General features: G+C 38.4%; 47 protein-coding genes (2 of these 47 running past the window's edge). 31 read left to right on the top strand and 16 right to left on the bottom strand.

The annotated features are described in order from the left end of the window. The 3 genes from HJP15_RS00520 to HJP15_RS00530 all read left to right on the top strand — a co-directional run. Positions 1-76, top strand: partial view of a MipA/OmpV family protein gene (locus tag HJP15_RS00520; RefSeq protein WP_212760594.1) — the 3' portion only. 728 nt of this gene lie to the left of the window's left edge; only the last 76 of its 804 coding nucleotides appear in the window; the start codon falls outside the window, past its left edge; its stop codon occupies positions 74-76. Between the two features lie 2 nt (positions 77-78). After that, positions 79-510 carry a hypothetical protein gene (locus HJP15_RS00525; RefSeq protein WP_054454694.1) on the top strand — a complete coding sequence of 144 codons (432 nt, stop codon included), beginning with the start codon at positions 79-81 and terminating at the stop codon, positions 508-510. Between the two features lie 67 nt (positions 511-577). Further along, positions 578-1879 carry a DEAD/DEAH box helicase gene (locus HJP15_RS00530; protein WP_054454692.1) on the top strand — a complete coding sequence of 434 codons (1302 nt, stop codon included), beginning with the start codon at positions 578-580 and terminating at the stop codon, positions 1877-1879. A gap of 331 nt (positions 1880-2210) precedes the next feature. On the opposite strand, the gene HJP15_RS00535 is transcribed toward HJP15_RS00530, so the two are convergent. Then, entirely contained in the window at positions 2211-3821 is a 1611-nt protein-coding gene (locus HJP15_RS00535) for an NAD(P)/FAD-dependent oxidoreductase (RefSeq protein ID WP_054203818.1), read from the bottom strand. 166 nt (positions 3822-3987) lie between these two features. Between HJP15_RS00535 and fdxA the strand changes: the two genes are divergently transcribed. Continuing rightward, a complete protein-coding gene (fdxA, locus tag HJP15_RS00540; protein WP_054203897.1) occupies positions 3988-4311 on the top strand; it encodes a ferredoxin FdxA in 324 nt (107 codons plus the stop codon). A gap of 133 nt (positions 4312-4444) precedes the next feature. Continuing rightward, positions 4445-6682, top strand: a complete 2238-nt coding sequence (locus tag HJP15_RS00545; RefSeq protein WP_099458977.1) for a carbohydrate binding family 9 domain-containing protein — start codon at positions 4445-4447, stop codon at positions 6680-6682. A gap of 77 nt (positions 6683-6759) precedes the next feature. On the opposite strand, the gene HJP15_RS00550 is transcribed toward HJP15_RS00545, so the two are convergent. The 5 genes from HJP15_RS00550 to HJP15_RS00570 all read right to left on the bottom strand — a co-directional run bounded on the left by HJP15_RS00550 (position 6760) and on the right by HJP15_RS00570 (position 10506). After that, positions 6760-7548 carry a hypothetical protein gene (locus HJP15_RS00550; protein WP_054203816.1) on the bottom strand — a complete coding sequence of 263 codons (789 nt, stop codon included), beginning with the start codon at positions 7546-7548 and terminating at the stop codon, positions 6760-6762. A gap of 82 nt (positions 7549-7630) precedes the next feature. After that, positions 7631-8170 carry a protein tyrosine phosphatase family protein gene (locus HJP15_RS00555; protein ID WP_054454688.1) on the bottom strand — a complete coding sequence of 180 codons (540 nt, stop codon included), beginning with the start codon at positions 8168-8170 and terminating at the stop codon, positions 7631-7633. Between the two features lie 68 nt (positions 8171-8238). Further along, positions 8239-9837, bottom strand: coding sequence for an AbgT family transporter (locus tag HJP15_RS00560; protein WP_054203814.1), 1599 nt, complete (start codon positions 9835-9837; stop codon positions 8239-8241). Between the two features lie 106 nt (positions 9838-9943). Continuing rightward, complete coding sequence (locus HJP15_RS00565) at positions 9944-10246, bottom strand: hypothetical protein (RefSeq protein ID WP_170172815.1); 303 nt, start codon at positions 10244-10246, stop codon at positions 9944-9946. Positions 10247-10248: 2 nt separating this feature from the next. Then, positions 10249-10506 carry a DUF3081 domain-containing protein gene (locus HJP15_RS00570; protein WP_054203812.1) on the bottom strand — a complete coding sequence of 86 codons (258 nt, stop codon included), beginning with the start codon at positions 10504-10506 and terminating at the stop codon, positions 10249-10251. Between the two features lie 155 nt (positions 10507-10661). Between HJP15_RS00570 and HJP15_RS00575 the strand changes: the two genes are divergently transcribed. Then, positions 10662-11552, top strand: a complete 891-nt coding sequence (locus tag HJP15_RS00575; protein ID WP_170172816.1) for a TlpA family protein disulfide reductase — start codon at positions 10662-10664, stop codon at positions 11550-11552. A 69-nt stretch (positions 11553-11621) separates the two neighbouring features. After that, on the top strand, positions 11622-12902 hold the full coding sequence (locus tag HJP15_RS00580) for a flavohemoglobin expression-modulating QEGLA motif protein (RefSeq protein WP_054203810.1): 1281 nt from the start codon (positions 11622-11624) through the stop codon (positions 12900-12902). Positions 12903-13036: 134 nt separating this feature from the next. On the opposite strand, the gene HJP15_RS00585 is transcribed toward HJP15_RS00580, so the two are convergent. Genes HJP15_RS00585 through HJP15_RS00600 form a run of 4 tightly spaced genes read right to left on the bottom strand, consistent with a single transcriptional unit; the run spans position 13037 to position 17670 of the window. Further along, positions 13037-13840: a DUF1338 domain-containing protein gene (locus tag HJP15_RS00585; RefSeq protein ID WP_054203809.1), complete on the bottom strand. Its 804-nt coding sequence runs from the start codon at positions 13838-13840 to the stop codon at positions 13037-13039. A gap of 47 nt (positions 13841-13887) precedes the next feature. Next, the gene (astD, locus tag HJP15_RS00590; RefSeq protein ID WP_054203808.1) at positions 13888-15369 is read right to left on the bottom strand and encodes a succinylglutamate-semialdehyde dehydrogenase; all 1482 of its coding nucleotides are present in this window, start codon (positions 15367-15369) and stop codon (positions 13888-13890) included. A gap of 18 nt (positions 15370-15387) precedes the next feature. Continuing rightward, the gene (gene astA / locus HJP15_RS00595) at positions 15388-16422 is read right to left on the bottom strand and encodes an arginine N-succinyltransferase (RefSeq protein ID WP_054203807.1); all 1035 of its coding nucleotides are present in this window, start codon (positions 16420-16422) and stop codon (positions 15388-15390) included. Between the two features lie 42 nt (positions 16423-16464). Beyond that, entirely contained in the window at positions 16465-17670 is a 1206-nt protein-coding gene (locus HJP15_RS00600) for an aspartate aminotransferase family protein (RefSeq protein WP_054203806.1), read from the bottom strand. Between the two features lie 201 nt (positions 17671-17871). Here HJP15_RS00600 and HJP15_RS00605 point away from each other — a divergent pair, with 201 nt between their 5' ends. Both HJP15_RS00605 and HJP15_RS00610 read left to right on the top strand, forming a co-directional pair. Beyond that, positions 17872-18300 carry an Lrp/AsnC family transcriptional regulator gene (locus HJP15_RS00605; RefSeq protein ID WP_054203805.1) on the top strand — a complete coding sequence of 143 codons (429 nt, stop codon included), beginning with the start codon at positions 17872-17874 and terminating at the stop codon, positions 18298-18300. A 433-nt stretch (positions 18301-18733) separates the two neighbouring features. Then, positions 18734-19759 carry a GGDEF domain-containing protein gene (locus tag HJP15_RS00610; protein WP_170172817.1) on the top strand — a complete coding sequence of 342 codons (1026 nt, stop codon included), beginning with the start codon at positions 18734-18736 and terminating at the stop codon, positions 19757-19759. On the opposite strand, the gene HJP15_RS00615 is transcribed toward HJP15_RS00610, so the two are convergent. Together HJP15_RS00615 and HJP15_RS00620 are read right to left on the bottom strand one after the other, a co-directional pair. Next, complete coding sequence (locus tag HJP15_RS00615) at positions 19751-20680, bottom strand: hypothetical protein (RefSeq protein ID WP_054203803.1); 930 nt, start codon at positions 20678-20680, stop codon at positions 19751-19753. The genes HJP15_RS00610 and HJP15_RS00615 overlap by 9 nt on opposite strands. 87 nt (positions 20681-20767) lie before the next feature. Next, positions 20768-22681, bottom strand: a complete 1914-nt coding sequence (locus HJP15_RS00620) for a putative bifunctional diguanylate cyclase/phosphodiesterase (RefSeq protein WP_170172818.1) — start codon at positions 22679-22681, stop codon at positions 20768-20770. A gap of 492 nt (positions 22682-23173) precedes the next feature. Here HJP15_RS00620 and HJP15_RS00625 point away from each other — a divergent pair, with 492 nt between their 5' ends. The 11 genes from HJP15_RS00625 (at position 23174) to rluF (ending at position 39925) form a co-directional block, all read left to right on the top strand. Further along, the gene (locus HJP15_RS00625) at positions 23174-23473 is read left to right on the top strand and encodes an isoamylase early set domain-containing protein (protein ID WP_170172819.1); all 300 of its coding nucleotides are present in this window, start codon (positions 23174-23176) and stop codon (positions 23471-23473) included. 9 nt (positions 23474-23482) lie between these two features. Further along, positions 23483-25477 (top strand): 4-alpha-glucanotransferase, encoded by a 1995-nt coding sequence (malQ, locus tag HJP15_RS00630; protein WP_170172820.1) that lies wholly within the window; start codon positions 23483-23485, stop codon positions 25475-25477. Beyond that, on the top strand, positions 25478-27709 hold the full coding sequence (gene glgB / locus HJP15_RS00635) for a 1,4-alpha-glucan branching protein GlgB (RefSeq protein WP_170172821.1): 2232 nt from the start codon (positions 25478-25480) through the stop codon (positions 27707-27709). Further along, on the top strand, positions 27693-29750 hold the full coding sequence (gene glgX / locus HJP15_RS00640; protein WP_170172822.1) for a glycogen debranching protein GlgX: 2058 nt from the start codon (positions 27693-27695) through the stop codon (positions 29748-29750). The genes glgB and glgX overlap by 17 nt, the downstream gene beginning before the upstream one ends. Then, on the top strand, positions 29743-32268 hold the full coding sequence (locus HJP15_RS00645; RefSeq protein WP_170172823.1) for a glycogen/starch/alpha-glucan phosphorylase: 2526 nt from the start codon (positions 29743-29745) through the stop codon (positions 32266-32268). Before glgX ends, HJP15_RS00645 begins: the two co-directional genes overlap by 8 nt. 14 nt (positions 32269-32282) lie before the next feature. Then, complete coding sequence (glgC, locus tag HJP15_RS00650) at positions 32283-33584, top strand: glucose-1-phosphate adenylyltransferase (protein WP_054203797.1); 1302 nt, start codon at positions 32283-32285, stop codon at positions 33582-33584. Between the two features lie 320 nt (positions 33585-33904). Further along, positions 33905-35446, top strand: coding sequence for a glycogen synthase (locus tag HJP15_RS00655; RefSeq protein WP_170172824.1), 1542 nt, complete (start codon positions 33905-33907; stop codon positions 35444-35446). A gap of 113 nt (positions 35447-35559) precedes the next feature. After that, positions 35560-36771 carry an EAL and HDOD domain-containing protein gene (locus HJP15_RS00660; protein ID WP_054203795.1) on the top strand — a complete coding sequence of 404 codons (1212 nt, stop codon included), beginning with the start codon at positions 35560-35562 and terminating at the stop codon, positions 36769-36771. A gap of 12 nt (positions 36772-36783) precedes the next feature. Then, the gene (locus HJP15_RS00665) at positions 36784-37863 is read left to right on the top strand and encodes a DUF418 domain-containing protein (RefSeq protein WP_212760595.1); all 1080 of its coding nucleotides are present in this window, start codon (positions 36784-36786) and stop codon (positions 37861-37863) included. A 46-nt stretch (positions 37864-37909) separates the two neighbouring features. Further along, complete coding sequence (locus tag HJP15_RS00670) at positions 37910-38980, top strand: ABC transporter substrate-binding protein (protein ID WP_170172825.1); 1071 nt, start codon at positions 37910-37912, stop codon at positions 38978-38980. 63 nt (positions 38981-39043) lie between these two features. After that, a complete protein-coding gene (rluF, locus tag HJP15_RS00675; RefSeq protein ID WP_170172826.1) occupies positions 39044-39925 on the top strand; it encodes a 23S rRNA pseudouridine(2604) synthase RluF in 882 nt (293 codons plus the stop codon). A gap of 57 nt (positions 39926-39982) precedes the next feature. Here rluF and HJP15_RS00680 read toward each other — a convergent pair whose 3' ends face one another. Further along, positions 39983-41104, bottom strand: a complete 1122-nt coding sequence (locus HJP15_RS00680; protein WP_054454664.1) for a response regulator — start codon at positions 41102-41104, stop codon at positions 39983-39985. A 178-nt stretch (positions 41105-41282) separates the two neighbouring features. On the opposite strand from HJP15_RS00680, the gene HJP15_RS00685 reads away from it, so the two are divergent. Then, complete coding sequence (locus HJP15_RS00685) at positions 41283-45209, top strand: response regulator (protein ID WP_170172827.1); 3927 nt, start codon at positions 41283-41285, stop codon at positions 45207-45209. A gap of 238 nt (positions 45210-45447) precedes the next feature. Here the strand turns inward: HJP15_RS00685 and HJP15_RS00690 are convergent, their stop codons facing one another. Together HJP15_RS00690 and HJP15_RS00695 are read right to left on the bottom strand one after the other, a co-directional pair. Beyond that, complete coding sequence (locus HJP15_RS00690) at positions 45448-48510, bottom strand: efflux RND transporter permease subunit (RefSeq protein ID WP_054454661.1); 3063 nt, start codon at positions 48508-48510, stop codon at positions 45448-45450. A gap of 1 nt (position 48511) precedes the next feature. Further along, a complete protein-coding gene (locus tag HJP15_RS00695) occupies positions 48512-49597 on the bottom strand; it encodes an efflux RND transporter periplasmic adaptor subunit (protein WP_054203789.1) in 1086 nt (361 codons plus the stop codon). 123 nt (positions 49598-49720) lie between these two features. On the opposite strand from HJP15_RS00695, the gene HJP15_RS00700 reads away from it, so the two are divergent. After that, the gene (locus HJP15_RS00700) at positions 49721-50614 is read left to right on the top strand and encodes a LysR family transcriptional regulator (protein WP_054203788.1); all 894 of its coding nucleotides are present in this window, start codon (positions 49721-49723) and stop codon (positions 50612-50614) included. A gap of 1 nt (position 50615) precedes the next feature. Further along, the gene (locus tag HJP15_RS00705) at positions 50616-50921 is read left to right on the top strand and encodes an MGMT family protein (RefSeq protein WP_054203787.1); all 306 of its coding nucleotides are present in this window, start codon (positions 50616-50618) and stop codon (positions 50919-50921) included. Position 50922: 1 nt separating this feature from the next. On the opposite strand, the gene trhA is transcribed toward HJP15_RS00705, so the two are convergent. Further along, positions 50923-51558: a PAQR family membrane homeostasis protein TrhA gene (gene trhA, locus HJP15_RS00710; protein ID WP_054203786.1), complete on the bottom strand. Its 636-nt coding sequence runs from the start codon at positions 51556-51558 to the stop codon at positions 50923-50925. 257 nt (positions 51559-51815) lie between these two features. On the opposite strand from trhA, the gene HJP15_RS00715 reads away from it, so the two are divergent. The 8 genes from HJP15_RS00715 to HJP15_RS00750 all read left to right on the top strand — a co-directional run. Then, positions 51816-52109, top strand: a complete 294-nt coding sequence (locus tag HJP15_RS00715; protein ID WP_170172828.1) for a hypothetical protein — start codon at positions 51816-51818, stop codon at positions 52107-52109. A 206-nt stretch (positions 52110-52315) separates the two neighbouring features. Beyond that, positions 52316-52894 (top strand): LON peptidase substrate-binding domain-containing protein, encoded by a 579-nt coding sequence (locus HJP15_RS00720; protein WP_170172829.1) that lies wholly within the window; start codon positions 52316-52318, stop codon positions 52892-52894. 66 nt (positions 52895-52960) lie between these two features. After that, positions 52961-53584, top strand: coding sequence for a sigma-70 family RNA polymerase sigma factor (locus tag HJP15_RS00725; protein ID WP_054203783.1), 624 nt, complete (start codon positions 52961-52963; stop codon positions 53582-53584). Further along, positions 53577-54236, top strand: a complete 660-nt coding sequence (locus HJP15_RS00730; protein ID WP_170172830.1) for a ChrR family anti-sigma-E factor — start codon at positions 53577-53579, stop codon at positions 54234-54236. Before HJP15_RS00725 ends, HJP15_RS00730 begins: the two co-directional genes overlap by 8 nt. Positions 54237-54244: 8 nt before the next feature. After that, a complete protein-coding gene (locus tag HJP15_RS00735) occupies positions 54245-55198 on the top strand; it encodes a YbgA family protein (protein ID WP_054203781.1) in 954 nt (317 codons plus the stop codon). Next, on the top strand, positions 55198-56589 hold the full coding sequence (phrB, locus tag HJP15_RS00740; RefSeq protein ID WP_054203780.1) for a deoxyribodipyrimidine photo-lyase: 1392 nt from the start codon (positions 55198-55200) through the stop codon (positions 56587-56589). Before HJP15_RS00735 ends, phrB begins: the two co-directional genes overlap by 1 nt. Before the next feature lie 17 nt (positions 56590-56606). Next, the gene (locus HJP15_RS00745; RefSeq protein ID WP_169327182.1) at positions 56607-57038 is read left to right on the top strand and encodes a nuclear transport factor 2 family protein; all 432 of its coding nucleotides are present in this window, start codon (positions 56607-56609) and stop codon (positions 57036-57038) included. Continuing rightward, positions 57035-57671: the 5' portion of an SDR family NAD(P)-dependent oxidoreductase gene (locus HJP15_RS00750; RefSeq protein WP_170172831.1), read on the top strand. The gene runs 74 nt beyond the window's last position; 637 of the gene's 711 nt are visible here — the first part of the coding sequence; its start codon is at positions 57035-57037; its stop codon lies beyond the right edge, outside the window. The genes HJP15_RS00745 and HJP15_RS00750 overlap by 4 nt, the downstream gene beginning before the upstream one ends.

Here is a 57671-nt window from a genome sequence, read left to right on the forward strand (position 1 = left end):
TTTAATTAAACAAGATAGTAATGTCTCAGTTGGTTTTGGTGTTGCATGGAAATTTTATACTCAACAAGGAAAATAAAGATGAAAATAGTTTATAGCGCTCTGTTATTGGCGACTACTTTAATAACAACAGCTGTTGAAGCGCGTGACGATATAACTAAATACCCAATTCAACAACTGCTAGAAAGCAGTAAAGCAAAGGATGCTTTATTAGATATTCCATTGTATTTTGCAGATCAAAGCTACAGTAAAGAAAGCAGTAAATACGGTGAAGTGATCAGTAATAAAAAAACCAATGCATTTGGTAAATCTGATACTGAAGCATGCGAATGGGTGATGCTTAGTGCGCTAAAAGCACTACAGCAACGTGCTGTGAAAGAGGGGATGAATGCGGTTGTTAATATTCAGTCGTATTATAAAAAACGTAAATTCATTAGTAGCACTGAATATGAATGCGGCGCGGGCACAATTATGGCCGGTGTGGCATTAAAAGGCACTTTAGTTAAGTTATAACTAACTGCTTACTTCAAATTGCTGTATAATTTGCGACCCTTGATAATGTGGCCGCAGGTTATACAGCATGAATTTTAAATCTTTTAGTTTTGCCCCTGAACTTCTTCAGGCGTTAGATGAACTTAACTATCACACCCTTACGCCCATTCAACGTAATGCTATTCCAGCAGTGCGTAAAGGCAAAGATGTTTTAGCCAGTGCCCAAACAGGCACAGGTAAAACAGCTGCATTTGCTCTACCTATTATTCAAAAACTATCTGAAGTTGAGCATACGCCAACAAATGCACCGCGTGCATTAGTATTAGCTCCTACTCGTGAGCTTGCAGAGCAAATAGCCAATAATTTTAAAGATTTTGCTAAGTATACTGCTCTTAAAACCGTTTGCCTTTTCGGCGGTGTTAACATAGCAGGTCAAGCGAATGGTCTAAAAGAGGGGGTAGATGTCGTTGTTGCTACTCCGGGTCGTTTACTTGATCATATTCGCCTTGGTAACTTGAGCCTTGCTCAGGTTAAGCATTTAGTTCTTGATGAAGCTGACCGTATGCTTGATATGGGCTTTATTGGTGATATGCAAACCGTGATCAATGCCTGTGCTGATGAGCGCCAAATATTATTATTTTCGGCTACATTCCCAGCGGCAATTAAGCAGTTTGCAAGTAAAGTGTTAAAGCAAGCGGAAATTGTGCGCGTTGATCAAACAAACAGCACTGCAGCAACTGTACATCACGTTGTTTACCCAGTAGAAGAGCGCCGTAAGCAAGAATTACTATCTGAACTTGTTGGGAAAAAGAACTGGCAGCAAGTGCTTGTGTTTGTAAATATGAAAGACACAGCTGACGAGTTAGTCAAAGAACTTAATCTTGATGGTATTCCTGCGGCTGTATGTCATGGTGATAAGACGCAAGGTAATCGTCGTCGCGCATTAAGTGATTTTAAAGCGGGTAAAGTTCGCGTGCTCGTAGCAACTGAAGTGGCCGCGCGAGGTATCGACATCGATGGTTTACCGCGTGTGATCAATATTGATTTACCATGGCTTGCAGAAGATTACGTACATCGCATTGGCCGTACTGGCCGTGCTGGTAATCAAGGTGAAGCAATTTCGTTTGTAAGCCGTGAAGAAGAAAATACTTTATTCGAAATTGAAACCCTAATAGGTCAAAAAATTGAGCGTGAATACTTACCAGGTTATAAAGTAAGTAACCGTGAAGTACTGATTGATAAAATTGGTAAAAAACCGTCTCATTTACGTCGTTCGCGCAGTAATAAAGTCTCTGGTCAAGCAACGGGTGAAGCTCGTGCAAAAAACCGTTCGCGTATTTCAGGTGTACGTAAAAGCCTTAAAGGCGAAAAGCTTGCTTTGAAAAAGTAATATTAAAAGTACACAAAGTGATAAAGCCTGAGTTTACTCAGGCTTTTTTGTTACTCTTATACCAATCGACTTAAATATTTAACCATCCTAGCGAGCTAAATAAAGCGCTAACTGCGTTATAATTTTTTCATGTACGACTGGATGCAGGAGGTAGAGCAATGCAGAAGCAATTGCCGAGAACAACACCATGTCAAAATTTATGCCTTGTTATCACTCCATTTACCTGTCGCTATAATTGGTCAGTAACTTAACACGATTGGTATTACTTAAAATATGGGCATAAAAAAGCCCCAACTTGTGGGGCTTACATCAAATTAAGTCAAAAACTTGGTTATGTGTTTTTCTCAATCATTGATAATGCTAAAGCTTCGGCTGCTTTTATCCCATCAATACCTGCGGAAAGAATACCACCTGCGTAGCCCGCACCCTCACCGGCAGGATATAAGCCTAGGGTATTAATGCTTTGCATACTCTTATCGCGTTTGATGCAAATAGGTGATGAAGTGCGTGTTTCAACACCCGTCAATAATCCATCATTAGTTGAAAAACCACGAATTTGCTTGTTAAATGCAGGGATTGCTTCACGGATGGCGTCAATTGCAAAACGTGGTAGCACTTTTGCCAAATCAGTTAGCTTAATGCCTGGAGTATACGAAGGTTTAACATCACCTAATGTACTTGAGTCTTTCCCTTTTAAGAAGTCACCAATTAATTGTGCAGGTGCGTCATAATTACTGCCACCTAACTCGTATGCTTGTTCTTCGAGTTTGCGCTGCAAATCAATGCCAGCTAGTGGATGCCCTGGAAAATCTTCATCGGGGGAAATGCCCACAACGATAGCGCTGTTTGCATTGCGTTCACTGCGTGAATATTGGCTCATGCCGTTGGTAACAACGCGACCTTCCTCTGATGTTGCAGCAACCACAGTTCCACCCGGGCACATACAAAAGCTGTAAACAGTCCGGCCATTGTCGCAATGATGTACAAGTTTATAATCAGCTGAACCAAGAATTGGATTGCCCGCATTCGTACCAAAACGGCATTCATCAATCATTGATTGCTTATGCTCAATTCTAAAGCCAACAGAAAATGGTTTTGCTTCAACGTAAATACCTTTGTCATGCACCATTTGAAAAGTATCACGGGCACTGTGACCCACAGCAAGCACAACATGGCGAGTATTGAGTTGCTCGCCTGATGAAAGTTTAAGACCGGTAACTTGACCGTCTTCTAGTAAAATATCATCGACACGTGTGCTAAAACGAATTTCACCGCCAAGCGCTTCAATGCTTGCACGCATTTTTTCAATCATGGTAACGAGTTTAAAGGTACCGATATGAGGTTTGCTTACGTACAAAATTTCCTCTGGTGCACCTGCGGTTACAAATTCAGTAATTACTTTTCGACCATAATGCTTTGGATCTTTTACTTGGCTATATAGTTTGCCATCAGAGAATGTACCTGCGCCGCCTTCACCAAATTGTACATTTGACTCCGTATTTAAAGTACGTTTACGCCAAAAACCAAATGTATCTTTTGTGCGTTCGCGTACTTCTTTACCGCGTTCTAATATAATAGGTTTGAAGCCCATTTGTGCCAATATCAAGCCTGCAAATAAACCACAAGGCCCAAAACCAATAACAACAGGACGCTCTTGGATTGTGGAAGGTGCCTTACCTACAAACTTATAGCTGGTATCAGGTGCGACTTTAACGTGTTGATCTTTTGCAAACTTGTCGAGTAGCTGCTCTTCATTATCAACGACAATATCAAGGGTATAAATGAGTAAGATTGCGGTTTTTTTACGTGCGTCGTAACCACGTTTAAAGACGTTAAAACTGTGAAGTTGATCTGCATTAATGGCAAGCTTGGTAATAATGGCTTGTTCAATTGCGTCTTCGCTATGCTCAAGAGGCAGTTTTATTTCTGTTAAACGTATCATATTTAATCTCTATTAGGTGTCTTAGCAGTCACTTTGGCGAACCGCTCACAATGGCGCGTATTTTACGTTAATTTAAGCTGCGATGGCAGTGATTATTTATTGTATTTTTTCAAGCGTTGGGTATGATCCAGCGCTGTTGTTGAGTAAATATAGGCATAGTAAGAATATGGCATTTGTAGTCACTGAAAATTGCATTAAATGTAAATACACGGACTGTGTATCAGTATGCCCTGCAGATGCGTTTTATGAGGGGCCTAACTTTTTAGCAATTAGTCCAATTGATTGTATTGATTGTGGTTTATGTGTACCTGAGTGTCCTGCTGAAGCAATATATCAAGAAGATGAATTACCCGAATCGCAAAAAGATTTTACCGAACTTAATGCTGAACTTGCACTTGTGTGGCCGAGAATAACTGAAGTTAAACCCGCACCAGATGATGCAGACACCTGGAATGGCGTTGCAAACAAACTAAAATTAATCGAAAGTTAATTTAAATACCATTTCACCTCCAATTTATTAATTATTAATAACATTTATTTAATTAAACTATTAACAAATGACCCTGCTTGAATTAAACTTTACGAATTAATTTACTCCTGATGAGTAATCTGATTCTAAACGGATGTTTATGCAGCTTCTAAAATCGATAAATATAAAAGTATTCTTTGTCGTACTGACAGTATGTAGCTTCTTTAGCGTAGCTGAAAAGCAACAATTCAATCTGGCCCATATTGATAAAAGTATCGATATAGACGGCCAACTCAATGAACCCCATTGGCAACAAGCGACATTAGTTGCTCTGAAATATCAAAATGAACCTAATGAAAAAGGTACCCCTCCGGTAAAAACTGATGCCTACCTGTATGAAGATGGCAGCTATCTATATGTTGGTTTTATTGCATACGATAATGATCCGAGTCAAATACGTGCAGCATTAAGAGACCGAGATACTTTATGGTCTGACGATAATGTCGCAATAATGATTGATACATTTAATGATGAACGTACAGGCTATGAGTTTTATGTAAATCCGCTGGGTGCTCAAGGGGATATGCGTATGACTGATACAGATGGCTGGAGTGAAGACCCATCTTGGAATGCAATTTGGGATAGCGCCGGTCAAATTACTGAACAAGGCTATGTGGTGGAAATGCGAATTCCATTCACCGCATTGCGATTTCCTAAAAATAAAGCGGATATGACATGGAGTTTTGCTGCGTGGCGAAATTATCCTCGTGATGTGACATACCAAATGTCGAACGTCGGATTTGACCGTGACACAAAATGCAGCTTTTGCCAATTTGACAAAATTACTGGCTTTAATGCCATGGAGCCTAGTAAAAATATTCAAGTAACACCAACATTTACAGCACTACGTCATGATGTTAAAGACACAGTGCCTGGCGATTGGGAAAATGGTGATATTGATACTGAAGCTGGTTTAGATTTACGCTGGGGGATCACGCAAGATGCGGTGATCAATGCAACAATTAACCCTGATTTCTCACAAGTGGAAGCAGATGAGTTAGAGCTGGATGTAAACACCACCTATTCAATTTATGTTGCTGAAAAGCGCCCCTTCTTTTTAGATGGCGCATCGTATTTTAAGAGTAGTCTATTTGAATTACTTTATACCCGTACTATTGCAGAGCCTGAAATTGGCGCAAAAATAACAGGTAAAACCAATAACCATAGCTATGGTTTTATGTATGCTGATGATGAAAATACCAGTGTGTTATTACCTACAAATCAAGGTTCAGGTTTTGCTAACTTAGGGGGTAAATCAAAAGCCTCAGTAGGGCGTTATCAATATGATATAGGAGAACAAGGTACCATTGGCGTAATGACTACCCATCGTGAATCAGCTGATTATCATAATACGGTATTGTCTCTTGATGGTAGTTACTGGTTTAACCAAACAGATAGTTTAATGTACCAAGTTGCTACCGCAGACACGAAGAATTCGACTTACCTTGTTGATAAATATAATTTAAAGCAAGATCAATCAGATCAAGCCTATAAAATTGAATTTACACGAGAAAAACGTGATTATGAGTTATATGCAAGTTACGAGCACGTGGGTGAAGATTACCGTACTGATTTAGGTTACCAAGCAAAAGTTGATTACAAAAAAGTAAATCTAGGGGGCGGTCAAACCTGGTATCTCGATGCTGATAACATCATAACAGAATATTCATATGAAGCTGATTGGGATAAATCATGGGCACTTGATGGCCGCTTACTTGAAGAAGAATATGAAGCAGTTGTTGAATTAAATGGACAGTTACAGTCATTTTTACAATTTGGTTTAACCCACCGAAATGAAAATTATTATGATGAGTTTTATAACCAAAACATTGGTTTTGTGTACGGTGGGTTTAATCCAACTAATGACATTCGTTTAACATTATACAGTGAATTTGGCAGTAAAATAGATTATAGCAATGAGCAGCTAGGTGAGTTACTGGCCATTGAACCTGAGTTTACTTGGGATATTAATGACCATTGGCAAGTGCAATTAGAGCATAGCTATAGTCGTTTGAATGCTCAAAATGGCGAGCGAATTTATACTGCTAATCAAACTGATTTACGTATTTACTATAAATTTAATATGCGCTCTATGCTTAAACTGGTTATGCAGTTTGAAGATATTGACCGTAATAAAGAGGCCTATTATTATGCTGTTAATCAGACGAATCGAGAGTTAGGTAATCAGCTAATTTATTCTTACAAGATCAATGCTCAAACACTGTTTTACTTAGGGTATTCTGATAAAGGTTACCAAAATGATTCGCTGAAAAGTTTAGAGCGAAATCAACGTACGTTTTTTACAAAGCTTAGCTATGCATGGCAGCTTTAAAGGAACAGTTACTTTAAGCGTTAACCGTACTTTATTAGAATTTGAAAGCCCTAATGTTAGGGCTTTTTACTTTTGAGCTAGAGATTACGTAAATAGGCTTCAACAAACTGAGCTTGATTTGGGGCTTTTGGCGCTGTTTTAAATTGAATTAACGTATCGGTGTGGCGTAGCTTTAGTTCATCAGCAAACTCACATGAAATTTTTCCAAACCGCTGTGCTTTCGTTTTAAATTCAGGTTGTTTTTTACATTGTTGTGCCAAGCTTGTTGCAATTTGAGCACAATAAGCACCGACAGCGTAGGTCTGCAGTATTTTATCATCAAGTTCTTGCCAATTAACTGTTGTTGTAATGTTTTTACCGCAAAACTTATTAAGTTCTTTGGTTGCAGCAGTTAATGCTATTTGCGATTGTTTAATGCTATTGTCACGATCAAACTTAGCCAATTTTAGTTGTATACCTTGTTCTTGTTGTGCCTGATATTGCGCATATACATCTTCAGAAATAGCGGTTGAGCGTTTATCTTTTAGTTCTGATAAGTAAATACCTTGTCGTGTATTCGGCAAATATAGCGTGTAGTTGCAACAGCTATAGCTTTTTCCTTTTGTGATTAAAGCGCGTTGTTCACCATCAAAAGTGTATTTATAAGCTTCAATACTGCCGTGAGGTTTTAAGTCTGTTAAAAAAACGACTTCATCAATTGGGCTATTAACACCGACCACTTTAATTAAAGCCTGAGACTTATCTCGACTTTCAATGATCGTTACATGTTCGCCACTGGATGACTCTAAAAGAATAGGGTATTTTTGAAATTCAATTGCTTGAGCTGAGGAACAAAATAGAGCAAGTAAAAGTAGAATTTTTTTCATTTTTAAATCCATTTAAGTAAGTTGGGGTGAGTTTAACAATCGAGATTTATAATTAAAACAACTAATTATTACCCTCCGTTTATTATTTTTGTATTAGCGTGTTTTGATAGCGGGTAACTTCATCTGTGACAACCGATTCTAAACTTTTTAAACCCCATTGCTTACCGATTGCTATTGCTTGCTCAATGGGCAGTTTAAGCTCAGTTGCATGGTATACAGCAACAAGGGCACCGACACGATTGCTGCTGGCACAATGCAATAAAGTTGCCTCAGATGATGTTTCATTTAGCAATTTCTGTAATAAAATAGCGTTTGTAACATTTATATCAGCCTTTGAAGTTATTGGTAATGCCGCGTATTGCAAACCAAGTGTATTTACAACATCTTCTTCATCCCACTGAGTTTCATTTTTACCGCGTAGGTTTATAATATGCTTTACCCCTTTGTCAGCAAGTTGCGAAAGCTGTGCTTGTGTCGGCTGCCCTGAGGTATAAATATTTTCTTGAGGGTTAGCGAAATTGTTTAGCTTTATTAACTCAATTACTTGAGGATTTTTTTGTTCTGCTATGCAAGGTGTACTTAATAAACAGCAAGTAAATAAGATGAGAAAAAGTGCTTTCATAGTTGAGGCCTCATTTGGTAGGTATAAATGTAATAATGCCAGCGGGTGCTGGCATTATTAAAATATTATTAAGGAGTATAATAAATGGGTGAGTCAGGCCCAACAGGTAAGCCTAGAACAAAGACCCACAGATAGAACAAGGCGACCCAACCAACAAAGAATATCATGCTATATGGCAGCATCGTAGCGACGAGTGTACCAATTCCCATGTCTTTTTTATACTTAGTGGCTACCGCGAGTATGAGCCCAAAGTAACTCATCATTGGTGTGATTAAATTAGTAACTGAGTCACCAATACGGTACGCGGCTTGAATTGTCTCTGGTGCATAACCAATTAACATAAGCATTGGTACAAAAATAGGGGCGGTAACGGCCCATTGCGCCGATGAAGAGCCTAAACTTAAATTAACTAAAGCACACATAAAAATAAAGAGTACGAATACCTCGGGGCCAGTCAGATTAAGCGCTTGTAACATAGCAGCGCCATTGATTGCTAAAATAGTGCCTAAATTTGTCCATTTAAAAAATGCGACGAATTGTGCTGCAAAGAATACCAATACAATGTACATGCCCATTGAACTCATGCTTTTGCTCATAGCATCAATGACATCTTTATCATTTTTCATGGTGCCGACAACACGACCATACACAAACCCAGGAATACCAAAAGTAACAAATATAAATACGACAATCCCTTTTAAAAATGGTGATTGTGTAACTAGACCAGTTTCTGGATTACGCAAAATGCCATCAGCAGGCACAATAGTCCACGCTAATAATAGTGATACAACTAATAAAGAAAACCCTGCCCATTTTAAGCCTGACTTTTCAACAGCTGTTAAACCTTGAATATTATTTTGCTCTAAATCTGCACTTGCATCGTCAGGGTTGTATTTACCAAGGCGTGGTTCAACAATTTTTTCGGTGACTAAGGTACCTAGAACTGCGATAAGTAAAACCGAAATCATCATGAAATACCAGTTAGCTTCTGCGCCAACTTGATAAGTAGGATCGATCATTTGTGCAGCAGGAGTAGTGATACCCGCAAGTAATGGATCAATAGTTCCTAATAATAAGTTGGCACTGTAACCACCGGAAACACCGGCAAAAGCGGCAGCAAGGCCCGCTAATGGGTGACGGCCTAAGCTGTGAAATATCATTGCAGCGAGCGGAATTAAAACAACGTAACCAAGCTCTGATGCGGTGTTGGATAAAATAGCCGCAAAAACAACCATAAAAGTAACTAAACGTTTTGAAGCACCCATAACCATGCCGCGCATTGCAGCAGATAAAAGCCCTGAATGCTCAGCAACACTTACACCAAGTAAGGCCACAAGCACAGTCCCTAAAGGGGCAAAGCTTGTAAAATTTGTTACTAACCCGGTCACTATGCGTTGTAAACCTTCAGCACTTAGTAAACTGACCACTTCAATAACACCATCAGGATCACGCCCTGCAGATCCAATTGGACGCGGATCAATCGCACTTAAGCCAAACCAGTCGGCGATGCCACTAAAAACAACGATGGCTACACAAAACATCGCAAATAAGGTGATAGGGTGGGGTAACATATTCCCCATAAACTCAACGGTTGCTAAAAATCGGTTAAATAACCCCGATTGTTTTTCAGGCGGTGTTGAATTCGCAGTGTCGACAACTTTTGACATAGCTGGTTCTCAAAATTTTAAAATTGCCGCAATCTATCATTTTTTACGTTTAGTATCACCTATAAACGGTGACTTACTTACTTAGTACGTTAAATTACCCCTAATGTTAGCGAACACCTTTAAATAACAAAGGGTAACGACGTAATCTGTTGCCTATATAGTCATCAGCTAATATCTGCTCACATATATCATCAACATTATTTGAGGCCTCAAATACCCAATCAAATCTTTCGATAGCTAATAAAAAACCACGTTTGAGAAAACGTTGCTGGCGATATTCATCCAAGTTTTTTCGGATAATATCTAACTTGCTCGGATCTTCACGCAAACGTTCAATTACATGGTTTATGAATACAGTGCCTTTGCTATTATTCTTAGGTCGCGCGCGACGAGGACGATGTAGTGACACAATTATTCCTCATTAAAGATGTTAATGATTTTTTTAAGAAAGTCATCTTTATGCTTGTCGTGCTCATAATCAAGATGGTAAGTATTGTGAAACCCAAATCTCAGCGTTACACCACTGCCTTTTAAATAAACCGTGTACCCATCAATATCAGAAAACGCTGTTAACCCCATATAGTATTTGCCTTCTTCAGTAATCTCACCACGTTGGATAATTCGCTCATATACCGCAAGTACTTGTTTGCCATCAATGTCATTTTTCATTGCTACTCCAAATTATTTGTTGATCTATTAATCATTACGTATGGGCATAACATTTAGTTTAAACCATCGAATTAAAGTCACTGAAAATGTCGCAAAATTACAAGTTAGCTCTTAAGTTGCTATGCTAAAGTGTTTTTATTTTAGGGATGACAAAGATGAAATGTATATACGTTACAGCGCTATGGTTATTTTTATGTTTAGGCAGTGCAACTACACAGGCAAATGAATCAAGCCTGACATTAAAAAACCAACAGGGCGAACTCTTTGAACTAAACCAAATTATAGGTAAAAAACCTGTGTATCTAAAATTCTGGGCTACGTGGTGTAAACCGTGTATGGAACAAATGCCGCATTTTCAGCATGCATATGAACAATATGGGGAGTCAGTTGATACGATAGCAATTAATATCGACCTCAATGATGATCCGAGTGCTGTAGAGGCTGTTAAAAAACGCTTTAATTTAACAATGCCGATTATGACTGATGATACTGCTAAAGTCGCGAAACACTATGAGTTTAGAGGTACGCCTTTTCATGTATTACTGGATAAAACGGGGAGAGTGATTTTTCAAGGGCATGATGCTGACAAAGCACTTGATAACACACTACGATTACTATCTCATGATGGTGTTGTTGAAAAGCCACGCTTATTGGATAAAGAGAGTCAAAAAGTAGCGCTTACTCTCACCATTCCAGACAAAGGCTTAAAAGCTGTTTTATATACAGCGACTTGGTGCGACTGGTATTTAGCGGATACTCGCCCAAAGATGGCAAAAAACTGTATTGCAGCACAAGAGCAAATAAATGCCTTAACGGCGCTGGGAATAGATACAGAGGCGAGAGTGAGTCAACTATGGACGGATGAAGCCGCTGTGGCTGAGTACGTAGAAAAATTTAAAGTGCTTCATCCACTTTATATAGATCATGGGAATGACTTATTTATTTCCAATGAAGTGAGTCAAGTTCCTACTTTATTACTCTATAAAGACGCTAAAGTAATACAGCGAGTTACTGACTTTTCAAGCCCAATTAATATGCTAAAGTAGTAATAATTTGCTTTGAATATACGAAAAACTATCCTATGCTCAAGGCTCATACCCCACAGAGCTTAGAGCATGATAGATAAGGCGTTATTACTTAAAACTCGGGAGTTATCAGATCGATTAATCGCGCTGCAAACACCGATACGTATTTTAGATGCCATTAATTGGGATAAAAGCGTAAAAGAAGAGTTTTTCAGACAAAAGTGTCAAAAGAATCCGCTCGTAGATAGAGCCTATTACCAACAACGTGATTTAGGCTTTGTCCCGAGTGATTTACGTCAAGCATTTTCTGATTTAAATCGTAATATTATCAGCCAGCTCGGGCAATTAAACCCGATAGCGCAATACATGAGCAAAATGTGTACTGAATATAAAACAGTACTGAGTATGCTTGAATACAGAGGCACACCTGAGTTCCATGACTTATCTGTCGAGTTGTTTGGGCATCCAAAAGATTTATTTCATGCGGGGGAGCCATCATTATCAGAGCTTGCAAATATGCTCGAGTTGCCTCTTAAAAACTTACTTTCTGCGGACATTTTACCTGATGACCCTAAGAATATTGATGCCGATGAAGCGGTTAAAATTCTTGCTGAACAAGTGAAATTAAGCATGCCAGGTATCGATGTTGAGGTGATGATTAGCGATGGGATCGTCAGTGACGCCGCTGCGGGCGCTAACAATATTAAGCTGAATCAAGACGTGAAGTTTTCACAACGTGAGCTAGATATTTTAGAAGTTCATGAAGGGTGGATCCATGTTGGCACCACACAAAATGGCTTAGCTCAGCCTTATTTAACATGTTTAAGCAAAGGGACACCCAGCTCTACCGTGACCCAAGAAGGGCTTGCTGTTTTAACTGAGATCATCACGCTTAAATCAACACCGCGTCGTTTAGCGAAGCTAGTAAACCGCATTCAAGCGGTGACTAAGGTGATTGATGGCGCTGAGTTTGTTGATATTTATCGAGATTACGTTGCGCAAGGTTTAAGCAAAGATGAAAGCTATACCCTGGCACAACGCGTATTTAGAGGCAGTACAGCGACAGGATTACCCTTTACAAAAGACATCGCATATATAAAAGGGTTTGTACTGGTTTATAATTTAATACGTGTAGCAATACAGCTTGGTCGTATTGATCAATTACCATTATTGTTAGTCGGTAAAATTTCGATAGATGACTTTAGATTGATTTCCCAGTTGCATGATTTAGGCGTAATAGAATCACCTAAGTTTGTGCCACCGCACTTTAAAGATTTAAGAGGTTTGGCAACGTGGCTTAGTTTTGGCCGTTTTATAGGTAACCTGTCATTTGAACAATTAGAGAATGATTATAAACCGCTATTTTTGTGATGAATTTATTACATCAATCGGTTAAATAATTGAACAACTTAACTAATTAGTATGTATTACAAAAAGGCCTTACAAAAATTGTAGGGCCTTAGTTCAGCTTTTATGTAAATAATTTAGCAAGCCGCATTATTTTATTAACGCGCGTTAGTACTTTCAAATATTTTATCTGCTGAGGCGGCAACAAAGCCGGTATAAAGCTCACCATCAGGCTTAGCATAACGAATAGCAAACTCATAAAAACAACTCGGAACGCTCATTTTTGTGTCACTAAATTCAACCTCAAAGTCATCAGCAAGCGTTGATGATTGCTCTAATAGTACAGCAGGTGAACCTTTTATTTCCCCGCCTGAGGTATTAAGTGCAAAACCTGCGTCTTTAAGTGCTTGGTTTACATCTTCAATGTTATCAAACTTGGCAAGCTCATTGATGTTTACGGTAAAGTGGTTTGCACGGTAACCCCATGCTGACATCCATGCTGCGTATTCACTCTCAGCTAATAATGCCTTGTAGGTATCAGCGTCAACTTGCCAATGAGTACCCGAATATAAAAAATTATCGCCGGTAACTGCGCTTTCGTCGATGTTTGCAACCATCTCGTTGACGATATTTTGCAATTCAGTGGAGCACTTTTCTACTAGCAGCTCAGAGATAAATACTTTTGGCTGTTTTGGATCAGTGTGTTCATAATGTTTGGCGTATAGTTTTTTAGCTTCGAAGTGGTATTCACCGCATTCTTTGTAACCTACCGCTAGAAAATGAGCTGCTAGTTTTTCAAGCCCAATTTTTTCATGATTAAAGGTACGAAGCGCAATATGATCATTGATCACATCATCTTTTTGCGTTGATCCAAGTAATTCATGTACTTTTACAGCTGAAGGAGTGACTGCAAGGTAGTTTTGCCATAAGTTGTCAAAAAGAGTATTTACATTTGTGTGCATTTTTAATTCCTTAATTTGGTTACTGTGGCCGTTACGCCACAGGCTGATTATTCGATGATTAAGCCCGGCGCAAGGGTTGTAGGTAGATTAACCTGTGATGCTTCAACTGATGCAACAGGATATGAGCAGTAATCTGCTGCATAATAGGCGCTTGCTCTGTGGTTACCGCTGGCACCAATACCACCAAAAGGTGCCGCACTGGATGCACCTGTAATTGGGCGGTTCCAGTTAACAATTCCAGCGCGAATACGCTTTAAAAAATGATCATAGTCATCACGTGAATCACTTAATAGACCAGCAGATAAACCAAATGACGTATTGTTCGCTTCACTAATAGCACTGTCAAAATCGTTATAACGGTAAACTTTAATTAACGGTCCAAAGTGTTCTTCATCAGGAATATCAGCCACGTTGGTTACATCAATAATACCTGGGCTTACAAATCCTGTTCCTGACTTTAAATGAGCAAGCGTAACGAGTGACTTGGCACCCATCGATAATAGCTGCTGCTGAGCGGCCACCATACCTAACGCTGCTTTTTCGCTGATCATAGCGCCCATAAAGGGTTGATCTTCACTAAAACTATCCGCTACATTAATTTGTTTAGTGGCGGTGATCAGTTTTTCTAAAATGGCATCGCCATTTGGTGTGTTTTCAATAAACACACGACGCGCGCAGGTGCAGCGCTGGCCAGAAGTAATAAACCCTGATTGAATTATGTCATGGACTGCGGCACTTACATCAGCTACACCTTTAATAATAAGGGGGTTATTGCCACCCATTTCTAATGCTAAAATCTTGCCAGGGTGACCTGCAAATTGTTTATGCAATAAATGGCCTGTGTTTGAACTACCAGTAAAAAATAAACCGTCAGTATCTTGATGGCTCGCAAGTGCTATACCTGTTTGCACTTCACCTTGGACAAGGTTAATGACACCTGCTGGCAAACCTGCTTTTAACCATAAACTGAGCGTGTATTGCGCGACTAAAGGCGTCAGCTCTGAGGGTTTAAATACCACCGTATTGCCAGCTAAAATGGCTGGAACAATATGGCCGTTTGGTAAATGGCCAGGAAAATTATATGGGCCAAAAATAGCGACTACGCCATGTGGTTTATGACGAATAAATGCTTTGGCACCTGGCATTGAGTTTTCTGTGGTACCCGTACGTTCGTTATGTGCATTGATAGAAATAGCAACTTTACCTGCCATTGCGCCAACTTCAGTGCGCGATTCCCAAAGTGGTTTCCCTGTCTCGCTTGCAATTATGGTAGCAAACTCTTCGCTGTGTTTTTTTAGTTGAGCAACGAAGTTTTCAAGAATTGTAATTCTATTTTCAATTGATGATTCAGCCCATGCTAATTGTGCCAGACGCGCTGACTTTACTGCAGCATCAACTTGCTCTTTACTTGCCGTTTTGCCTTGCCAGATTATCTGACCATTACTAGGGTTAATTGAATTAAAGTCATGACCTAGGCCAGCATGCCATTGGTTATTGATTAACTGTGTACTTTGAGTCTCAATGCTCATTATAAACTCCTACGAGGTTTACAGGCGGAAGAAACGCGCTGCATCCCCTTGTTTTAATTTAAGTGCGGTTGCAACTTCACGGCTAATAATTAAAGTGTGCTTGGCATGGTTATAGTGAGCGTGTTTGGTAAACGTTGCTCTGAAGTCATTCACGCCTTGGTTGCAAATAGCGAGTGTGTCGGAGCTTTGTTCATTAATATGATCCAGCTCACCAATTGATATCGGGCACACTAAGGATTCACGCACACTGCGTATATTTCCTAATTTTGCTTCAACGGTTGGCCCAGCATCAAATAAATCAACGTAGCCACGATGTTCAAAGCCTTCTTTTTCAAGGAGTTTCAGTGCAGGTTTTGTATGCTCATGAACTTTTCCTATCACTGCCTGCGCTTTCTTACTGAGTAAATTGGCATAAATAGGGTATTTAGGCATGAGTTCACTTATAAACGATTTATCGCCTAAACCAACAAGGTGATCAGCTTGAGGAAATTCAATACTAAAAAAGTGTTCTTCAAGCCATTGCCAAAAAGGTGAGTGGCCGTCTTCGTCGCTTACACCGCGCATTTCGGCAATGATCGTGTCAGCAAATCGTTCACTGTGCTGTGCCATAAACAAAAATCGTGAACGTGATAAAAAACGTCCAGCCAAGCCTTTACGGCTGTCTTCGCGTAAAAATAATGTACAAATCTCAGAGCAGCCTGTGTAATCATTACACATGCTTAAAATATCAACTGTGTTATATACTTTCAGGGTTGCAGAGTGGTGAACTGTTTTACCTAGATGGTAATGGTATAATGGCACGTTCAAACCCACCGCAGCCTCAATCGCTGTGGTGCCAACGACTTGCCCTGTTTCACTGTCCTCTAATACGAATAAGTAAGTTTCGTCGTGGGGCTGAGTAATGTTTTTCGCGAAACTTCTTTCTGCGCGTTCAATTTTTTCTAGCAATAAAGCATCATCAACGGGCAATGATGTAAAACCATGGCCAGATTCGATTGCAATTTGCTTTAACGCATCAAAATCGTTGGCGGTGATAGGACGTAATACTTGCATTCAAAGTGCTCCATTAGCACCCATGTAGGGTGCTAAATTAGGTTAAGCGTTTACAACATCTGCCACTGCTTTTTCAAAGCGTGCTAAACCTTCTTTTATATCCTCTAGTGGGATCACGAGCGAAGGTGTAAACCGAATAACGTTTGTACCAGCGACCAAACTCATAAGTCCGTGTTCAGTACTTGCGACGAGAAAGTCCCGTGCACGTCCTTCAAACTTACTGTTAAGTACAGCACCTAATAATAGACCTTTACCACGGACTTCACTAAATACGTCGTATTTTTCGTTGATTTGAGCAAAGCCGGCTCGAAAAAGTTGTTCACGTTCTTTAACGCCAGCAAGTACAGCAGGGGTATTAACGGTATCAAATGCAGCTTCTGCAACGGCGCAAGCTAATGGGTTGCCACCATATGTTGAGCCATGTGTACCAATTTTTAGATGTGCTGCAATGTCGGTTGTTGTGATCATTGCGCCAATTGGAAATCCCCCACCAAGGGCTTTTGCTGTTGTTAAAATATCAGGGGTTACACCTAATTCTTCGTATGCATAAAGAGACCCTGTACGGCCAACACCCGTTTGCACTTCATCAAAGATAAGTAATGCATTGTGTTTGTCGCACAAAGTGCGCACACCTTTAATAAAATCGCTTGTAGGCGAAATAATACCACCTTCACCTTGCAAGGGCTCCATCATAACCGCACATGTCTTGTCGCTAATAAGTGCTTCAAATGCGTTCAAATCATTGTAGTCACAATGATCGATTGCAGCAGGTTTAGGGCCAAATCCATCAGAATAGGCGGCTTGCCCACCTACAGTTACAGTGAAAAATGTACGACCGTGAAAGCCTTTGTTAAATGCGATAATTTGCGTTTTGTCAGCACCATGTATATCCAACGCAAAACGACGAGCAAGTTTGAGTGCCGCTTCGTTTGCTTCTGCTCCTGAGTTCGCAAAATAAACTTTGTCTGCGAATGTTGCATCGGTAATTTTCTTTGCTAAACGCAATGCAGGCTCATTAGTCATAACATTTGATAAATGCCAAATTTTCTCGCCTTGCTCTTTTAAAGCATTTACAAGTGCAGGGTGACAATGCCCTAAACAATTAACCGCTATGCCACCGGCGAAATCAATAAACTCTTTATCGTTTTGATCCCACACTCGTGATCCTTGTCCGCGAACAGGAATAACATCCGACGGGTTGTAGTTTGGAACCATAACATGATTGAATAAGTCTCTATTTACTTGCATTTGACGCACCTAAAATAACGAATATGAGAGGATAAATTATAAAAAAGTTATAAAAACGAATATTTATAAAATATATAGCTGCTTAAAAACAGCTCTTTAGTTGTTGTTTTACTATTATCATGGTTCAGAGATTCAATTTGCAGTGCTATTTTGTTAAAATTGACGATAATAAAAAGCAAAATAACGAAGAGTGTTGCCAAAATGATTAGTCAACAAGATGAAAGATTACTATCTATACTACGTACAAACGCACGTGCGAGTATTTCAGATTTAGCAAGAGCGTTAAATTTGTCACGCTCTACAGTACAAAGTAGGATGCTAAAACTCGAAGAAAGCGGCATTATTAAAGGGTACAGTGTTGATTATGGAGAGGCGTATTTAAATGCCATGGTATCGGCACACGTTTCGATTAAAGTGAAGCAAAAGCTAACAACAAAAACCAATCTTGAACTAAAGCAAATTGACGCTATTTCACAACTTTATGCAATTAGCGGTGAATTTGATTTAATTGCAGTTGTTCAAGCGCAAAATTTAGAAAAGCTAAGTCATTTACTCGATGATATTGGTAATTTAGATGGCGTTGAGCGTACAACCTCATCGGTTATCTTAGAGACCAAATTTAAGCGGTAATATGTAGGGTTACCTCCGTTGAGAAAATAGGATGGGATTAAACTTTACTTAAAATAACTTTACTAATATTTTAAGCTTAAATTGTATTAACACACTATACTATACCCAAGCCACCTCAAGATGCAGAGTTCAGCGTTTCACAGGGGCCTAATATCAAGGCGTTACTTTGCAAGAATGGCAGTCCCTTTTAAGAAGCAACAACGATGAGAGTAAGTGCCGGTGAAACGCCCAATGGGTTGGTTTTAAAACGATTTATACTGCGTTATTGATTTTAACAATAGAACCACTATTACTTGCAATCAATGCCTTGCCTAAATCGTTTTAAATTCCAACTGAAACTCACATATTGAGGTGGTTTGGGTATATTAATTCAGTACTTATTTTATTCTGTAAATTATTATCAATTTGCTAGTTACTCGAATACAGAGGTCATATGCAGGAAAGTTTATTAAATTCTGTTATTAAAATAACTAAAAATAGAGACATTGATTCACTAGAATATAGCCTTATTTCAACAATTAAAGAGTTTGTTGATTGCTCAGAAATTGCTGTTTATAAAGATTTGGATGTCCAAGAAGAATTGACAATTGAACGTAGTTTGTCTTTGCAGACTCTTAACGATAAAGAATTTATCTGGGGGCCAAGACAGATAATAGATGATCCCGAACCTGAACTTGTATCGTGCTTACGCTCTGCATGTATTATCACAGTGAAGTCGAATGATGGAGTTGAAAAGCGCTGGTTGCCAATTTCATTTCAAGACAAACCCATAGGCGCAATCTCAATAGTGTGTAACGAATTGAAAAGTGCGGATCAAGTATTACTGAACGCTTTTTGTCGAATCTTTGAAAACTACTTATTTATTTTACATGAAAATGAGCGAGATAAGCTAACGGGGTTGCTAAACCGTCAAACTTTTGATAAAAAAATTAAGCAGCTTATTGAAAAACAGGTACTAAAGCAACACAAGTTAACGAAGGTTGATTGCCATAGGAAGTTAAAGCAAAGCTCAACATCTTGGCTTGCAATGATTGATATTGATCACTTTAAAAGTATTAATGACAAGTTCGGACACGTCTGTGGAGACGAGGTGTTACTGGTACTTGCTCAGAGAATGCGTCATTTTTTTCGTTCGACCGATTTGATATTTCGTTTTGGTGGCGAGGAATTTGTTATTGTATTTGAACCAACTAATTTTGAATCAATTAATGAAAAGATGAGTCAATTTCTTGAAATGATAAGAGCAACTCATTTCCCATTTGTAGTAAAGATGACCCTGAGTATCGGTATGTCGCGTATCAGCCCTTATGACTTTCCGATAACGGTATTAGAAAATGCAGATAAGGCACTGTATTACGCAAAAGAAAATGGACGCGATAAACTTTGTTTTTATGAGGAGCTAATTGCTGATAACTTGATTGATTCACCTGATAAGAGTTCAGACATCGATTTATTCTGATCTATTACTTGAGGCAGACCTAATTATTTTATTCTTTTTTACTTCATCAAGCTTGATGATATAAGCATTCCCGCCGATCCCTTTAAATTCCTCGTCTGTGAAGACTATGGTATTTTCATCGTAGAACGTAATAGCTTCTTTTTGAGTAACAATACCTAAATCAATACGCGATACGTCACCGGAAAAAAACTTATCTTCGGAGAAGTTTTCGAATAACCAAATACTGGTTGAATCAAGTAATACAAGTTTTTTTCGATCAGGGCTTAGTGCTGCGGAAGTTATCCAACATAGCTTTTCCATTGTTGTGCAGGTTTTAAAAGAGCCGACAAGTTTTGCGTCAAAATTAGCTGCATGATCACCTACTCTGTATACATTAGTTATGCCATCAAAGGGAACAGTGCGATTTTTAGTAAATAGATATAAATGACGACCAAAAGCAACAAATGCTTCTAAATCAAAATTGCGTTTACTTGCAGCAATAGGGCTCCCATCAAGTTCAGGATACGTAAACTTTATGATTTCAGCCTCTGTGGTGTTTGTTTTTATATCAATCGGGTTTTCAATTTTATAAATTGTTAGCCATTTTCGCTCTTGTTTATTATTGCCAAAATCACCTAAAAAGAAGTGCCCGAAGTCATTTTGAGTCATATCCTCCCAATCAATATTTTTTGCGTTTGTGACAAGTACTTCCTTGGCGATAGACCCATCTTCTCTTAGGCGATAAAGTTTAGCTTCGTCACCACCATCGTTTATAGCCCACAGGTGATTACCTTTATCAAACTCAATACCGGAAATTTCTTTTAGTTTAGGATCGACACTCACTGCCTTTTTACTATATAGGGTATAAATTGAAATGCTTATTGAAATAGTTGTAACTAAAAATACGATAGAGATAAGTGAATATAGGCTTTTTTTAAGCATGTATGAGGATGTCTAAGTACTAAATTGCTAACTATTATTATCTATTTTAGCGTAAATTTCTACGTCTAATAAATTTAGAGTCAATATTTAACTTTCCAGATTCCACACGCCGGTCCCCGTCGCTGCGATATGATTAACATTACCTTGTAAAACTTTATTACCAACATTTAGCGATGACTGTGGACGACTTACAAGGTAACCCTGTACGCTGCTAATTCCCATACGTTTTACTAGTTCAAATTGTTCTATTTCTTCAACACCTTCTGCAACAATTTTAAGCCCTAATTTTGTGCCTAGTTCACTGATTGAGTTTAGAATTTCATTATATTTAGGGTTTTCGTTAGCTTGTGCGATGAATAATCGATCTATTTTTATTACATCAATTGGCAAATCAGCTAGAGTACTTAAAGAGCTAAAACCAGTACCAAAATCATCAATGGCGATGGTTACACCATCTTTTCGCAACTTTTCAAGTTCATTAATTATAGTATCACTGGCTGTTATCAACGTTGATTCCGTTATTTCTAGCATCAAGGAGCTTGGTGGAAGTCCTGTTTTAGCTAGTTTTTTCATTACCCATTCGTGAATTGGACGATGTTTAAGTTGGATACCTGACACATTGACAGATATTTTTACTTTACGCATACCAGCATTATGCCATGCTGACATTTGTCTACACGACTCGAGCATTATCCAATCACCAAGCTCTAAAATAAGATTTGATTCTTCTGCTATCGGAATAAACTCAACAGGGGATATTGCACCTTCTACAGGGTGATCCCAACGGACTAGAGCTTCAAAGTAATCTATTGCACAGTCTTCTACGTGAACAATGGGCTGAAAAGATAAATGAAAATTCTGACACGCTATTGCTAAACGTAACTCTTCTAATAAATAATGGTAACGACGCATCTTGTTGCCCATTTCAGGCGAATAGACCTTAAAAATACCACGACCATCTGTTTTTGCACGATACATAGCCACATCGGCCATTTGTAATAACGCATGGGGTGTTGATGCGCTTTCTGGGTAAACGGCAATACCGACACTGGCACTAATTTTTATAATTTTATTACCGAGTACAAAGTCACGTTCTATTTCATTTAAAACGTGTTGAGCAACATCTAAGGTTTTAGTGTCAGAATCGATTTCATTAATAAAAATTGAGAACTCATCACCACCTAAGCGAGCTAAATTTTGTTCTAATAAACTGGTCGGATTTAAATCATTCAGTTTATGGTGGCGAAGAACATTAGCAAGTCGCTCGGCGACTTGAATGAGTACTTCATCACCAAAGCTATGTCCAAATGAATCATTAACTTGTTTAAAGCCATCCAAATCAATGAACAATAATGCACAGTTAATGTTTTTTATTTCAGCGCCATTTAGCTGACGATCTAAGTGCTCGATGTAAGCATGGCGATCAATCAGTAGCGTGAGCTTATCTTGGCAAATACTTGTTTGAGTTTCTCGTGCGTATGTAGTGACATGGTTATTGAGGGCATTAATTGCTTGGCTCAATTTTGCTACTGATGTGGGATTATCAAGTGGAGGAAGCTGAATATTAAAAGCACTTACCAATTTATGTGTTTGCAGGTGTAATTGGTTAATAACATTATGTTCGCGCTTTATTTGGCGAGCCTTCCCTAAATACCAAGTTAACCATAAGCCCAGCAATATTAATAATATTAAATTGGCAGGGGATAGTAGTGTTGCGTTTAAAACAGATGACGCTTTGGCAGTAATAAACTCGGTCTCTGTAATTTTTATTAATAAATAGTCGTTGTTATTACTGTGTATTAGATGGTGTCCGCTCAATATCGGATTGTACCAAGGCGGCATTTCAAGCTGTGTATTGGCGATTTTAAACGTACGTAGAGCTATGTTTGATTGCTGAGGGTTGATGTTGTTGATTTGTTTTGTAAGCAATACATTTAGGCAATAGCCAAAAACAATAATGGCTATTAAAGCAATACCGAAAGAACGAAAAAAGTTAGTCATTACATTAGCCATAAGGATCCCATTTCAGCTTTGAAGTTATTATTAGGGATTGAAGGTTTTTCTCAGTATATAGTTTGTGACAGCGGGTGACAAAACATTTCGAGTACAATTGTACAGGAGTGATCATTTTTATGATGAAATAGAGTAAATACATAAGGTGTATGGCTTTTTTACTCAAGGAGGACATTAATTTTTTTCACTTTACCTGAGAATAATTCTTAACTACTTTATAGGCTATATTTCGAACATTAACCACAAAGTGGTTTGTTTATTGCTATCTTCATTGCGATGTTTCTTTTTGATGGGTTTTTTATCATTTATTGCACTAAAATTGTGCAATTAAATTTTAATTGCACTGTCATAAAGCATAAACATAACTTTGATTTACTAACAAACAATGTTTTTACGTATAACACCCCTGCATATGTTGAGTAGTTGAACACAGCACGGTGGCAAGGATTAATTAACCAAAAGGTTTAGTTGGAGCCCGCTATGTTAAGCAAACGATTTTTTAAAACCAAAAATGAAGCTGAAGTGACATTTGAATTTCAGCACCCGGAAGCTGAAGAAGTTCAACTTGTTGCTGAGTTTACTAATTGGCAACCCGTTAATATGAAGTTCAACAAGAAAGGGCGCTGTTTTAAATTCAAACAACGATTACCAAGTGATCAACAGTTCCACTTTAGATATTTAGTAAATGGCTGCATTTGGGACAATGATCATCAAGCTGATGGTTACATTGCAAATAGCTTCGGAACAGAAAATAGTATAGTTAATACACAACGTATATAAGGCGCGATTATGGAGTCACTTTCGCAGCTTTTTTACCTGCATGGAATTGGGTATGAGTATACAAAGTACACTGGTGAACACGTTATTTTTAGTGACGAAACTCGCGGTGCGGCATTAAGTTGCTGTGGGATTGATATTACAAATAATGCTGAAGTTGAACATTTAAATGTCACCTTAGATGCAAATAAATGGCTGCAACTAGTGCCTAATTGCAGCATTGTCTGCGAAGAGAAACCAATATTCAAAATACGTATTGATCAACGTTTATTGGCGCAACATTGTGTTATTTCATTCATGGAACTTGAACTAGAAAATATTAATGTCTGTTTGGCTGATTTAATGTGTACTGGCGATTATATATTTAACGGTATTAAATATTTAGAACTTGCTTGTCCATTACCTAAACTGCCAATCGGTTATCACCATGTTCGTGTTGACGTTGCTGAAATATCTGGAGTGACCCAATTGTGGGTAACACCAAAGCACAGTTACCAAGTAACAGAAAAAAAACAAAGCGGGCTTTCAATCCAACTTTACAGTTTAAAAAATAAAGCGGGATTAGGAATAGGCGATTTTACTGATTTGCTTGATTTAGTGAAGCAAGCTGCAACACACCAGCTCGATTACATCCTATTAAACCCATTGCACTTACTGTTTTGTGAACAGCCAGAACGAGCAAGCCCTTATAGTCCAAATAGCCGAGCATTATTAAACCCGCTTTATATTGCTGTTGAGTCATGTGAAGATTATCTTGATAATGAATCAGTTGCGATTTTTATGAAAAATGCAGATATTCTGGATTTTAAAGTTACTAATCAGCAGGCGCAATATATTGATTACACAGCTGTAAATTATTTTAAATATGCTGTTTTTAAGTTGCTGTATCAAGGTTTTTGTCAATCTGGAAGTCGTGTCCGTAAGCAGTTATTTGCAGATTTTTGTCTGCAACATAGCGAAACACTCGCGACTTTGAAAGTGGATGATCTTGAGTTTGCGAGCTATCTTCAGTGGCAGGCCCACCTACAATTAAAGCAGTGCCAAGTGGTTGCGCGTGAAAGTGGCATGAGTATAGGTTTAATTAATGATTTAGCTGTTGGCTGTGCTGGTGATGGTAGTGAGTATCTTAATCAGCAACACTTATTTACAGATTCTGCTTATGTTGGCGCGCCACCAGACCCTTGGGCTGAACAAGGTCAAAATTGGGGGCTACCAGCACTTAACCCGATTAAGATTAGCGATAATAACTTTGCTTATTATCGAGCATTGATCCGCGCCAATATGGAAAACGTGGGAGGCTTACGGATTGACCATGTAATGGCTATTCGTCGTTTATGGTGGTGTTTTAACAACCAATACCAGCAAGATGGCTGTTATGTTTATTATCCATTTGAACATTTGCTGGCTGTTTTAACCATTGAATCTCATTTAAATCAATGTATTGTAATTGGTGAAGATTTGGGTGTCGTACCGCCTGAAGTCAAAGCTGCATTAGCTGACAAAGCAATCTTCTCAAATGGCTTATTTTACTTTGAAAAGGATTGTGACGGTGAATTTTTACCTGTTAGTTCTTTTTCAGCGCAATCATTATTGATGGTTGCAAATCATGATGTACCGCCTTTTTTTGGCTGGTGGCAAGGCTGTGATCTGAGTTTAAAATATGACTATGAATTAATTGATGAATCGCAATTAATTCAACAACAACAAGCAAGAGACTTAGAAAGGCAGCGATTATTACGTTTCTTGGCAAACTGTGGAAAATCACTGTGTTTACAAAGCCCAGTGAGTGATGTTTATCAGGCGCTAACATTAAGTTTAGCTCATTCACCCGCACGTTTATTTACTATCCAACTAGACGATTTAGATGAGCAAACCCTACCTGTAAATATCCCAGGGACAGATAAGGAATACCCTAATTGGCGTAGAGTGCTCACTTATTCAAGTGAAAGCATTTTCGATCGTCATCGTGAATTCCTGCGTGCTATTAATTCCATAAGGACTAATTAAATGAACAGTATTGTTCGTAAACAATCGACGTTGCAGCACTATGGCCCGCAAGTTAATGCATTACAGCGTGGTTGTTTTAAAGACCCATTTAGCTTTTTAGGAACGCATTCAATTTCTGAAACAAAAAGTGAAGTACGTTGTTACATGCCAGGCGCTGGTAAAGTAAGTTTAAAGCTTGGTGAGCAAAGATTAGAGTGCGCACGATACTCTGAGTCAGATTTATTCATAGCACATGTCAATAGTAAAGATATGGGCACTTATCAATTTGTGGTTGATTATGGTGAATACGAAATTATTTGCGATGACGTTTACAGCTTCGAAAGTAGCCTTGATGATAGCGCGATGTACTTATTTAATGAAGGGACATTAGAGCACGCATATCGACACCTTGGTGCTCATTTTATTGAATTATCAGGTAAACAAGGGGTGCGTTTTAGCGTGTGGGCACCAAATGCGAGTAGTGTTTCTGTTATTGGTGAATTTAACCACTGGCAAAAAAGCCAGCATTTTATGCGTTTTCATCCAGCATCGGGTGTGTGGGATCTATTTATTCCTGAATTAACACAAGGTCAGTGCTACAAATTTGCAATTACGACGTTAAGTGGTGAGGTGCTTGAAAAAGCTGATCCATTTGCTTTTAAAATGCAACAAGCGCCAGGGACAGCATCAGTATTACAAATTCGTCCAACTGCTATAGCGTTGACTAAAGAAATGCAAGCGCAAAGGGTCAAGCGAAATGCAATAGATGCACCCATTAGTATTTATGAAGTCCACTTGGGCTCATGGCAGCGAGAGGCTGGGGATCGTTACTTAAATTATCGAGAATTAGCACAGCGCTTAATTGGGTATGTAATTGAGCAAGGCTTCACGCATATTCAATTAATGCCAATTAGCGAATTCCCATTTGATGGTTCTTGGGGATACCAGCCGGTTGGTTTATTTGCACCGACGAGTCGATTTGGCGGTTTGGATGATTTTAGATATTTTGTAGAGCAATGCCACTTAAAAAATATTGGTTTGCTTATTGACTGGGTTCCCGGTCATTTCCCAGGTGATCCGCATGGCCTACATTGTTTTGATGGCACGCATTTATTTGAACATGCTGACGCGCGCCAGGGTTTTCACCCAGATTGGAATACATACATCTATAACTATGATCGTCCTGAAATTCGTAGTTTTTTAGTTGCTAATGCAATGTATTGGCTTGAAGAGTTTGCGATTGATGGCTTACGTGTTGATGCGGTAGCGTCGATGCTCTACCTAGATTACAGCCGTAAAGAAGGTCAATGGATCCCAAATTGCTATGGTGGTCGTGAGAATTTAGGTGCGATTGAATGCCTAAAGCAAGTTAATCTACGTAGTTATGCCAATAACCCTGGCATCATGATGGTTGCTGAAGAGTCAACAGCGTGGCCAGGAGTTACACGTCAAGTAGATCAAGATGGCTTAGGTTTTGGTTATAAATGGAATATGGGTTGGATGAATGACAGTTTGCATTATATGCAACGTGATCCTTTGTATCGCCAGCATCATCATCATGAATTAACTTTTTCAATGGTGTATGCCTTTAGTGAAAATTATGTTTTACCTTTGAGCCACGATGAAGTGGTACATGGTAAAGGCTCATTACTCGAAAAGATGCCCGGAGATGATTGGCAAAAGTTTGCAAACTTACGTGCTTATTATGCATTTATGTGGGCGCATCCAGGTAAAAAGCTATTGTTTATGGGGGGGGAAATAGCTCAGCGCAGTGAATGGAACCACGATCAATCACTCGATTGGCATTTATTGGAACACATCTCGCATCAAGGTGTACAGCGTACGATTAGTCAACTTAACAAAGTATATACCTCTGAACCAGCGCTACATCAATTAGATAATGATCCAAGGGGTTTTAGTTGGATTGATAGCCAAAATGCACAGCAAAGTATTTTTAGTTTTATTCGATTCGCTAAAAAAGCCAGCGATTATGTTGTCGTGATCAGTAACCTAACACCCACGGTTTATCATGATTATTGTATTGGTGTGCCAAGTGGCGGTGAGTTTAAGGTTATTTTAAATACAGATGAGGAAGCGTTATTTGGTTCAGGAGCGCATGTTGTAGCATTAACGGAGCAAGTAATAAGTACTGTTGCGACTGCAAGTCATGGCCATCAACATAGTATTAAATTGTCTTTGCCTGCGCTTGCGACAATTTATTTAAAAAAGGTGTCTGATGAGCCTATCAATTGAGTTAAACCAAGGTCATATTTCTCCGTTGGGGGCAAACGTCGTTGACTCGGGTGTTAATTTTGCTGTTAATGCACCTTTTGCTAAGCAATTATATGTATGTTTGTTTGATGCAAGTGGGCATACCGAAGTACTGAAATTGGCGATGAATAATAATGAAGGTGGAATTTGGAGCTTATATATCAGTCCACTCGCGCCAGGTACGTTATACGGCTATCGAGCTGAAGGCGATTATCAGCCTAAAAAAGGCTTATTCTTTAATAGCCAAAAATTATTGATAGACCCCTACGCAAAAGATTTATTTGGTGAGTTTACATGGAGTGAGCGTCATTATGGTCAAATGCCTATTGGAACATTCAGTGCAGTAAACAACGCAATTGACATGCCTAAATCTAAAGTCACTGAATTACAGCCTTATAAAGGTAAAAAGCCCGCGCATGACTGGAGTAAAACCGTTATTTATGAATGTCATGTAAAAGGCGCGACAGCTCGACATCCATCAATTCCAAGTCAGCTCCAAGGTACATATTTGGGCTTGAGTCATGCAAGTTTTATAGAACACTTACGAAAGCTAGGGGTAACAACATTAGAGCTTTTACCTGTTCATAGTTTTATCAGTGAACAATTTTTAACAGCGAAAGGTTTGCAAAACTATTGGGGTTATAACTCTTTAAATTTTTTTACCCCGCATAAAGATTACTTAGTAAATGGCGAAGTAGCAGAGTTTCAGCAAATGGTAACTAAGCTACATGAAGCAGATATTGAAGTTATTTTAGATGTTGTATACAACCATACCGCAGAAGCAGGCAGTGATGGTCCAATTTTGTCTTGGCGTGGGTTAAATAACCTCGGTTATTATCGTTCAATTAATAACAACCCAGAAGTTTATATTAACGATACCGGTTGTGGTAATACGTTGAATATAGATGACCCCTATACTTTGAAAATGGTGCTAGACAGTCTGCGTTATTGGGTTGAAGTGATGGGGGTTGATGGTTTTAGATTTGATTTAGCCACTATTCTAGGGCGTACTCCTCATGGTTTTAGTCAAACACATAGCTTTTTACAAGCAATAAACCAAGATCCTGTTTTAAGCCAAGTAAAGCTTATCGCAGAGCCTTGGGACATAGGGCCCGGTGGTTATCAGCTTGGTGCATTTCCTGCTCCTTGGCGTGAATGGAACGATAAATATCGAGATGTTGTCAGACGATTTTGGCAAGGTGAAGGCAATATGTTACCTGAGCTTGCAAAGCGTTTGCATGGTTCATTTGACTTGTTTGAACATAATCTACGAGGCCCGTTAAATAGTATTAACTTTATAACTAGCCACGACGGCTTTACATTAACAGATCTCGTTAGCTATGAGCAAAAACATAACGAAGCTAATGGTGAACAAAACCGTGATGGTCATAGTGCAAATTATTCGTTTAATTGTGGTTTTGAAGGGTTCACTGATGATGTAGAAATTACCAAATTACGCTTACAGCAACAAAAGAACCTACTTCTTACATTATTACTTTCTAAAGGCGTTCCTATGCTGTCGGCCGGCAGCGAAATGGGTCACTCGCAGGGCGGTAATAACAATGCATACTGCCAGAACAATCGTACCAGCTGGTTAGCTTGGAAAGACTCTCAACGTCAACACAGTTTAACCCGTTTTATTGACGACGTGTTGAGTATACGTAAAGAGCATAATGTTTTTAAGCACAGTGTGTTTTTGCATGACAGCGATAATCGATTTTGCGTTGATTGGTATTCTGAAGAAAGTAAAACGATGGAAGAAAGTGATTGGCATGATGGCTCTAAGCAATTTTTAATGTATAGCCTGCGGGATTTACAGGCCAAAACAGCACTACTCATTATATTGAATGCCAGTAAAGTGAAGGTCAAATGCCAATTACCCGTGAGTAATGGGTTATCTACATGGAGTTTAGCGATATCGAGTGTTGATCAAGCAATGATCAAAAGTACGGATGAATTTGAGGTTGCTGCACAAAGCAGCTGGGTTTTTACAGCCAATTTAGAGGACGAATGTCATGGCTAATAATGGTGAACAAATGTGTGTAGCTAAAGGATGGCAAGATGCTCCTTTAATTGATGAAAGTACGCTTGAAGATGATTTATCACGCCATTTTTACTATACCTTAGGGCGTGATCGAGTCGGTAAATCTCAACTATATTTATATAATGCGTTAGCATTGACAATTCGTGATCGTTTAGTAGCTCGTTGCAGAGCAACGAAGCAACAAATGAATAGCGAAAAACGTCGTAAAACAGCTTATATCTCATTAGAGTTTTTGATGGGCCGTGCGCTTGGTAATGCAATTCTAAATTTAGATTTAGATGATCAGGTTAAGGATGCGCTCAATCAGTACTGTGCCAAAATAGAAGATGTGGCAGAAGCCGAGCATGACGCTGGCCTAGGAAATGGCGGCTTAGGGCGTTTAGCTGCATGTTTTTTAGATAGCTGTGCAAGCCTTGCTTTACCTGTAACGGGTTATGGTATTCGTTACGAATACGGCATGTTTAACCAATCAATTGAAAATGGTCATCAAATTGAACAACCAGATAATTGGTTACGTGAAGGGCATCCATGGGAACTCAGCGCGCCAGAACAAGCTAAACGAATTAAATTTTTTGGTCACGTAGAGAGCTATACTGATAAAAAAGGACGTGTTCATCGTCAATGGCTAGACACACATGATGTACTCGCTGTCCCTTATGATGTACCAATTCCTGGTTATAAAAATAACATAGTTAACACATTAAGATTATGGAAGTCCGAAGCCACGGATGAATTTGATTTAAGCGAATTTAATGCGGGTAGTTATTCGGAAGCGGTTGCTCACAAAAATCTTGCTGAACAAATTACGATGGTATTGTATCCCAATGATACCAGTGAAAATGGTAAAGAATTACGCTTAAGGCAGCAGTACTTTTTATCGTCAGCCAGCTTGCAAGATATCATCGGTGTATGGGTTTCACAACACGGTGAAGATTTTAGTGACTTTGCAGACTTTCATGTTTTCCAACTCAACGACACTCACCCAAGTATAGCCGTAGCTGAATTAATGAGGCTGTTAATTGATGATTTTGATCTAGATTGGGACGATGCTTGGGAAATAACAACCAAAACAATGGCATATACAAATCATACATTACTACCAGAAGCACTTGAAAAATGGTCGGTGTCACTATTTGCACGTTTATTACCACGCATTTTAGAAATTATTTATGAAATTAACGCACGCTTTCTTGCTCACGTTGCGCTTGCGTGGCCAGGGGATGTGGTAAAACAACAAGCACTTTCTTTAATTGAAGAAGGTCCTGAGCCACAGGTTCGTATGGCTTATTTAGCGATTGTTGGTAGCTTTTCTGTCAATGGTGTTGCAGCACTTCACACAGAACTATTAAAAGAAGGGCTGTTTAAAACATTTTATGAGTTATGGCCAGAAAAATTCAACAATAAAACAAACGGTGTCACACCTAGGCGCTGGCTTGCCCATTGTAACCCTAAATTAACCAAACTAATTGGCGAAAAAATAGGAGATAATTGGGTGGGTGATTTTTCACAAATCAGTCAGTTACGTCGTTATTTTGATGACGCTAAATTTCACCAACAATGGCAAGCAGTTAAGCTTGAAAATAAGCAGCGCTTAGTTGATTTAGTTAAAGAGCGATGCGGTGTTGAGTTCGATACGAGTATGATGTTTGATGTGCATGTAAAACGTATTCACGAATACAAACGCCAACTACTTAATGTCCTCCATGTAATTCACCTTTATGACCGCATTCGCCGTGGTGATACTGCTAATTTAGTGCCTCGCTGTGTACTACTTGGTGGTAAAGCAGCACCAGGGTATTACATGGCAAAGCGGATTATCAAACTTATCAATAATGTCGCTGATGTAATAAATAAAGACCCGCTTGCTAAGCCATTTTTAAGAGTTGCCTTTTTACCAAATTATAACGTCACAGCCATGGAAACTATTTGTCCTGCAACCGATCTTTCTGAACAGATATCAACTGCCGGAAAAGAAGCTTCGGGCACTGGTAACATGAAATTTATGATGAATGGTGCATTGACAATTGGTACGTTAGACGGTGCAAATATTGAAATTCGAGATGCTGTTGGCGCTGATAATTTCTTCTTGTTTGGCGCACAAACTGAACAAATTGACGGTATTAAGCAAAGTTATAATCCGTTACATTTAATTCATAATACCCCTGATTTACTTAATGTAATGCAGTTGCTAGAAAGTGGCCACTTCAATTTATTTGAGCCAGGATTATTTGACGACATTATAAATGCAATTAAAAGCCCTCATGATCCATGGCTTGTAGCGCATGATTTTGAGAGCTTTGTACACGCCCAACGTGCCGTTGAGCACGCCTACTTAGATCAACAGCATTGGACACAGATGAGTATTTTAAATACGGCAGCCAGTGGTGTTTTCTCAAGTGATAGAACGATAAGCCAATACAGTAATGATATTTGGCATCTAGAAGCATTAACAACAACTAGTTCGGCCAATCAAGCCGCTAGTAACAGCTTAGATTAATACGGAGATAAATTATGCCAAGTTATGCAAATCGCTATATTAGTAGTTTAACAAGGGAAACTTATGCACTAATTCTGGCGGGCGGCAGAGGTTCACGCCTGCATGAGTTAACAAACTGGCGGGCCAAGCCAGCCGTTTATTTTGGTGGCAAGCATCGAATCATCGATTTTCCACTGTCTAATTGTATTAACTCGGGTATACGACGTGTGGGCATTGCGACGCAATATAAGTCACACTCGTTGATCCGTCATGTTAATCGCGCGTGGGGACACTTCAAAAAAGAGCTTGGTGAGTCTGTTGAAATTTTACCAGCATCACAGCGTTATGGTGACGAATGGTATTGTGGTACTGCGGATGCCGTTTTTCAAAACATGGATATTATCCGCCATGAGTTACCAAAGTATGTCATGATTTTATCTGGGGATCATGTATACCGCATGGATTACGGTGGTTTATTAGCAAAGCATTTGGAAACTGGCGCGGATATGACGGTATGTTGTATTGAAGTTCCTTGTGAAGAAGCTGCAGACACATTCGGCGTTATGACGGTAGATGAAGAAAAGCGTGTTCGTCGCTTCGATGAAAAACCAGCGGCACCAAGTTCAATTCCAGGCAAACCGGGTACATGTTTAGCATCAATGGGGAATTATGTATTTAATACCGAGTTTTTATTTGAGCAATTGAAAAAAGATGCTGAAAATGAAGGGTCTGGACGTGATTTTGGCCACGATATTATCCCTGCTATTATTGAGGAGCATAATGTATTTGCCTTTCCATTTAGAGATCCAGGCCATGAAGGTCAACCTTACTGGCGTGATGTGGGCACCCTTGATTCATTTTGGGAAGCAAATATGGAGCTTGTAATGCCAGAGCCTCAGCTAGACTTATATGACCCTACATGGCCAATTTGGACATACCAAGAGCAACTACCTCCTGCAAAATTCATTTTTGATAATGATGAGCGTCGTGGTATGGCCGTTGATTCTACCGTTTCGGGCGGGTGCATCATCTCGGGCTCGGTTGTGCGAAAATCACTGCTGTTCTCAAATGTACATATACGTTCATATTGTGAAATTGAAGAGTCGGTTATATTGCCAGGTGCCATCATACAGCGAAACTGTCGTATTCGCCGTGCCATAATAGATCGCGGGTGCGAGATCCCAGCAGGGGTTGAGATTGGTTTTGACCGTAAAGCAGATGAAGAAAATGGTTTTAGAGTATCTAAAAAGGGTATTGTACTAGTTACCCGTGATATGCTCACTGAGCTTGCAAAAAAACTTGAGCGCCAAGAGCGTGATAAAAAGCAATTAGCCTAGGGCGTGTTGACCTTTCGTGATTGATTTTGCAGCAGTATGTTTGGTATTTAGGCAAGGCAGAGCCTATGTAGTGTGGTTGTTCCCCATAAATCGGCGATAACGCAGTATAAATGCCAAACATGCGCTGCCCAAAGGGTTCTTCCTAGGGGCGATTAACTCTTTGTTACCTACACGGATGTAGGTAAGGGGCGTGAGTAGGGCGCACAAGCTTTGCTCGATTTTACTTAGCCCGCTCGATTAAATCGCCTCTAGATTGAACGAGTTTTAATCCTGAAAGGTCAAAAGACCCTAATAAACCAGTTGTAGGAAATAAAGAAAATATGCATGTATTAATGGTTGCAGCCGAAAATGACACGTTACCAAATGCTAAAGTCGGCGGTGTTGCTGATGTGATTAGAGATAGTCCAAAAGCATTAGCACAAAGAGGGCAAACAGTTGATGTTGTTATACCTGATTATGGTTTTAGCGTATTGAGCAAAGAGCATCTTGGATTATTATATGTGCCATTTGCAGGCTACATTCATGAAATACATGCATGGGAAATTAACTCAGTTGATAATGGGGTAAGGCAATTAATTTTGTCTCACCCTTATTTTAGTCAGCATAATGGCGCGGTATATTGCAATGACGAACCTGGTAGGCCATTCGCTACAGATGCAACTAAGTTTGCACTGTTTAATGCTGGCGTTTGTGAAGCATTATTACAAGGTATATTTATACGCCCTGACGTGTTGCACCTACATGATTGGCATAGTGCCTGCGCGGCATTATTGCTAAAGTTTGATCATCGTTTTACTGCATTTTCACAATTAAAAACAGTGTTTACAGTACATAATATAGCTTTACAGGGGATCCGACCTTTTAAAGGCGATGATTCGAGCCTTGAAGCTTGGTTTCCATCATTAAGTTATGACGGCCATTTATTGTGTGATCCTAGGTACCCGCATTGTTTTAATCCAATGCGTACCGCGATTAATCTTGCAGATAAAGTACATTTAGTATCACCCACTTATGCGCTGGAAGTTTTAGCTGCAAGTTCACCTGAAAATGGTTTCTTCGGTGGTGAAGGCCTTGAGAAAGATTTACAAAAGGGAGCAGAAGAAAATAAAGTCGTTGGTATTTTAAATGGCTGTGAGTACCCAACTCATGAAGTAAATTCAACACTTCAATTAACTGACTTATATGAAGAAATAGAGTCAACTCTATTTGGTTGGATCGCTCAAAAAACTACATTAGTTAGTAGTTTTTATATTGCTCACCAACGATTAATAGGCTTTCAAAAACAAAAAAATAATGGACCTTTGATCACCAGTGTAGGCCGATTGACTGATCAAAAGGTATTGTTATTACACCAAACCTATCAAAATAAATATGTAATTGATCATCTTTGTGAAAAATTAGCACAGCACCAAGGCAATATGATTATTTTAGGCTCTGGGGATGAAAAATTAGAGCAGATAATGACAGAAGCCATGGCTCGCAATTGTAATTTGCTGTTCCTTAAAGGGTATGGACATAAAGTGGGGGAGGACCTTTATGAGCTTGGCGATCTATTCTTAATGCCAAGTTCATTCGAGCCATGTGGAATTAGTCAAATGTTAGCTATGCGTGCTGGGCAACCCTGTTTAGTTCATGGCGTTGGCGGCCTTAAAGATACGATAAATCACTTAGAAACGGGTTTCAGTTTTACTGGTAACTCACTTGAAACACAATGTGAAGGCTTGATTGATTGCTTTTCAGATACCCTTAATTTACGAGCCCACAAGCCAAAGCAATGGCAGAATATAGTGCAACAAGCGAGGGCAGCTCGCTTTACATGGTCGAAAGTCGCTCAGGAGTACATTAGTAAACTTTATTGTTAGTACTGCAATTTGCCACCTTTCTAGTTATAATGTGTTTATATTTCAAGGTGGCCTAGTCTTTTTTTATTGGTTTATAGGCTTGATTAATAAAAAATACTGTAAAAGGCTGACTAGTGGAAGTATTTGTAGCAAGGCAAGCAATTTTTAATCGTCGGCAGTCTGTGGTTGCCTACGAGTTATTATTTCGTAATAGCATTAATAATTGCTTTCCTAATATTGACGAAAGTGTAGCTACAGCCAAATTAATTGTAGAAAATCAACTAAACTTCGGCACTCGCCATATTACATGTGGTAAGAAAGCGCTTATTAATATAGGCCCAGATTCATTAAAAATGGATTTGTGCAGCTTTTTACCCCCCCAAGACGTTGTGCTTGAATTATTAGAAACTATAGAGCCGACAGAAGAAAACTATCAATTATGTAAAGAGTTGTTTAAAAAAGAGTTTACATTAGCTTTAGATGATTTTATCTATGATCCTAAATGGGATCGATTTTTGAAATTTGTTAAGTTGATAAAGTTTGATATTCAAATCACTCCTCTAAACCAAATCGAATCGCTTATAGTGCGCTTTAAAAAATACAAAAATTTAAAACTATTAGCAGAGAAAATAGAAACGCTTGCTGATTTTAAAGTCGCTCATGCAATGGGATTCGACTATTTTCAAGGGTATTTTTTTGCTAAACCACTGTTGATTCAACAAAAAGATATAGATATGAACCATGCGCTGGCATTGTCTATCTATGCTCAAGCGATGAAAGAGAATCCTGATATTAATGCGATAGCAGCTCTTTTTCAGCTCGATACTGCCCTTGCTTTCAAATTATTACGGTTGATAAACAGTGGGGTGTTCCCGGTTCAAAAAGAAATAGAATCATTAAAGCAAGCATTGGTGTATCTGGGTCATGATCATATCAAAAAGTTTATCAGTCTTTTAGTGACGGCCCATGTAGCACAAAGTAAGCCAAATGAATTAATTAAAATGTGCATCATTCGAGCGCGATTTTGTGAATTGATAGCAAAAAAAGTGGCACCAGCCAATGCGAATAGTGCATTCTTAACAGGGTTATTTTCATTGTTGGATGCCATATTAGATAGGCCGATGGATCAGTTGCTTTTACGTTTACCTTTCCCTGACATAATCAAGTCGGCGTTAATGGAAGAAAAGAATAATCTTTATTATATCCTCGAAATTGTTAAAGCATATGAATCTGGAAGCTGGTGGGCGCTAGAGCAAGCCGTAATATTATTAAATATCCCAAGTGATATACTGCCAAGTTTATATAAAAATGCTTTAGAATGGTCTAACAACCATAAATATAATTAAAAGGATTTAACAATGCGAAATCACAGTATAGATGTTATTCGCGGCATTGCTGTGCTTGGCTTAATGTATATGAATGCATATTCATTCGGGCTATTTGAATTTGGCTATGTTGCTTCAGCGTCACCTCCGTTTTCAGATCATGTTATTAAATTGAGCAGTCTCTTATTTGTCGATGGACGTTTTCGGAGCCTATTTTGTATTCTTTTTGGGGTTGGGTTATATATTCAATGGCAACGAAATAATGATTTATCACGTTTAACTAAGCGTTTAAAAATACTCGCCGTGTTTGGTTTACTTCACGGTTTTTTACTGTGGGCTGGTGATATATTATTCATTTACGCATGCGCAGGTTGGGTCGTAATTAAATACCTCGACGCAGAAAGTAACATGCAATTAAAGCGTGGTTTTCAATTTCTTTTACTCGGTTCAGTTATCACCGTTTTATTAGGTTTATTATCCCCCCCAATCGTTATTACACGTGATTCAGCTGAGTTTTTAGACCATTTTTATACGTATAGTGAATCAGGAAGCTCTGTGTATTTGAGCAACATGGCAATGTTTGGCTTTATGCTTGTGATACTTCCTTTTATTACCGTATGGATGACCGCAGGGCTTATGCTGCTTGGTATTTATGCTTACAAAAATAATGTGTTTGAAAATGGTTTACCTAAAAAAGTGTTAATCATTTCGCTGTTTTGTTCCGGGATTTTAAGCTGCACTAGAATATTACTAGAATCTCAAAATAGCACATTCGATATTGCGATCTTAGAACCTATAACGTGGTTCTCAGCTTTGTTCATGGCTTTAATTATTATACATGTTGTGGTTAAATTAGTAACAGTGAAAGGGATTCTACTTACAGGCTTGCAATCCGTTGGGCGGTTGGCTTTAACCTTGTATATTATGCAAAGTGTTTTGTTAGTGATGTTATTTAAAATGCTTTATCCGGAATGGGTTCTGACATTCGATCGAATTGATTATTGGTTAATTGCTACTTCAATTGCCTTATTTCAGCTCGTTTTTAGTGTACTTTATAGACGTTACTTTGACCAAGGGCCCTTGGAGTTTATTTGGCGTAAATTGGCTAGCTAGTTTATTTGGGACTATTCTCAGAGGTAGTAATAAACTGGAGAAATAGATGAAGCGCTATTTATTTATCATTCTATCGTGTATTTCATTGCACTTAAGTGCTGTTGAGCCTTTTTCTGTACTATTTGTGAACCCTTCAGTTAAAGGGGACCCATTTTGGGAGAAAGTACAAAGTATTGCAGAGGTGGCTGCAAAACAAAACAATATAAGCCTGGATGTGATCTATGGAGAAGGCAATCGTTATATTCAGCTCTCGGAGCTTAATAAATACTTACAATATCGCGCTACGCCTGACTATGTAGTATTGCTGAATTACCCCGGTGGGGCTGAGCAATCAATGAATTTGCTTAAGCAGTACAACGTTAATTTTATTACTCTAGAACAAACAATTACAGGCGATGAACGGGGATCAATTGGCGAACCACAAGCACGTTATAAAAATTGGCTAGGTGAAATTTATCATGATAATTTTAAAGCAGGCCGGGGTTTGGCTGATGCATTAATCACTCATTCTAAAAATCAAGGTCGCCAGCCTCACGTTGTGGCTATAAATGGGCATTATGGTACTGAGTCAGATGCAAGAAGCGATGGTTTAAAAGCCTATTTAGCTGATAACAAATTGCAATTAAGCCAAACAGTCTATGCGGGCTGGTCAAAACTTGAAGCTATCACCAAGACAAAAAAATTAATTCAACGGTATCCAAAAACTAACGTAATTTGGAGTGCATCTGATTTAATGGCATTGGGAGCTTACACAGGGGTTTCTAATGTGAAAAATTATTCAATGGGTGGCTTTGATTGGTTAAAAGATAATTTACGCTTAATAAAGCAGGATAAATTGGCTGCAAGTGTTGGAGGTCACTTTATGATGGCAGGCTGGGCGTTGATAACATTGGTTGATTTAAGAAACGGCCACGATTACTGGAAAAATAACACCAATATTGAAATAGATCTTGATGTGATCACAAAAGACAATATCAATCAATATGAGTATCTTATCGATGTGAATAATTGGTCTTTTGTAGATTTTAACCGCTATCGCCTTCTCGATAACGAACAACTTAGCTACCGCTTTGATATAAAAAGCCTGCGTAAAGATAACCTTAATCTAGAAAAATAACCGCGCAATATTTTTATCGCTGGTTTAAACTATCGGCCTTTGAAATTAATATGAATATGGCTCATGACAGACTTAAAACGATTAAATAAATTTATTAGCGATACCGGTTTTTGTTCGCGACGAGAGGCTGATAAATATATTGAAGATGGTCGTGTTACTGTTAATGGCATTCGCCCTGAAATGGGCGTTAAAGTTTCAGCGAGTGATAATGTTCTTATTGATGGTAAAGCATTAAAAAAGGTCCCTAAGCGAGCTTATATAGCTTATAACAAGCCTGTAGGGATCACCTGTACAACTGAACGCAAAATTCAAAGTAATATTGTCAAAGCAGTTAACTACCCCGACCGTATATTTCCAATTGGGCGGTTAGATCGTCCTTCAGAAGGTCTGATTTTTTTAACAAACGAAGGTGACATCGTTAATAAAATTCTTCGAGCGGGTAATAACCACGAGAAAGAGTATGTTGTTACCGTTGATAAGCCGCTAAATCGACAATTTGTAAGTAAAATGTCGGGTGGCCTACCAATTTTGGATACTGTTACTAAAAAATGTAAAGTAACTCAAACAGGTGCGCAGCAATTTACCATAGTGCTTACCCAAGGCTTGAATCGACAAATTCGTCGAATGTGTGAATATTTAGGGTATGAAGTTGTTACGCTAAAACGTGTTCGAATTATGAATGTTACTTTAAAGGGCTTAAAGGTTGGGCAGTGGCGCCATCTTAGCGATTTAGAAATGGCAGAGATTAACAACTCAATAATGGATTCAGGGAAAACTCAAGAACATTCAATTGATGAGAATAAAAATAACCTGATTTTCGATAATAAAAAAACCTTTAAAAAACGAGTTACAAACACGCAAAGCGTCGCTAAAAGTACTATAAAAAGAACATCCCCCCGCACAAGTACAAAACGTGTGACCGGCACATTCAGTTTAAAAAAATAATGACATAATTAACACTAAAATTGACGCAGCTTGCGTTACTTTTAGTGTGATTTTTAATTAAGCATTTAGATGGGGGAGTTCTATTACCCATTCAATACCATTTTTTGAACTCGTTATTTGATATTTACCATTAAGTGGGCCTGAAATAATACTTGCAACCATGGGAGCACTCAGCCCGACATGCCCACTATTACCTCTTTTACTCGTATAGAATGGCTTTAGCAGTTGCTCAATCGATAGCCCTTGTAAGCCATTACCATTATCAGAGTAGAGAATGTCAAATCCATCATTTTTTTCAGTAATAATTATATTAATCTGTGTCTTATCCGCTTGTGGTGCGTGGGTAAAAGAGTCTTGGATTAAATTATTAAATACGAGCGCTAATAACTCAGTATCTAGATTAAAATCTGATTGGTGGATATTCAACTGTAAATTAAACGTCAGACCATGGTATAGCTCTTGAGATAGAGTGAGGATATTTTTAATAAAACTCTCTAAGTTAGTATTTTTAAGTTTTCTAGGCCCCTTCGCTCTAGAGATCATTTTTAATAAATTAACGAACTCAGCTACACGCATCAAATTGTTCTCAGATAAAGTTATGCTTTCACTTGCATCTTTTAACTTGGCTTCTAGTTGAGTTGCGGATAAAGTTTTGTGCATATAACTAGACATAAGCGATTCAATGATGCTCTTTAAATGGGTTACAGCAGTAATGCTTGTACCTAAAGGTGTGTTTATTTCATGGGCAACACCAACAACCATTTGATTAATTGCGTGCGATAACTCTTGGCCTACACGTAAATTATGAGCTTCAATTAATTTAATCTGAGTGCTAACGCGCGCGACTATTTCGGCAGGGCGAAATGGTTTTGTTAAATAATCTACGCCACCAGCCTCTAATGCTTGCACTATGTTATCAGTGTCAGTTTGAGCACTTACAAAAATAATGGGGATATGTTTAGATTCGTCTTTGGATTTAAGGGTTTGACATAGCTCTATACCAGACATAACAGGCATTTTTATATCGGTAATAATAATATCTGGTCGTTTTTTTTCAACGAGTTGCAAAGCCAGAGCTGCATTGGTGGCAGCTCTAACAGTATGGTTTTCAGATTTTAAAATTAATTGGAGAACATGTAAATTTTCCACAATATCATCTACAATCAAAATATTAGCCATTTATTACCCCGTTAACATTATCTCATCAAGTATAGCCATAGTTAGAATATTTATTTTTTTAATATGAGTTATTATTTCATCAGCAACACATCAAAAAATGCTTATAGTGTATTTAGCTTGTTTATATTTTTAATACGACTATTTTTTATATGAGCATTAAGTAATTCGAGCGTATGAGATGACTGCAAAGAAAGTATTAAATATCCTCTATATCGTGTTTTGTGCCTTTTTACTAATGTCGGTTTTTATTGTTGTTTTATTTCTTCAGCATAACTTGAAGCAAACTAAAAATCTCGTTGCTTTAGAAAAATTGACTGCGATGTCGACTGAATTAAAAACAAGCTCAGATTCATTAACACGGTTTGCAAGAATGTACGTAATAACCATGGATGAAAAGTGGCGCATGTTATTTGATCATGTTGTTGATATACGCACAGGCTTTGCCTCACCAGTTGAAAACCCGACCATATATTGGGAACGTTTATCTTTGGCGCCTAAAAGTACAATTCCCCATCGTACTGTACAAAAGTCATGGCCATCATTACTTGAAATAATTCAAAGTAATGATGCGCGCCGTAATGAAGTTGCCGCTTTTAAAAGTGCGTTGGATAGCTCAAATGTTTTGATTGATATTGAGCAGCAAGCGTTTGATTTAATTAAAATAGGAGGACAAGAGAACGTTGCTAACGCTCGGCTTTTGTTGTTTGGAGAAGTATATATAAAAGAAAAAAGTAAAGTCATGTTTTCAATAAATAGTGTACTTGCTGAAATAGAAGCACGAAAGTCCTTAGATTTAAAAAAAGCCGCGGAGCATTTACAGTTAATAAAAGCCCTCGGTATTTTGTGTTTTGGAGGGATAGTAGCCCTGCTGCTTTTTTCATATACGTTATTAAAAGGCAGATATTTTTCACCGATTAAACGGATCCACGATGCTGTATTTACATCTATTAAGCTACATAATCACCAAATTGTTTTACCAAATGATGTTAAAGGGGAGCTGGGTGAGCTTATTGGTGCATTTGAGTTAACGCTTAAAAAGTTAAATTTTAAAATTAGTGCATCTAAACACATTAAAGCTTTTAATCATGCTATTCGTGGAATTCACAAACCTAAAGACATCATCGAAGAGTCATTACAATTTATTTCACTAAACTTTAATTCGCCTAGCTGCGCGATATTTAAAGTAAACGGGAATAACCTAATATTAGATGAATATATAGGTCATATCCCTATTTTTGATGAAAGCAGTGCACAAGCAAAGGCGTTATTAAAAAACCAAAACGTTCAGACGATGACTGCTTTGGAAAATAATTCAATTAAGATCATTGTCAATGGGCAGCAAATCCTAATTCAAGAAGCCCATTTAATGCCTTTAATCGTCAGTGAACAATGTATAGGTGCACTCTACATAGCCTCCACATCTACTTACCATAAAGCGCAAATAGAAACACTTGAAGAAGTATGTAACGACTTAGCGATTGCAATTAAATTAGGAGTCAATATTGAAAAGCAAAATGCAGTTGAGGTTGCCTTATCACAACAGCTAGAGCTTAATCATCATATTATTAATGCGATTCCAAACCCAACATACTACAGAGATAAGCAAGGGTGCTTTATGGGGGTTAATAAAGCCTTTTTAAACTTTATAGATAAATTTGAAGCTGACGTTATTGGCACCACGGTTGACTTTATTTTCGAACAGCAAGCGGCTGCCGTATTTAATGAACAAGCGAATGAAATTATCAAAGATCGAGCGAATGTAGAATATAGCATGGTGACAATGAGCGGTAATGATCAGCCCGTTGAATTAGTGATTTATGAAGCTCCATTTTTTGATAACAAAGGAGTTGTGTCAGGAATTGTTGGGATGTTTCTAGACGTTACAAAACGCAATGAACTTGAGCGAGATCTTGTAGAAGCTAAAGAAACGGCGGACCGTTCTGCAAAAGTAAAAGGTGAGTTTCTTGCCAATATGAGTCATGAAATCCGAACGCCAATGAATGCGATAATTGGCATGGCACATTTAGCGATGGGGGCTCAATTAAATGAAAAACAGGCTAATTATGTTAATAAAATAGACATTGCTGCGAAGCAATTATTAAGATTAATCAATGACATTCTAGATTACTCTAAAATAGAAGCAGGAAAAATAGAGATAGAGCAAACGGCTTTTGGATTGGATAAATTATTAGAAACAGTATCAACAGTTACCAGTATTAAAGCACAAGAAAAAAACTTGGAATTGGTATTCGATATCCCCCCTTCTTTGCCCAATAGTTTTATAGGCGATCCACTAAGATTAAGCCAAGTATTAATCAACTTAGTTGGTAATGCGGTAAAGTTTACAGATTCAGGAAGTGTAACAATTAAGATTGTGGCTGAATCAATTGACGATAAAAATACTGAATTGAAATTCTCTGTCAAAGATACTGGCATAGGTATGGATAGGCAGCAACAAAAAAGGTTGTTCAGTTCGTTTTCCCAAGCTGACTCATCTATCACAAGGAAATATGGTGGCACAGGATTAGGATTAACAATCTCTCAACAGTTAGTAAAACTAATGGGAGGCGAGATTTATTTAGAGAGCACATTAGGTGAGGGATCAGAATTTTACTTTAATGTGAATTTACCTATAAAAGATGAATGTGAATTAAATGGTACTTTACCCAAATCATTTGCAAATTATCAGGTATTGATAGTTGATGATAATGCTCAAGCATTAGATGTTTTGGAAGGTATCCTTGTAAATGCCGGATTACAAATAACGAGACGAGATAATGCAACTGCCGCAATTGAGTTGTTAAGGCACGCTAATGATGATTTCGATCTTTTAATCATGGATTGGCAAATGCCAGAAATGGATGGTTTGAATGCTATAGAGTTACTTAAGAATGAAGACTTATTAGCTAATACAAAGGTTATGTTAACAACAGCGTATGGAAGAGAACTTGAATTAAATGAAGATCAAAAACGCTTATTAGATGCAATTATATTAAAGCCAATAAACCCTTCTTATTTAATAGATTCTTTAGTTGCATGCTTTGGCACATATACATCAGAACAGCCGTTAAAAGAACAAACTTACGCACATGATGCGCTTTTAAACATAAAGCTTCTTTTAGCTGAAGACCAACCTGTAAATCAAGAAATCGCCTATGAGATTTTAACCAGCTTTGGGGCACATGTTGATATTGCAAATAATGGTGAAGAAGCTATAAAGAAAATAGAAAAGGAAAAGTATGACCTTGTTTTAATGGATATGCAGATGCCCGTATTAGATGGGATCAGTGCGACTAAAATCATCAGAGAGGGACTTTCAAATACGGCACTCCCTATTTTAGCGATGACAGCAAATGCTATGCAACAAGATATAAATCGATGCACAAATGCTGGAATGAATGGTCATATAGCAAAACCAATAGATGTAAATATGCTTGTTGAACAAATTTTGCTGCACGTTGCAAAACCCCCTATACAAAAGATGAGGGAGCCAACTTATATTGAGCCTGACTTGACATCTATTGCGAAAACGAAAGTAGTTGAAAAGTATTTAGATGGGGTTAACTTAGATGAAGGAATTGAGCGTGCGGCAGGTAATGAGTTGGCCTATTTCAGCATACTATCAAAATTTTTATCGCAACAAGTGGAAGAGCTAATAAACCTTAAACAGGCAATTACTATAGAAAACTATGAGCTAGCGTCAAATTTATTGCATGCAATTAAAGGTGCCGCTGCGAACTTAGCTGTTTATGTGATCGCAGATAAAATGAAGAACCTAGAACAAAGCTTAAAAGCTAACCTGATCGATGCTCATGATATTGACAGTCTTATTGAATACGTTAAGAAAATAAACCCACAATGTTTAGCAATTATAGAATCAATTAGTTCGAGTAAGCAAAAAATCAACGAAGTTGATAATCAGGGAGGGCTTATCCAAAAACTATCGCAAGCGCTTAAAGATTTTGATACTGAGGCTAGTGAAATCGTCCAATGCTTATCTGTTAGTGATACCCTAGAGCTACAGCAAATAAAAAAACTACAAGAAATGGTGAGTCGTTTTGAATATGTTAAAGCAGATATGTATTTGACTCAGTGCTTGGCCTAGGGCATGTTGACCTTTGTGGATTGAAATTTGTTCAATCTAGGGGCGGTTTAATCGCGGCGCGAGGTTTGGAATCGAGTGGGCTCGATAACTGCTCCTGCGTTATTCTACTGGCTCACATCCATGTGAGAATAAGTAAAAACCGAGCAAAGCTTCCGCGTCCTGCTTACCCCCTTACCGACATCCGTGTAGGTAACAAAGAGTTAATCCCCCCTAGGAAGAACCCTTTGGGCAGAGCTTATTATGCGTTTTTAGGTACTTCGATTTTAAACAGTAGAGTATAAAGTACGGGTACGACAATGAGTGTGAGTACAGTTGCAAATCCTAATCCGAACATGATTGTGACGGCCATAGATTGAAAAAATACGTCAAACAGTAAAGGGATCATACCTAAAATAGTTGTAATTGCAGCCATTGCAACAGGGCGGACACGGCTTACCCCAGAGTCAAACACCGCTTGGTATGGGTCTTTTCCACTGGCTAGCTCAAGGTTGATTTGATCAACTAATACAATGCCATTTTTTATTAACATCCCGCTTAAGCTTAATAAGCCTAATAAAGCCATAAAACTAAATGCGGCGTTCATTAATAATAGCCCCGCGCTTACACCAATAATTGCCAGCGGCACCGTTGCCCAAATAACGAGAGGCTGTTTAACCGAGTTAAATAGTAATACAGTCACTGCAAACATAGCTAAATAACCCAGTGGCAGCGAGCCAAATATTGCTTTTTGCGCTTTGCTGGATGACTCAAACTCTCCACCCCATTGTAACTCGTAACCATGGGGTAATGTAATTGCTTCTATATCAGCACGAACCCGGGCGAATAGTTTAGCGGGGGTCTCGTCGCCAATAACGTCATGATCGGCCATAACAGTGATTGTACGCTTTCGGTCACGGCGCATTATTAAACTATCTTCCCACTCAACAATAAAATCATCGACTACTTGAGTAACCGGAACAAATACACCTAAAACAGGGCTGTAGATTTGTAAGTCACGTAAGCTTTCAACATTGAGCCGTTCTTCAGCAGGTGAGCGGGCAATAATAGGCAATAGTTGCGTACCGTCTTTGTATACACCTACCTTTTTACCGGATAAGCTGGTTAACAGTAATTGATCTAAATCTGTTTTTCCGATGCCTAAACGACGTGCTTTTTGCTCGTTTAATTGAGGGCGGATTAATTTAGAGCGTTCACGCCAATCATCACGTACATTAAATGAACCTGCGTCACTACTTAATATGTCTTTAGCTTGTTTTGCTAATTGGCGTAATATGACAGGATCGGCCCCTGAAAAACGAGCTTCAATTTTTGCATCTGTTGAAGGGCCAATTTCCATGCGCTTTACTTTTAATTTAGCATCGAGAACATTATTGTATTCATAATCACGTACTTTTTTGATCATGGTAGCGACGGCTTCTCTATCTTTTACGCGAATAATCAATTGTCCGTATGCGGGATATGACTTTTCAGGTGCGTAAGTAAGCATAAAGCGCGGAGCACCTTGGCCGATGGTCGTTGTTACATCTTCAACGAGGGGATCTTTTTGTAAAAAGGCTTCAAGTTTTGCTACACCATCTAATGTAGTATGAATGTCAGCACCTTGAGCATGCCAGTAATCAACATAAAACATAGGCGTATTTGAAGCTGGAAAGAATGATTGCTTAATAAACTTAAACCCAAATATAGCGCTCATTAACAGCACGACCATAAGGAGTAATGTTGTTTTACGAAATCGCATCGAGTTACTTAGTAAGCTTTTATATAGGTTAAAGATCACTCCTTGATAAGGGTCATCATCGTGGCTATCTTCTTTAACTTCAGACTGCTTAAACATTAAGTCAGCGTAAAAAGGGGTTAACGTTATGGCGGTTATCCAGCTAAGTAATAGTGAAATTAACAACACCCAAAAAAGGCTTCCAGCAAACTCCCCACTGGCATCAGCGCTTAACCCAATAGGAGCAAATGCAGTGATGGCAATAACCGTGGCACCGAGCAGTGGCCACTTCGTTTGCTCTACAATGTTTACTGCCGCTTTAATTTTTGTTTGACCACGCTTTAGGTTTATCAAAATGCCTTCGGTCACAACGATTGCATTATCAACGAGCATGCCAAGCGCAATGATAAGTGCACCTAAAGAAATTCGCTGTAAGTCGATTGCAAATAGTTTCATAAAGATGAAAGTACCCAGAACCGTTAATAATAAAATAGCGCCAATTAACACACCACTTTTAATTCCCATAAAAACTAAAAGTACAACGATAACAATACCAATAGCTTCTAATAAGCTGATAATGAAGCCATCAACTGACTTTTCGACTTCCACGGGCTGGTTATATACGGTGTTAATTTCCATGCCATGGGGGCGTTGATACTCCATTGATGCTAAATGGGCTTTTATATTCTTACCAATATCGACAACATTAACACCAGTACTGAAAGATACGCCAACCAGTAACGTTTGCTGTTGGTTAAAGCGCATAATATTGTTAGGAAGTTCAGCGTACTCTCTATAAACCTTCGCTACGTCACCTAAATAAATTAGCTCGCTAGCACCTGGTTTTGAAATAAGTAAACTCTCAAGTTCTTTAACGTCTTTAAATTCACCTGTTGGGTGCAAGCGAATTGATTCGTCACCAACGCGGACTTTTCCTGCATTAGATACAGTATTTTGTGATTGTAATAATTGATAAATTCTATTTGGTGCTATACCTAACTGAGCGAGTTTTCGAGTTGAAATTTCAACCATTACTTGCGCTTGTTGTTCACCAGCAACAGTAACTTTACTTACACCATCAACGAGAACGAGTTCACGCTTTAAGTAATCAACATAATTTTTTAGCTCATCATAAGAGTAACCATCGCCCGTAACAGCATACATAACGCCATAGACATCACCAAAATCATCCATTACGGTACTTGGGTATACACCACTTGGTAAAGCGGAGGCTTGATCGTTTATTTTACGGCGTAATTCATCCCATATTTGTCGCAGGTCTTGTTTGCGGTAAGTACTTTTCATCTCAACCGTAATTTGTGATTTACCAGGGGAGGAAATACTAGTCACATAATCTACGTAAGGTAATTGTTGGATGGCGTTTTCAATAGGAAATGTAACTTCTTCTTCAACTTGTTGCGGTGATGCACCGGGATACAGAGTAATAACCATCGCTTTTTTTAGTGTAAATTCAGGATCTTCTAATTGCCCTAAGCCTAAATAAGAGACTGCTCCGCCAATTAAAAGTAGCAGTGCGAACATCCAGCTAATTACTTTTCTTTTTATGGTAAGTTCAGCAATACTCATATTATAAGCCTCGCTCTTTTTGCCAAGGACGAACTTGCATACCTTCTTTTAAATAATGCACACCCGCTGCAACAACCTGTTGATCTTTTGTAACACCAGAAAGAACCTCTATTCCGCTTTTATGGAGTTGACCAACTTCTACAGCTTGTTTAGTTACTTTTTCGCTAACAGCGTCGTAAACCCATACGTAACTATTGTTGTTTGAAGACTCCGTTGGTTCTGAAAATACGGCTTCAACAGGCAATAATGCATACTGTGATTGAGAGTGAGTGATTTTACTTAAATCAATATCAACACGACCAGTCATGCCCGCGAGTAAATTGAAGTCTTTTGGCACAGGTAAAGAAAAAACCACTTTATATGACAGTGTAATAGGGTCTGCCTGCGTATCAAATTCTTTGATTGTGAGTGTGTATGATTTATTTTGAAAACCATCAAATACCACACTAGGCTGATAGTTTGCGTCTTTATCTATACGTGCAATGAGTTTTTCAGGTACTTGAATAACGACGTCCATGAGATCGCGAGTCTCAAGGCGTAAAATATTTTGTTTCGCTTGGATATTTTCAAAGTTTTTAACAAATACTTTTGCCACAGTGCCGCTAAATGGCGCACGTAATTCACTATTATCTAAATTTGTTTGAGCTATTTTTAATGCAGATTCCGCCACCTGCTTATTAGCAAGTGCCTGATCAAGTTCAGATTGACTGGTAATTGATTTATCAAATAATTTTTTTATGCGGTCAAGTTGAGAGTGTGCTAATTCGTAGCGTGCTTTACGTTCTTCGTATTGCAACTGAAAATCTTCAGGATCTAATTTAGCTAGTAATTGATCTTTTTCAACATGCTGTCCAGCCAGAACTGGAAACTTAAGTAACTCACCATTTACTCTAAATGCTAAATATGACCCTTGATTAGCCACAACTTCAGCAGGAAAACTTCGAATCGTTTCGTCAGAGTCACTACCAACCTTAAAAAGCTTAACGGGTCGAATTGTAGCTTGCTGATCGACTTGAATTGGATCTTCTTTGCAGGCAATTAAAGTGAGCATTAATGCTGAGAGTAAAAAGGCAGGCACCAGTTTCATTATCTTCTCCGTGTCATAAAACAATATATTACGTGCAGCATACGCCGCAAACATATAAAATAAAAATTATTAAATTTTAAAAAGATCATAAATAAAAATAATGATGTTTTGGTTGAAGTTATTATGAACCTAGTCCAATTAAAAATGCTCGATGCGATAGTGCGCACTCAAAGTTTATCGCAGGCTGCACTTGCGCTGCATAAATCCCAACCCGCTTTGACACTTGCAGTAAAAAAGCTTGAAAATGAAGTGGGTTTTGAATTACTTGACCGTAACTATTATCGTCTCCAATTGACCGAAAAAGGGCGTATTTTTCATCGAGAAGCAGCACTATTATTAGGTGCTGAGTCTCATTTAATGCAATTAGCCAACGAATTGGCACTAGGGAATGAAGCAAATTACAAAATTTGCTATGAGCAACTATGCCATCAACCGTTTTATAACGATATTATTTGTGATGCGTTTGTAAAGTATACAAGCACGGAGTTTAGTGTAACAAGCGGTAAGCGGTTTGCGTCTTTAGAGCAAGTAAATAAGGCACAAGTGGATTTGGGGATTGGTCCTTGGTTTGATTTATTTCATGCAACAGGAGATTTAGAGAGTCTACCTATTGGGAAGTTAGACATAGGCATTGTTAGTGCTAATGGGTTGTTACCAAATAAAGTTGACTATGAACAATTACAGCAGTACCCATGTTTAGCCATGTTTGAAAGTGATATGAGTTTTGATAGTGAACGTCTATCTTATTCGAAAGGGTCTGCGATGATGAAAATAGATGACGTTTCGACATTAAAGTCATTTTTATTATCAGGCGCAGGTTGGGCAATAATAAGCCTTGCTCATTGTCAAAATGAGTTAGATAGTGGTGCATTACAGCAAATAAACATAATCGATCGAGAGCACACTTTTAGTGCTCAAATTCGTGTTTTTAGACAAAACTCAACGCATCATGGACCTGTTGCAAGGGCTATATGGCGTGATTTTAAACGCTTAAGTAAAGAATATTTAGGAAAATGATATGGAGTTAAGCAAAGAAGAAAAGATTTATACTGTGATGGCTAATATTCCATTAGGGAAAGTAGCCAGCTATGGTCAAGTTGCTGCAATGGCTGGGTTGCCTAGCAACGCACGGTTAGTAGGGCGTTTATTAAAACTGATGCCAAAAGATTCTACCATTCCATGGCATCGTGTTATCAATAGTCAGGGTAAAATTTCTTTCCCTGAAGGCTCTTCACAGTATATAACACAACACCAATTGCTCATCTGTGAGGGAGTGACGTTTAAAAATAACCGTGTAAATATGCGAATTTACCGCTGGCTTTAAATTAGCGCGTTAATAAATATCTACTTATTGAAATATAGTGACAAACGCAGCCTGCAATCACAAAAATATGCCAAACAGCATGGCTAAATTGTCGGTGTTTTGCGCTGTAAAAGAATGTTCCTAAGCTATAGAATATGCCACCTGCAAGTAACCACCATAATGCATTAACGTCTACATTTAAGTACATAGGGTAGATGATTGCGACTGCAAACCAACCCATTAATAAGTATGTTGATAGTGAAACTTTTTTACTTTGGTTTTTGACTACTAGTTTATAAACGACTCCGCCAAGTGCTAAAGACCAAATAAATAATAGGGTGGCAACCGACCATATACCTTGTAGTGATAGCACTAAAAATGGGGTATAGGTTCCTGCAATGAGAATGTAAATAGCGCAGTGGTCACATTTTTTATAAAATGCGCGAACTTCACTCCTTGTACTTGCGTGATATAAAGTTGATGATAAAAAAAGTAGAAATAAACTTGTGCCGTAGATCCCCGCACTTATTATTTCTGCATAGTTTTGTGCTTTTGAAAGCAACTCCCACAACACATAAATTGAAAATAGAACGCCAGCCCCGTGAGACACGGTATTAAGTTGCTCTTCCTTTGGGGAATAAGCATGATCAATCGACATATAAAGCTCTAAAAATAATAATCAAAAACGAGTTTCAGTGTACAAGTGTACGCTGAGTTTGGCAATCTAAATTAATGCACTACTTTTTGGTTTTTTTGACTAAAATGATTGGTTAAAAATATCATGCAATGAATGGTGTATGAATTTTAATTTATTTATTTCTTTTTAAATCAGTGGTTTATTTTTTATTTTCTAGTTGGCACAACCTTTGATTAAGTAATAGCGACTAACTTAATAACACAACAGGGAATACCATTATGAAAAGCATTATTAAATCAGCAGTCGCAGCACTTTTAATTGTCGGTTCTACACATGCAAGTGCAAATGAAGGTGAGTTTGAGATTACACAAGTATTAACACAAAATATAGCAAGCTATATAAAGACGATGAATAAAGAATTAAGTAACTCACTGAAACAAAGCCTATCAATTAATTCGCAGTTATTGATGACTGAAGTTGTAGAAAACACAAGCCGTACTCAGGGTTCAGATCTAGAAAAAATAGTAAAAACTGAGTTGGCAGCTGTTCAATCTCAATCAAATGAAGGGTAATCTAATGAGCAGTGAACTAGGATTATTAGCCTTAATGTTAGCACCTGTTTTCAGTTTATTAGGTGTATATGCATCGTTTGAGCTTATCCGTAATGTGGGGCAGTGGTTTAATATCTGTTAAATAGGTATAACAACAGTAGGTGAATTGATCTTATTTATTGCAAGGCACGTAGAGTAATGCATAGTTAATTGATGTAGTAGGCCTTATGAAACGTGCAATCTTCCCATTACCTGTTTTTTTATTACCACATGGGTATACACGATTACGCATTTTTGAACAGCGTTACCTTGACATGGTCAAAGAGTCGCTCAAAAGTGGGAGTGGTTTTGTATTATGCCAATATGATATTGATTGTTACCTAAATACACCTACCCGGGGTTGCTTGGTTGAGATCGTCGATTTTACCTTAGATGAAGGAGGGGTTTTAGTTATTGACGTGGCGGCGATGTATGCTGTTGAGATAACAGATGTGATTCAAGATAAAAATAAACTACGCTATGGTCAAACATCGAAGACGAAAGAGCCAAATTGGTTCACAGAGCCCCACACTATTGAACGCAGTGATACATGTTTGGTGAGCGCACTAAAAGATTTATTTGCAGATAATAAGCAACTGCGTAATTTGTACCGAGAAACCCAATTTGATAACTTTAATTGGGTGATTGCACGATGGCTTGAACTTCTTCCTATTTCAATAGATAAAAAACAACAGCTTGCGTATAAATCTGACTTTGCGAATATCCACACTTTCCTACATACTGTCATTAATAACGAATTTACCTAAATATATATGATCCATATGTTCTTCAGATGCGTATTGAAGAATAAGAACATTAAGGGGAATATAAAAATGGTGAGTCAACAACCGTCAATACGTTGTAAACCTAGAACAGGTAACTACACTGCCATGCCAGATACACCAAGCAAAGAACTTGCTGATGCTCTATTCGCCGTTGCTACTAAAAGAGACAAAAAAGCATTTTCTTATTTATTCGCGTATTTTTCACCAAAAATTAAACGTTTCGGTATAAAACAGTTTAATTCTGAAGCACAAGCTATGGAGCTTGTACAGGAAACACTCACTTCAGTATGGCGAAAAGCTCACTTATATAACAACGATAAGGGCGCTGCGACAACGTGGATTTACACTGTTATGCGAAATGCCTCCTTTGATATGCTTCGTAAAATGAAAAGTAACAAAGAGGATAATATCAGTGAAGATATTTGGCCTTTAGTTGAGCAAAATGAAAATGATGCCCATGAGTTTAGTGATCACCTCGAAGATAAGCAGATAAAGGGTTATCTTGATAAATTGCCACAAGCCCAAAGAGATGTTGTACGTGGCGTTTATTTTCAGGATATGTCACAAGAGCAACTTGCAGAGCAACTGAACATTCCAGTTGGAACAGTTAAATCTCGTTTGCGTTTAGCTTTACAAAAGTTACGAAATGAGATGGGAGATAAAAATGATTAAACACCATCCAACTGATGCTTTATTAACTCAGTATTGTAACGGAACATTACCTGCTAGTTTAAGTGTTGCAGTGTCTATCCATATTGATATGTGCTCTTGTTGTAGAGACAAGGTTGAAGCTATTGAAGCGAGTAATGCGAGCGAAGTATTTATTAACAACCAAGAAGATTTTTCCGAACAAATAGATTTAGAAGATGCAGGGCTATTAGAATCTATCATGCTAGATGATGGCATTGATGAAGTGTATGAAGTTAAAAAGCAGGAAGTTTCTGTAAATGAACAATCATATGAGCTACCACGTGCGTTGTCTCGAATTGCTCATAGTAAGTTTATGCAAATGGGCAAACTTTCTAGATCACGTATAGCGTTAGACGATGGCGCCCTTAGATCAAGTTTACTTCATATTGCTGCTGGTGGCGAAATACCAGAGCATACTCACACAGGCTTTGAATTAACTTTATTGCTTGCCGGTGAATTTAGTGATGAATCAGGAGATTATGTTGCAGGAGATTTTATGTTTCTAGATGGTCAGCATCAGCATACACCGGTAACAGAAAATGGCTGTTTATGTTACACAGTTGTCAGTAGTGCTCTACACTTTAATAAAGGTTTGAGTAAACTACTTAATCCAATCGGCAACTTGATCTATTGAGGAAATACATGCAGCAATCGACAATTAAGATAGGAATAAGCGCCTGTCTTGCTGGTGAAAAAGTCCGCTTTGATAGCGGACATAAAAAATCAAATTTTTGTATGGACGAGTTATCTAAACACGTTGAATATACTCGTTTTTGCCCTGAGGTAGCTGTAGGGCTTCCCATACCTAGGCCTACAATCAGGCAAGTTCGAGTTGGTGACACAATAAAAGTATGTCGCCCAGATGGCACAGGAGATGTTGGGCCTAAGTTAACCGAATATGGTAAAAGAATTGCAACAGAGCAGGCTAGTCAATTGAGTGGGTTTGTTTTTTGTGCGAAAAGTCCGAGCTGCGGTATGGAACGGATTAAAATTTACAATGAGGCTGGTACCGGCAATACATCTGAAGGCGTCGGCTTTTTTGCTGAACAAATTATGTTGCATAACCCGCTGCTTCCTTGTGAAGAAAACGGCAGGTTAAATGATATGCACTTACGGGAAAACTTCGTAATGCGAGTTTATACTTACAAAAATTGGCAAATTTTACGAGAGCAGCCAGTAAGTGTACATCGTTTAACTCAGTTCCACTCCCAATACAAGTACTTACTAATGGCTCATAATTACCAAGCTTATAAAGACTTAGGTAACTTACTTGGTACTTTTGATGGTGCAGATAGTGAATCACTTGCAGATTCCTATATTTCGGGGCTAATGGCTGCATTAAAGAGGCCTGCATCACGCAAAAATAACAGTAATACTCTTATGCATTTGCAAGGCTATTTTAAAAAGGTACTTTGTAAAGTTGAAAAACAAGAACTTAGAGATGCGATTGATGAATACAGAGAAGGACTCGTGCCTTTATATGTGCCTTTAACATTAGTAAAGCACCATTTAAAAGTTCACCCTAATGAGTATCTTGATAAGCAAGTTTATTTCAATCCTTATCCTCATGATTTAAAGCTGAGATACGGTATCTAATGAAGACAGTTTTTTGGTTTAGGCGCGATTTGCGCCTTTTTAATAATCTAGCATTATACGATGCGATTGAAAGTGGTTGTAAAAATGCCATTTTTTTTATTACCCCCACGCAATGGCGCCAGCATAATGTTGCACCTATCCAAATAGATTTGATAAAACGTAGAGTTGTATTTCTAGGTGATTTGTTGGCTAAACATGGCATCAAATTACATGTAATTGATGCAGGAACTTACAACGAATGTGTTTTACTTTTAGATGGTTTTTGCTCGGCTCATAACATCACACAAGTTTTTGCTAATAAAGAATATGAATATAATGAGCAGCAGCGAGACGCCGACTTTATTTCAAGGGCAGACAAGCATCAGATAAAATGCACTTTTTACGATGGCGACGTAATTGCCCCACCTGGTACAGTTGTAACTAAAACAGGTGAAATGTATAAAGTTTTTACACCTTTCAAAAATACATGGCTGAAACTACATCAAGATACACATTTTCATTTTCGTCAATTTCCCCAGTGCTTTGCAGAAATAATTTGGCAACCACCAGCATCACTCGAAAGTGACAATAGCTCTGAAAAATGGCCTGTTGATGATGCCTCCCTCAGTGGTGTTATTGCGCGTTTTATTGATAAAAAATTGGTTAGTTACAAAGACACTCGTGATTTTCCTAGCATAAAAGGAACATCGGGGATCAGTCCATATTTGGCACTGGGTATTGTAAGCGTTCATCAACTTGTCGCGCTTGTTCAACAACAACATGTAGATGTATTGACTAGTGCAAAAAGTAACTTATTCACTTGGGTTAATGAGTTGGTATGGCGAGAGTTTTATCGCCATTTGATTGTTGCTTTTCCAGATTTAAATAAATATAAAAACTTTAATGAAAAGTACGATGCAGTTAAGTGGCGAGCAGACGATAACGATTTTACAGCGTGGTGTGAAGGGCGAACTGGCTATCCGCTTGTCGATGCTGCAATGCGCCAGTTATTAGAAACAGGCTGGATGCATAATCGTTTGCGAATGGTTGTTGCGAGCTTTTTAACTAAACACCTTTTAATTGATTGGCGAAAGGGTGAGCGCTTTTTCATGACACACCTAATAGATGGCGATCTAGCATCTAATAATGGTGGTTGGCAATGGGCAGCGAGTACAGGGTGTGATGCGCAACCATACTTTCGGATCTTTAACCCAATTACTCAAAGCGAAAGGTTTGATCCAAAGGGGGAATTTATTCGTAAGTATATACCTGAACTGGAAAATGTGCCGGATAAACAGATTCATTTTCCGCATGAATATTTAGCGAAGATGAATAAGAAAGAGGTATATTGGCCAGCTGTTGTTGATCACAAAGCCGCACGTGAAAGGGCTTTAAACGCTTTCAAGGTATAATTGTTTTAAGGTATAAAATGCGCGAACAAAAAATTGAGAATTTTGTCAATATTTATCAACAGCTAAGTAAAGATAGCCTACATTTACTTGACGATATTTATCATCCATCAATCTGTTTTTCAGACCCATTGCATACTGTTAATGGTTTGGATGATCTTCACAGTTACTTCGCCGATTTATACAGTAATGTAACTGAATGTCGGTTTGATATTTCAAGCTTTCATAGCGTAGATGATAACGCTTTTTTATATTGGACTATGTACTATCGTCACCCTAAATTAGCATCGCACAAAGAAATCGCTGTTCAGGGTCATAGTCATCTGGTTTTCGATGGGAACAAAATAAAATTGCACCGAGATTACTTTGATGTAGGTGAGCTATTGTACCAACAAATCCCATTAATAGGCCCTGTTATTAAACTTATCAATAAGCGAGCGACACAATCATGATTACACTCATTACAGGTGCGACTTCTGGTATTGGTGAGGAGCTTGCAAAGCAATATGCTGCTCTAGGTGATCGCGTTATTGCTTGTGGTCGCAATGAGGAAAAATTAGCTCAATTGTCAGGTTATAACAACATTGAGGCATGTAAATTTGATGCTACCGATGTTGATGCAGTGAAACAGACAACAGCTCATTACGAACAGTTTGACCGTGTCATATTAAATGCCGGAAATTGTGAATATATTAATGATGCTCGAAATTTCGACAGCGCTTTATTTACGCGTGTCGTTACAACAAATCTACTCTCAATGGGTTATTGCCTTGATGCTTTATTACCAAAAATAAAGTCAGGTGGACAATTAGTTATAGTTAGTTCAAGTGTTACTTATCTACCACTACCTCGCTCTGAGGCATATGGAGCTTCAAAAGCGGGAGTAAGTTATTTAGCAAAAAGCCTTGCTGTTGATTTAAATGATGTCGATGTATCGCTAGTTCATCCAGGATTCGTTAAAACCCCACTTACACAGAAGAACGATTTTCCGATGCCTATGGCAGTGACGGCAGAAAAAGCGGCCGATTATATTATTAAAGGCGTTAGCAAACGCCGTAAGGAAATTCATTTTCCGTATCGATTTA

This window comes from Pseudoalteromonas sp. NEC-BIFX-2020_002, assembly GCF_013002825.1.
Taxonomy (GTDB): Bacteria; Pseudomonadota; Gammaproteobacteria; order Enterobacterales; family Alteromonadaceae; genus Pseudoalteromonas; species Pseudoalteromonas neustonica.

Coding starts and splice junctions, on each gene's coding strand:
- HJP15_RS00525 (WP_054454694.1), top strand. CDS start 79: ATGAAAATAGTTTATAGCGCTCTGTTATTGGCGACTACTTTAATAACA.
- HJP15_RS00530 (WP_054454692.1), top strand. CDS start 578: ATGAATTTTAAATCTTTTAGTTTTGCCCCTGAACTTCTTCAGGCGTTA.
- HJP15_RS00535 (WP_054203818.1), bottom strand. CDS start 3,821: ATGATACGTTTAACAGAAATAAAACTGCCTCTTGAGCATAGCGAAGAC.
- fdxA (WP_054203897.1), top strand. CDS start 3,988: ATGGCATTTGTAGTCACTGAAAATTGCATTAAATGTAAATACACGGAC.
- HJP15_RS00545 (WP_099458977.1), top strand. CDS start 4,445: ATGTTTATGCAGCTTCTAAAATCGATAAATATAAAAGTATTCTTTGTC.
- HJP15_RS00550 (WP_054203816.1), bottom strand. CDS start 7,548: ATGAAAAAAATTCTACTTTTACTTGCTCTATTTTGTTCCTCAGCTCAA.
- HJP15_RS00555 (WP_054454688.1), bottom strand. CDS start 8,170: ATGAAAGCACTTTTTCTCATCTTATTTACTTGCTGTTTATTAAGTACA.
- HJP15_RS00560 (WP_054203814.1), bottom strand. CDS start 9,837: ATGTCAAAAGTTGTCGACACTGCGAATTCAACACCGCCTGAAAAACAA.
- HJP15_RS00570 (WP_054203812.1), bottom strand. CDS start 10,506: ATGAAAAATGACATTGATGGCAAACAAGTACTTGCGGTATATGAGCGA.
- HJP15_RS00575 (WP_170172816.1), top strand. CDS start 10,662: ATGAAATGTATATACGTTACAGCGCTATGGTTATTTTTATGTTTAGGC.
- HJP15_RS00580 (WP_054203810.1), top strand. CDS start 11,622: ATGATAGATAAGGCGTTATTACTTAAAACTCGGGAGTTATCAGATCGA.
- HJP15_RS00585 (WP_054203809.1), bottom strand. CDS start 13,840: ATGCACACAAATGTAAATACTCTTTTTGACAACTTATGGCAAAACTAC.
- astD (WP_054203808.1), bottom strand. CDS start 15,369: ATGAGCATTGAGACTCAAAGTACACAGTTAATCAATAACCAATGGCAT.
- astA (WP_054203807.1), bottom strand. CDS start 16,422: ATGCAAGTATTACGTCCTATCACCGCCAACGATTTTGATGCGTTAAAG.
- HJP15_RS00600 (WP_054203806.1), bottom strand. CDS start 17,670: ATGCAAGTAAATAGAGACTTATTCAATCATGTTATGGTTCCAAACTAC.
- HJP15_RS00605 (WP_054203805.1), top strand. CDS start 17,872: ATGATTAGTCAACAAGATGAAAGATTACTATCTATACTACGTACAAAC.
- HJP15_RS00610 (WP_170172817.1), top strand. CDS start 18,734: ATGCAGGAAAGTTTATTAAATTCTGTTATTAAAATAACTAAAAATAGA.
- HJP15_RS00615 (WP_054203803.1), bottom strand. CDS start 20,680: ATGCTTAAAAAAAGCCTATATTCACTTATCTCTATCGTATTTTTAGTT.
- HJP15_RS00620 (WP_170172818.1), bottom strand. CDS start 22,681: ATGACTAACTTTTTTCGTTCTTTCGGTATTGCTTTAATAGCCATTATT.
- HJP15_RS00625 (WP_170172819.1), top strand. CDS start 23,174: ATGTTAAGCAAACGATTTTTTAAAACCAAAAATGAAGCTGAAGTGACA.
- malQ (WP_170172820.1), top strand. CDS start 23,483: ATGGAGTCACTTTCGCAGCTTTTTTACCTGCATGGAATTGGGTATGAG.
- glgB (WP_170172821.1), top strand. CDS start 25,478: ATGAACAGTATTGTTCGTAAACAATCGACGTTGCAGCACTATGGCCCG.
- glgX (WP_170172822.1), top strand. CDS start 27,693: ATGAGCCTATCAATTGAGTTAAACCAAGGTCATATTTCTCCGTTGGGG.
- HJP15_RS00645 (WP_170172823.1), top strand. CDS start 29,743: ATGGCTAATAATGGTGAACAAATGTGTGTAGCTAAAGGATGGCAAGAT.
- glgC (WP_054203797.1), top strand. CDS start 32,283: ATGCCAAGTTATGCAAATCGCTATATTAGTAGTTTAACAAGGGAAACT.
- HJP15_RS00655 (WP_170172824.1), top strand. CDS start 33,905: ATGCATGTATTAATGGTTGCAGCCGAAAATGACACGTTACCAAATGCT.
- HJP15_RS00665 (WP_212760595.1), top strand. CDS start 36,784: ATGCGAAATCACAGTATAGATGTTATTCGCGGCATTGCTGTGCTTGGC.
- HJP15_RS00670 (WP_170172825.1), top strand. CDS start 37,910: ATGAAGCGCTATTTATTTATCATTCTATCGTGTATTTCATTGCACTTA.
- rluF (WP_170172826.1), top strand. CDS start 39,044: ATGACAGACTTAAAACGATTAAATAAATTTATTAGCGATACCGGTTTT.
- HJP15_RS00680 (WP_054454664.1), bottom strand. CDS start 41,104: ATGGCTAATATTTTGATTGTAGATGATATTGTGGAAAATTTACATGTT.
- HJP15_RS00685 (WP_170172827.1), top strand. CDS start 41,283: ATGACTGCAAAGAAAGTATTAAATATCCTCTATATCGTGTTTTGTGCC.
- HJP15_RS00690 (WP_054454661.1), bottom strand. CDS start 48,510: ATGAGTATTGCTGAACTTACCATAAAAAGAAAAGTAATTAGCTGGATG.
- HJP15_RS00695 (WP_054203789.1), bottom strand. CDS start 49,597: ATGAAACTGGTGCCTGCCTTTTTACTCTCAGCATTAATGCTCACTTTA.
- HJP15_RS00700 (WP_054203788.1), top strand. CDS start 49,721: ATGAACCTAGTCCAATTAAAAATGCTCGATGCGATAGTGCGCACTCAA.
- HJP15_RS00705 (WP_054203787.1), top strand. CDS start 50,616: ATGGAGTTAAGCAAAGAAGAAAAGATTTATACTGTGATGGCTAATATT.
- trhA (WP_054203786.1), bottom strand. CDS start 51,558: ATGTCGATTGATCATGCTTATTCCCCAAAGGAAGAGCAACTTAATACC.
- HJP15_RS00715 (WP_170172828.1), top strand. CDS start 51,816: ATGAAAAGCATTATTAAATCAGCAGTCGCAGCACTTTTAATTGTCGGT.
- HJP15_RS00720 (WP_170172829.1), top strand. CDS start 52,316: ATGAAACGTGCAATCTTCCCATTACCTGTTTTTTTATTACCACATGGG.
- HJP15_RS00725 (WP_054203783.1), top strand. CDS start 52,961: ATGGTGAGTCAACAACCGTCAATACGTTGTAAACCTAGAACAGGTAAC.
- HJP15_RS00730 (WP_170172830.1), top strand. CDS start 53,577: ATGATTAAACACCATCCAACTGATGCTTTATTAACTCAGTATTGTAAC.
- HJP15_RS00735 (WP_054203781.1), top strand. CDS start 54,245: ATGCAGCAATCGACAATTAAGATAGGAATAAGCGCCTGTCTTGCTGGT.
- phrB (WP_054203780.1), top strand. CDS start 55,198: ATGAAGACAGTTTTTTGGTTTAGGCGCGATTTGCGCCTTTTTAATAAT.
- HJP15_RS00745 (WP_169327182.1), top strand. CDS start 56,607: ATGCGCGAACAAAAAATTGAGAATTTTGTCAATATTTATCAACAGCTA.